This is a genomic window from Streptomyces sp. NBC_00249 (genome assembly GCF_026342355.1).
Taxonomy (GTDB): Bacteria; Actinomycetota; Actinomycetes; order Streptomycetales; family Streptomycetaceae; genus Streptomyces.
This window is the reverse complement of sequence record NZ_JAPEMV010000001.1, coordinates 1,535,794-1,593,464: the sequence shown is the minus strand read 5'-3', so window position 1 is coordinate 1,593,464 and position 57,671 is coordinate 1,535,794. Positions and strand designations below refer to the sequence as shown.

Genomic DNA, 57,671 nt, shown 5'->3' with positions numbered 1-57,671 from the left:
GGGCCACCGTCAAGGTGCCCCTCGCCCTCGACCCGGCCGCGAAGCTGGAGCGCTCCCAGTACGGGGACGTCACCGGCCGCGTCGTCGCCACGGCCGCCGGGGTGCGCGTCTCCACCCCCTTCTCCCTGTACGTGGAGCCCGAGACCGTCACCCTGCGCGTCAAGCTCCTCGACCGTGCGGGCGAGCCGGCCGCCGGACCCTCCTCGCTCGACGTCATCGGCACCGACGACGCCACCGGCGAGAGGCGCTTCAACGACGGCTCCGTCGACCAGGTCTACCGGGTCCGCCCCGGCGCGTACTTCCTCTCCGCCTTCGTCGGGACCCACGACGCCGGTGAGGGCGCGACCATGACCGACTCCCTCACCTACCTCGGCCGTCCCCAGACCGAGATCAGGAAGGACACGACCGTCGTGCTGGACGCCCGCAAGGCCGGGCGCCTGAGCGTGGAGGCCGACAGGCCGGTCGAGGCCCGCAGCACCACCCTCGCCTTCGCCCGCAGCTGGGGCGGAGTGTGGCTGCACGCCGGCACCGCCATGGGCGGCCGCACCGTCCGCGGCTACTACGCCTTGGTCGAAGGCCGCGCCGGGGACGGGGAGTTCGAGTTCGGCAGCTACTGGCGGGCCGGCGCGCCCGTACTCTCCGAACTGAAGGCGTCCGGCGGCCCGGTGCTGCACCCGCTCACCGCGTCCACCGGCAGCGACAACCTCGACGGCCACGGCAGCGCGCCCCTGGTCGACGCCGGTACCGGCACGCCCGAGGAACTGGCCGCGGCCGGGGCCAAGGGGGCGATCGCCCTGGTCAGGACCGAGGACGGCGCCCTGCACACCGTCGCCGAGGACGCGAAGAAGGCCGGGGCCGTCGCCGTGCTCGGCTACCGCGAGGCCCCCGGCCGCTGGGTCCCCTCCACCGGCTTCGCGGGCGGCGCCCTGCCCGCGCTCGCCGTCGAGGCCGCCGAGGGCAAGGCCCTGCTGGCGAAGCTGGCCGCGGGCAAGGTCACCCTGGAGTGGAAGGGCACCGCGCGCAGCCCCTACGTCTACTCCCTGGCCTTCCCCGAGACCGGACCGGTCGGCGGCGGCTCCCACACGTACAAGGTGCGCGACCGCGACCTCGGCCAGGTGGACAGCACCTACAACTCCATGGGTGTGGCAGCCGACTTCATCGACCTGGCCGGCGCCTACCGGCCGATCGGCACCGCCGTGTACTTCGGCTCCATCGAGACCGTCGCCGTACCCGGACGCCGCGCCGAGTTCTACACCGCCGGTGACACGGCCTGGGACCAGCTCCTGTCCAGCAGCTTCCCCTGGGGGGAGTTCATGACGGGCGAGCAGCGCACCTACACCAAGGGCGGCCGGAGCACGGCGAGTTGGTACGACGGCGTGACCGGCCCGGTGGCGCCGCGCGAACGCACCGGCAAGGAGGCGCTGGCCGCCGAACGGCAGGGCAACCTGATCGGCTTCGCCCCCGCCATGTGGGGCGACGGCTCGCACTTCGCCCAGCCGGGCTCCTTCGGGGACATCGGCGGCCTCCAGCTCAAGCGCGACGGCGAGGTCATCGGCGACAGCTGGTACCCGTTCGGGGTGTTCGAGGTCCCGGCCGAGGAGGGCCGCTACGAACTGACCCAGTCCATCGAGAAGATCGGCCCGCCCACCCGCACCTGGCAGCGGTCCACCTCCGTCACGACCAGCTGGGGCTTCACCTCGAAGCTCGACGCGTCGGCCTATTCGCAGGGCCTGCCGATCCTCTTCCCGAGGTACGCGGCCCCGCTGGACGGCATGAAGACGGTCCCGGCGGCGGACGGGCAGCGCATCGGGCTGAGCGTCACCGGCCACGCGGGCTACGCGCCCGGGGCCCTGAAGTCGGCGAAGCTGTCGTACTCCTACGACGGTGAGCACTGGACCGAGGCCCGGACGGCCGAGGGCGGCGGCCGCTGGACCGCAGTCGTCGACCACGCCGGGGCCTCCGGGAAGCCGGTCTCGCTGAAGGTCGAACTGACCGACGCGAACGGCGCCACGGTCACCCAGACGGTCGCGCGGGCGTACGAAGTCCGCTAGTCCGTACGGGTCATGCGGAAGGGGTCCACCGGGCGGCGGCCCGGTGGACCCTTTTCGCGCGTTCGGGGTTTTCCGCCGCCCGGTCGGGCCGAGAATGGGGACATGAGTCAGCAGGGCGCGGAGGACTGGTGGCAGAAGCTCTACGAGGATCCGGACGCGGTCCCCGAACCTGATCCGGGGGACACCCTGGACCACCGGTTCCGTTCGGCGTCGGTCCTGATGACCGACCCGGCACCCGACCACGCCCCGGAGCCCCCGGCCCCGGACGCCGCCGCACGCCCGGAGCCCCCGGCAGTGCCGGCCCCGCGCAGCGCGGAGCCGGGCCCGCCGCCTCCGGCACACCCCCCGTCCCCAACCCCGGCCCCGGCCGCCCCGTCGCGCGGGGGCGAGCCCGTCCCGCCCCCGCCGCCCGGGTTCGATCCGGCCCCGGCCCCGCCCTTGCCTCCGGCTGCGGGGGCCGCGCACCCCGCCGCGCGGCGGCCCGACCCGGTCCCGCCACCGCCGCCCGGGGCTTCGCCGTACCCCCGGGGTCATGGGCCGGTGGATCCCGCCGCGCCGCCACCCGCGCCCCCGGCGCCGCCACGCGGGTCCGCAGCGCCGTCATTGCCTCCGCCTCCGGCTCCGGGGGCGGTGGATCCCGTCGCGCCGCAGCCCCCGCCGTTGCCGCCCGTCGTGCCGGGGTTCCCGCCGGCTCCGGCCGCGCCGCACGGGGGCGGGCTCCCCGGCCAGCGCGGGGGGCCGCCCGGGTGGCGGGATCCGCGGCTGGCCGGGGAGACCGGCTACGCGCAGGGGGACGTGACCGTGCCCCCGGCACAGGACGCCGGGCGGTGGGGGACACCGCCCGCCCCGCCCCCGGCCCCCGGGCCCGCCCCCGCCCCCGCCCCGCCCCCGGTACGGGACGCGGCCGAGCGGCCCGAGAGCCGCCACCTCGGCGACCGCGCCCCCACCTACGCCGCCGAGCCGGGCGCCCTGCCCGCCGCCGACCCGGCCGCGCTCGACTTCCTGACCCCGGACACCGTCCTGGAGGGGGCCCGCTACGGCACGTACACCCTGCGCGCCGCCTCCCTGCGCGGGGACTCCGCCCGCTACCGGGGTGAGGCCCGCCGGGACTTCCTGCTCACCGCCCGCTTCGGCAGCGGCGACGACGCCCTGGTCCTGGTGGTCCTGGCGGGCGGGGACCGGGCCGCCCCCGGCGCCCGCGAGGCCGCCGCCGAGCTCGGCCACTCCGTCGCGGCGGCCGTCGGACGCAGCCGGGAGCGCCTGGCCGACGACATCCGGGCCGGCCGCCGCGAGGCCCTGCTCTCGGGGCTGCAGCGCCTCACCGACCGGGGCTACGGCCGGCTGCGGGCCCGCGCCGCCGAGCTCGGGCTCGCCGAGGAGTCGTACACGGCCGGGCTGCGCGGGCTGCTCCTGCCCCTCGACGCCACCTGCCCCAACCGGATCTGCTTCGGCGCCGGCGCGGGCGGGGTCTTCCGGCTCCGTGACGGCCGCTGGCAGGACCTGGAGCCCGGCCTGCCCGAGGGCCCACCGGAGGAGGCGGGCGGCTTCCGTTTCCGTGCGGCGGTCGCCCGCCCCGGCGACACCCTGCTGCTGTGCTCCGGCGGCCTCGCGGACCCGATGCGCGAGGAGGGCCTGCTCCCGGCCGAGCTGGCCGCCCGCTGGTCCCAGGGGGAGCCGCCCGGCCTCGCGGCCTTCCTCGCGGACACCCAGCTCCGCCTGAAGGGGTACGCCGACGACCGGACGGCGGCCGCGGTCTGGGAGGCGTGACCGCGCACCGCATGCCGCCCCAGTGCGAGCCACCCAAGGCCCCCGTACTGGGGCGGAGTCATGTGCGGCCTCACGGAGGCCACCAGTGGTCAGCTCGGGGCACCGGGGGACAGGACAAGGGGGCGGGGTCCATCCGCAACCGACAGGACGGAGGGTCCGTGCTCACGGGTTGGCTGACGACCCGCAAAACGGCGTCCCGCCCTCAAAGAAACGACACCATTCGCCACCCCTTCGAATGAACTCCCGGCTTGGGCAGCGTGCTGGACTAGTGGGCATGAAGCGAAGCACAGAGCAGCGCCCTCAGATCGAACTCCGCTGTGGTGGACTCCACTTGACGGTTCAGCGCGTACCGGGATGGGTTGTCGCGCTGATCACCACGGCAGCCGGGTCCGCCGCGACTTGGTGGACCACCCGCTAGTGCGTGATCCCACCCGCGCTCGCCTTGAGGCGGCGCCGGCGCAGGGTGTTCCTTACTCGTGTCGGTCCTCCATGCAGCGTCCGCCGGCCGACAGTCCGCATACGCAGGTAGCCCCAGTACGACAATTCCTAGGGATGTACGTATCCCGGTGTAACTGCGCTGTTGCAGTGCATTCCTACGCGGGAGCGCCCCGCGGCGCGTGGCCGCGGGGCGCCTTGTGGCGTTAGTCGACTTGCTGTCCGTCGTAGGTACCGCCCTTGCAGTAGTTGCCCGCGTCATTGATCGCGGGCGTTCCGCCGCCCTGCTTGCACTCAGAAGGGGTGACGACGGATGGGGCACCCTGTGCGGTGGCGGTGGTGGCGCCTGTGAGACCGAGTCCGGCGAGGGCTGCCGTGGCGATGACGGCGGCGAGGATTCGTCGAATGCGCATGTGGTTCCTCTCTCACGGATTGCCTCGGTTGGGGCACTACCAGCTTGATCTTCACCCGTATGGGTGGCGCGTTGGATTGCTCCATTCGGGTGACAGGCGTGTCGGGAGCGGGGCCGCTGACCCGACCCGCCCCAGGTCAGGAGGCGCATGCGCGGGTAACCCCAGTACGGCAATCCGTACGATGTGGGCATGAGCGGGCTGCTGGGCTACGGCGCCGCCTACGGGGCCACCCACGAGTGCGACCTTCTGATCCTGCTCGGCACCGGCTTCCCCTACAAGGCCTTCCTCCGTGTGGGCCGCGCGCTATCTTTCCCCGAACGGCAAGCGCCGCATCATCGGCTCCTTCAGCCACGGGTCCATGGCCGACGCACTTCCGCAAGCCATCGGCGCACAGTTCACGGACCGGGGCCGTCAAGTGGTGTCGATGTCGGGCGACGGCGGTTTCTCGATGCTGATGGGAGATTTCCTCACCCTGGTGCAGTACGACCTGCCCGTCAAAGTGGTCCTCTTCGACAACTCATCGCTCGGCACGGTGGAGTTGGAGATGCCGGTTTCCGGCCTGCCCTCGTACGGAACGACGAACCGGAACCCGGACTTCGCCGCCATCGCCCGCGCGGCCGGTGCCTACGGGGTCCGCGTGGAGAAGCCCGAGCAGCTCACAGGGGTTCTGAGGGATGCTTTCGCGCACAAGGGGCCCGCTCCGGTGGACGTGGTGACCGGCCCCGACGCCCTGTCGATTCCTCCGAGGATCAGCGCCGGGACGGTGACCGGATTTGCACTGTCCGCCAGCAAGATCGTGCTCGACGGAGGGATGGGGCGGATGATCCAGATGGCTCGATCCAGCCTCCGTAACATTCCGCGCCCGTAAGCCCGCAGGAGTGCGGAATGCCCCGGGGGGCATGCATTCCGTAGGCCTGTTCGAGAACGAGGGACGTGGGAGGGGCACCGCCGTGCGGGTGGGGGCGAATACCGGGAAGCTGTGGAAGAGAGGAAGGCCGGTGCCGCGGGAGCCGTCCGCCGAGGGCGGGGAGGCGGCGGTGGGGGCGCCGGAGGTCAGGCACAGCGTGCGCCGGGCCGACCTGAAGGCGGTGGGCGAGGTCCGCCGGGCGCTGCGGGAGCTGCTGCGGCACCGGTGCCGGGCCGAGACGGCGGAGGTCGCCGAGCTGCTCATCACCGAACTCGTCACCAACGCCCTCGTCCACACTGAGCAGGGCGCGGAGGTGTCCGCGAGCATCAGGGCCGCCCGGCTGCGGGTGGAGGTCCGCGACTTCAACGCCCACAAGCCCCGGCCGTACGTACCGTCCGCCGACGACGGTACGCACGGCCGCGGGCTGCTGCTGGTGGAGGCCCTCGCCGACGCCTGGGGCGTGGATCCGCTGGCCCTGGGGCGGGGCAAGGTGGTCTGGTTCGAGCTCGAAGCCCGAGGGCCGCTCTGACCGCGGGCCGCGGTGTGCCGTATGCCGTCGCAGTCTCACATTTCAACAAAATGTGCACGGTGATCGTCTCTGTGGCACGATGACGCGGCCCTGCTTCCGGCCCGCACCCCGGAACCCTGGGTCTACCTGCCCCTAGAAGGTCTCTGCGCATGTCTGCGTACCCGCCTGTCCCCGGTCCCGCCCCGAAGCAGGGCATGTCCACCGGCAAGAAGATCGCTCTCGGCTGCGGCATCCCCGCCGTCTTCGGCCTGGTCGTCGTCGGCGGCTGCACCGCCCTCGTGGGCAAGGCAGCCAGCGATGCCAGCAAGGACCTGGACAAGAACTTCAATTCCGAGTCCGTGGACCAGAACGGTGCCAAGAAGACCGAGGGCGACGGGGCGTCCGCGCTCTCCGACGTGAAGGTCGCGAGCTGCGGCGTCGAGGAGAACCAGTTCGGGGACCTCGTCAAGGCCTCGATCGAGATCACCAACCACACCAAGACCCGTTACAGCTACATCGTCGAGGGCGAACTGCTCCTCAACGACAAGAAGATCTCGGATCTCAACGGCTTCACCCAGAACCTCGCGACCGGCCAGGTGGTCACCGAGGAGTTCACCGGCCACGCCTCCGACCTGCACGTGAAGTCGAGCGACAGGCTGACCTGCAAGGTCATCAAGGTGACGCGCAGCGGCTACTGAGCCACACCCGTCCGCGCATGACGGCGGGGCGCCCGAGGGGGCGCCCCGCCGTCATGCGTGCGGTCCGGCGGTCAGCCGAACTGCTGCTCCAGATCCTTCAGTTTGCGCTCCAGGGAGTCGAGCCGGGGGATGGTCTGGGTGTCGTCCTCGGCGGTGAGGTCGACCGTCCGGGGTCCGGACAACGGTTCGGCCGCGTCAGATCCGCTCACGGCCTGCAGGGAGGGCCTTCGGCGCAGGGGCAGCTGTCCCGCTTCCGATATGGCCGGCTCCGCGCCGACCGGCGCGGAGCCCGACCCGGGGGCCAGCCCCGGCATGTCGACCTGACGCGCCCGGGCCCGCCCGAACGCCCTGTTCTGCCGGCCCAGCGCCTTGATGTGGGCGCGGTCCAGGCGGTGTTGCTCCCGCCTGCGGTGCCGGTCCTGCTCCCGTTCCTTCTTGTCCTCGCGCACCTCGTCCACGGCCTCGTCGAGGGTGCGCACCCCCTCCAGCAGCATGAGCGACCAGGCGCCGAAGGTCTCCCGGGGGGCCCGCAGCCAGCGGACCATCCGGATCTGCGGCAACGGCCGCGGGATCAGGCCCTGTTCGCGCAGAGCCGCCCGGCGGGTCTGCTTGAGGGCTCGGTCGAAGAGGACGGCCGCCGAGAGAGACATCCCGGCGAAGAACTGCGGGGCGCCGTCGTGGCCCAGGCCCCGGGGTGCGTGCACCCAGTTGAACCAGGCGGCCGCGCCCGCGAACAGCCAGACCAGCATGCGGGAGCCGAGGGCCGCGTCGCCGTGGCTGGCCTCGCGTACGGCGAGCACCGAGCAGAACATGGCGGCGCCGTCGAGACCGAAGGGGACCAGGTACTCCCAGCCCCCCGAGAGGTTCAGGTTCTGCCGGCCGAAGCCGACCAGCCCGTGGAAGGAGAGCGCGGCGGCCACCGCCGCGCAGCAGAAGAGCAGGACGTACGAGGCGGTCCCGTAGACGGCTTCCTTGCGCCGCCGCCGTTCCTCGCTGCGTTCCCAGCTGTCGTCGGCCGCGGCCTTCTCGCCCTCCCGCTTGCCCCGGGCCAGCACCGCCACTGCCGCAAGTACGCCCAGGATCAACAGGCTGCCGGGCAGCAGCCAGTCCAGCGATATGTCGGTCAGTCTCATGCGGTTGTCCCTTGCCTCGCGAATGCGGCTTTCCGGGCGCCATAGTGGCGCAGCAGGTCCGTGGTGCACGCGGGTTTCGGGGCAAGTGGACGCCATCGGGGGGCGGGGCCCGTCGGATAGGGTGTTGTGGCTCGAACTACCGCTCGGGAAAAGTGAGTTGTGTTCGAATCAGCTTCATTCCTCCGGGTGGGTTCAGCCGGAGGCCTCCGCGGTGAGCCGGGCGACGCGTTCCTCGTCGCAGGTGCGTGGGCAGGTCGTGCAGGTGTCCTGCGGGCGGACCGTGTAGAAGAAGCAGCAGCCGGCCCGGTCGCGGGTCGCGAGCGGGGCGCCCCCGGGGCCGGTGAGCGTACGGAAGCCCGCGCCGCCCGTGTAGGGGGCGGTTCCGCCGGGCAGCAGCAGCTCCAGTTCGCGCATCGCGCGCTCCTCCTCGCCCAGCAGGGTGGCGAGGTACCAGAGCCCGTCGACGACCTCGTCGGTCGCCATCGACCACAGCCCCCGGCGGCCGCGCCGCAGCCGCGGGGCGAAACCTTCCAGCAGCGGTCCGAGGTGCTGGGACACCGCTGCCCGCACCTCCTCCCGCAAGGCTTCCTCGCCGCCGGCCAGCACCCGCGCCCCGGGGAGGGCGGCCGCCGGGTCGCCCGGCAGGCACGCGAACTCCTCGACGCGTACGGACATCCGCCCCTCGGTGCGGTGGAAGGCCACCCGGTCCACCGGCAGCCGGGGCACCCGGCGCTCCAGGAACCACGGGACCGTGATCAGCAGACAGGCGAGCCAGGCGTACCGGTGCAGGCCGAAGCCGGCCACCACGTCGGGCCGTGCCCGGCGCCCGTAGTCCCGCAGCACCTGGGCCTCGTCCCAGGCGAGGTGGGCGTCGAGCGCCTCCCCGCCCGCCGCGAGCTCGTCCGCGCCGACCCATCCCACACCGCGAGGGAGGGGTTCGTGCGCGCCGCGCTCACCGATCCGCAGGCCGGGGTAGGCGGCCGTCAGGCGCTCGTACGAGACCGCCACCGGAGAGCCGGCCGGGGCGGACGCGGGCGGGGGCGGGGCGGCGACAGCCGGGCCGGTCATGAGGACCACCGAATCACGCGAGCGTTGGAAGGTTAGCCTTACCTTACCTGATTCTGGTTGGTCCGGAACCCCACCCCCCGGCGGCCTTCACCTATTCTCGGAACCGGTCGAGACCTGGAGGAGGACCGAGTGCACGGAGCGGCCCAGACCCGGGTGCCCGACGAGGCGGGGGAGGAACCGGCGGGAACGCCGACGGGGACAGCGGTGGGGTTCCCGGTGGACGGACCCCCGGTCCCGCCGCAGAAGGTGCTGCGCCACTCGGTGCGCGGGCAGGTCCTCGACGCCCTGCGTGCCGCCCTCGTCGAAGGGGAACTGGCCCCGGGGGAGATCTACTCCGGCCCGGCGCTCGGCGAGCGCTTCGGGGTCTCCGCCACCCCCGTCCGCGAGGCGATGCAGCAGCTCGCCCTGGAAGGGGCGGTGGAATGCCTGCCCAACCGGGGCTTCAGGGTCCTGACCCGCACCCCCCGGGCGCTGGCGGAACTGGCCGAGGTACGCGCCATGCTGGAGGTGCCGGTGATGCTCCGGCTGGCCCGCGGCGTCCCGGCCGCCACCTGGGAGTCGCTGCTCCCCGCGGCCCGTGCCACCGCCGAGGCGGCCGCCGCGGGCGACCTGCCGGCGTACGCGGACGCCGACCGGGCCTTCCACCGCGCGGTGCTCTCCCTGGCGGACAACGGCCAGCTCGTGCGGATCGCGGAGGACCTCCACCGCCGGGCCCAGTGGCCCCTGCCCGGAGCCCCGCGCGTACGCCGCGCCGACCTGGTGGCCGACGCGGCGGAGCACTCGGCCCTGCTGGAGGCCCTGATCGCCCAGGACCTCCCGGTGGTGGAGTCGCTCGTACGGGAACACTTCGCGGGTTCCTCGCTCTGAACCCCGCCCGCCCGGCGCCCCCGGTGCTCCGGCCGGATCAGGCCGGCGCGGGCCGCAGCTGGTCCGCCAGCCAGGTCGGGATGCCGCCCAGCAGGTGGAAGAGCCTGCGGGCCTCCGCCCGCAGCCGGGCCGCCTCGGGCTCCGGCTCGGCCTCGGCCAGCGCCGCCAGCGCGGGCGCCGTACCGACCAGGAAGCCCAGTTCCTCGCGGATCCGCAGGGACTCCGCGAAGCCCTTGCGGGCCTCGGCCACCTCGCCGTCCCGCAGGGCCAGCGCGGCCAGGTGCCGCCAGGTGAACGACAGCAGCAGGGTGTCGCCGTGGGCCTCCGCCCCGGCATGGGCCCGGTGGTACGCCGGACGGGCCGCCTGCGGGGCGTCCGCCAGGTGTTCGGCGACCAGGCCCCGGCGGAAGTCCAGCAGCGGGCGGGTCCGCGACCCCGGTGAGAGCAGCGCCGCCGCCCGGCCCAGGGCCGAGCGGGCCTCGTCCGCCCGGTCCCGTACGCCGAGCACGGTGGCCGCGTAGGCCAGCTGGCCCCGCTCGCAGGCCGCCGCGCCGCGTTCGTCGTCGTCCCGGGCCACGGCCTCGGCGACCCGGAGGGCGTCCTCCGCCTCGCTCCAGCCCTGGCCGGTGAAAAGGCACCGTTCCACGAGGAGCGCGGTGCGCTGCACCGCCGCCCCGGCGTCGTTCACGTGCGGCGTCAGCAGGGCCGCCGCGTCGGTCCAACAGCCGCGCGAACGCAGCCGCCATATCGCCCGCTGGAGGGGGTCGTCGCCCCCAGTCGATCCCGCACCGGACATGGCGGTATCCGCCACATTGCCCTCCCCGAAGCAACCAAGCAGCACGTCTTTGAGCCCTGGGGCGAAATGAGAGCACGGATCTGCTGCCGCGGCCAAGGGGTCGGGTGAACTCTTTCACAAAGTCCGGACGGCTCGTCAGCCGCCCCCGCCGACCCCTCCGACGGACTGCCCTGATGGGAGGGGTGGGATCAGCTCATGCGCAGGGCGAGGAAGAAGTCGAGCTTGTCCTCGAGGCGGGAAAGGTCCCGCGCCGTCAGCTGCTCGATTCGCCCGACCCGGTAGCGCAGCGTGTTGACGTGCAGGTGCAGGCGCGTCGCGCAGCGGGTCCAGGAACCGTCGCAGTCCAGGAACGCCTCCAGCGTCGGGATGAGCTCCGCGCGGTGGCGGCGGTCGTAGTCCCGCAGCGGGTCCAGCAGCCGGGCCGTGAAGGCGCGGCGCACGTCGTCCGGCACGAACGGCAGCAGCAGCACGTGCGAGGCGAGCTCGTGGTGGCCCGCGGCGCAGACCCGGCCCGGGCGTGCCGCCGCCACGCGGCGGGCGTGCCGGGCCTCCTCCAGCGCCCCGCGCAGCCCCTCGGCGGAGTGCACGGCCGCGCTGACGCCCAGGGTGAGCCGGCCGTCGTCGGCCAGGCCGGCCGCCAGGGGCTCGCGTACGGCCGCCAGCAGCGCGTCGGCGTGCAGTGCGGAATCCGGGCCCTTGTCCTCCCCGGCGTCCCCGGAGAGGGCGGGCAGCGGCACCAGGGCGATGGCCTCGTCACCCGCATGGGCCACCGCGATCCGGTCGGAGGGCTCGGGGCCGGACATCGACGGGTCGACCAGGATCTCCTCCAGCAGCGACTGGGCCACCGGGCCGCCGGGGATGTCCCCGCCGTCCCAGTCCACCCGCGCCACGACCACCTGCCAGTGCGGGGCCGCGCCCAGGCCGGGCAGCAGGACCGGGGCCGCCACCCGCAGACGGGCCGCGATCTCGGCGGGCGCGGCGCCCGCCTGGACCAGCTCCAGGACCTCCTGGGCCAGCCTGCGGCGCACCGTACGGGCCGCGTCACGGCGGTCCCGCTCGACGGCGATCAGCTGGGTCACGCCCTGGAGCAGGTCGAGCCGCTCGGCGGGCCAGTCGCCCGCGTCCGCCTCGACGGCCAGCAGCCAGTCGGAGAGCACGCTCTCGCGCACGTCGCGGGAGGCGGGACCCGGGCCGCGGCCGTGTCCCCTGATCGGGAACAGGGAGTAGGTAATACCCTGGATGGACATCCGGTGCGGGCCCCTGCGGCCGGTCCGGACCGCCGCGAGGTGTTCGCTCGCCAGCGCCGCGCAGATGCCCGGGGCCAGCGGCTCGCCCGCGCCGGCGATCTGCCGGCCCGTGGGGGAGAGCACCCAGGCCCGGAGATCGAGGTCCGTGGTGAGCAGATCCAGCACCACGTCGGGTCCGCCGCCCGCCGGCCCCGACGTCATCAGCCGCCGATGGCGGTCCACGACGGCCGCGAGGTCTCCCGCGCGCTCCCCGGAGACCTGCCTCACCACGTACTCGGTGATGGTGGCGAATGCAACGTCTTCGTTCACAGCGAACAGCGGGAGCCGGTTGCGCCGACAGGCTGAAACCAGGTCGTCCGGGATGTCTCCCAGCTCCGCCTCGCCGGCCGCGAGGCCGGCGACGCCCGCGCTCGCGAGGATTCGTACGAACGGCTCGGAGTCGGCTGAATTTCTTCGCCATGCCAGGCCGGTCAGGACGAGTTCACCTCCGGAGAGGTATCGGCTGGGATCACGTAGGTCGGTCGTCATGACCCCGCGGACCGTCCGGTCGAGTTCGTCCTCGTCGCCCAGCAGCCGCAGCCCCAGCGCCTCGGTTTCCAGCAGTGCGCGCAGCCGCATGATGTCGCCGCCGATCTGTCTCGAATGTTGCCGTTGGAAATCGGGCAGGTCGTCGCATCCTGCCTTTCATACGAATCTACAAGACGAGGGAGGCCCCCGGCCAACTCCTTCATGGTTTCGGTGACTGCACCCGGGGGACGCGCGGCTTGTGTACTGGCTCCACACCGCGTTAACAGCACGTGAACGACCAGTCGAGGGCCCTTCGGCCTCCTGGCTTGAAGTGAACGACACGATGAAGAAGAAGAGAGCCGCACATGGACTTCCTTCGCCCCGCCAGCTGGGAGGAGGCGCTCGCCGCTAAGGCCGAGTACCCCACAGCTGTGCCGATTGCGGGTGGCACCGACATCATGGTCGAGATCAATTTCGACCACCGCCGTCCGGAGTACCTCCTCGACCTCAACCGCATCGGTCTGCTGCGGGAGTGGGAGGTAGGCGAGGAGGTCACCAAGCTGGGCGCCTCCGTCCCGTACACCCAGATCATGGAGAACCTGCGCGGCACGCTGCCGGGTCTCGCGCTCGCCTCGCACACGGTCGCGTCCCCGCAGATCCGCAACCGCGGCGGTGTCGGCGGCAACCTCGGTTGCGCCTCGCCCGCCGGTGACTCCCACCCCGCCCTCCTCGCCGCCGGCGCCGAGGTCGAGGTCGAGTCGGTCCGCGGCTCGCGCCTGATCCCGATCGACGAGTTCTACACCGGCGTCAAGCGCAACGCGCTCGCCCCGGACGAGCTCATCAAGACGGTCCACATCAAGAACGCCAGCGGTCCGCAGCAGTACTCCAAGGTGGGCTCCCGCAACGCGATGGTCATCGCGGTGTGCGCCTTCGGCCTGGCACTGCACCCGGACAGCCGTACGGTCCGCACCGGAATCGGTTCGGCCGCGCCGACCCCGATCCGTGCGAAGGCCGCCGAGGAGTTCCTGAACGCCGCGCTCGAAGAGGGCGGCTTCTGGGAGTCCGGCAAGGTCATCACCCCGTCGATCGCCAAGCAGTTCGGTGAGCTCGCCTCCGGCGCGGCCAACCCGATCGACGACGTCCGCGGCACGGCGAAGTACCGCCGTCACGCGGTAGGCATCATGGCTCGCCGCCAGCTCGTCTGGACCTGGGAGCAGTACCGCGGCACCAACGGCCGCTCGCTTGAAGGGGCTGCGTAATCATGCGCGTCAATTTCACTGTCAACGGTCGTCAGCAGGAAGCCGACGACGTCTGGGAGGGCGAGTCCCTCCTCTACGTCCTGCGCGAGCGTCTGGGCCTGCCGGGCTCGAAGAACGCCTGTGAGCAGGGCGAGTGCGGTTCCTGCACCGTCCGTCTCGACGGCGTGCCGGTCTGTTCCTGCCTGGTCGCGGCCGGTCAGGTCGAGGGTCGCGACGTCGTGACCGTCGAGGGCCTGGCGGACTTCGCCAAGCAGCGCGAGGAGCACGGCCACGGCGGTGCCTGCGGCACCGGCGGCGGCTGCGGCACCAAGGGCGTCACCACCGACGAGGCCAAGCGCTGGGCCGCCAAGCCCGGCGACTCCCAGACCGGTGAGGGCATCGAGCTCTCCAACATCCAGCAGGCGTTCATCGACGCCGGCGCCGTCCAGTGCGGTTTCTGCACCCCGGGTCTGCTCGTGCAGGCGGACGCGCTGCTGGAGGAGAACTCCGACCCGTCCGACCAGGACATCCGTGAGGCCCTGTCCGGCAACCTCTGCCGTTGCACGGGCTACGAGAAGATCCTCGACGCGGTCCGCCTCGCGGCCGCCCGTCAGTCTGAGGCGGTCTGACCATGGCCCAGAACACGCGCACGGTCCCGGCGGGCACGCCGACCAACGTCACGCAGAACCACACCAAGGGCGGGATCGGCGAGTCCATCCTGCGCCCGGACGGCACCCTCAAGGTGACCGGTGAGTTCGCGTACTCCTCGGACATGTGGCACGAGGACATGCTGTGGGGCCAGACGCTCCGCAGCACCGTCGCCCACGCCGAGATCGTCTCGATCGACATCTCCGAGGCCCTGGCGATGCCGGGTGTCTACTCGGTCCTGACGTACGACGACCTGCCGGCCGAGATGAAGAACTACGGCCTGGAGATCCAGGACACCCCGGTTCTCGCCAACGGCCGGGTACGTCACCACGGTGAGCCGGTCGCCCTCGTGGCCGCCGACCACCCGGAGACCGCCCGCCGCGCGGCCGCCAAGATCAAGATCGACTACAAGGAACTGCCGCTCGTCACGGACGAGGCCTCCGCCCTCGCCGAGGGCGCGCCGCTGATCCACGAGGGCCGCGACGACCACCACATCGGTCACGTCCCGCACCCGAACATCGTGCACCGCCAGCCGATCATCCGCGGCAACGTGGAAGAGGCCCGCAAGCGCGCCGACGTCATCGTCGAGGGCGAGTACACCTTCGGCATGCAGGACCAGGCCTTCCTCGGCCCCGAGTCCGGTCTGGCCGTGCCCTCCGAGGACGGCGGCGTCGAGCTGTACGTCGCCACCCAGTGGCTGCACTCGGACCTCCAGCAGATCGCCCCGGTCCTGGGCCTGCCGCCGGAGAAGGTCCGCATGACGCTCTCGGGCGTCGGCGGTGCCTTCGGCGGCCGCGAGGACATCTCGATGCAGATCCACGCCTGCCTCCTGGCCCTGGCCACGAACAAGCCGGTCAAGATCGTCTACAACCGCTTCGAGTCCTTCTTCGGTCACGTGCACCGTCACCCGGCGAAGCTCTACTACGAGCACGGCGCCACCAAGGACGGCAAGCTCACGCACATGAAGTGCAAGATCGTCCTGGACGGCGGCGCCTACGCGTCCGCCTCCCCGGCGGTCGTGGGCAACGCGTCCTCGCTCTCGGTCGGTCCGTACGTCCTGGAGGACGTGGACATCGAGGCGATCGCGCTCTACACGAACAACCCGCCCTGTGGCGCGATGCGCGGCTTCGGCGCCGTCCAGGCCTGCTTCGCGTACGAGGCCCAGATGGACAAGCTCGCGGCGAAGCTGGGCATGGACCCGGTCGAGTTCCGTCAGCTGAACGCCATGGAGCAGGGCACGATCATGCCCACCGGCCAGGTCGTGGACGCCCCGGCGCCCGTCGCCGAGCTGCTGCGCCGGGTCAAGGCCCGCCCGCTGCCGCCGGAGCGCCAGTGGGAGTCGGCCGGCGAGGGCGCGGACGTCCGCGCGCTGCCCGGCGGCCTCTCCAACACCACCCACGGTGAGGGCGTCGTCCGCGGCGTCGGCTACGCGGTCGGCATCAAGAACGTCGGCTTCTCCGAGGGCTTCGACGACTACTCGACCGCCCGCGTGCGGCTCGAGGTCATCAACGGCGAGCCCGTCGCGATGGTCCACACGGCCATGGCGGAGGTCGGCCAGGGCGGCATCACCGTCCACACGCAGATCGCCCGTACCGAGCTGGGTGTCACGCAGGTGACCATCCACCCGGCCGACACGCAGGTCGGCTCCGCCGGTTCCACGTCCGCCTCGCGGCAGACGTACATGACCGGTGGCGCCGTGAAGAACACCTGTGAGGCCGTCCGCGAGGCGGTCCTGGAGATCGGCCGGCGCAAGAACGGCTCCTACCACCCCGCGTGGGCGACCGCCGAGCTGCTCCTGGAGGGCGGCAAGGTCGTCACCGACGGCGGCGAGGTGCTCGCCGAGCTGGCGGACATCCTCGAGGGCGAGGAGGCGATCGACATCGAGCTCGAGTTCCGCCACGCCCCGACCGAGCCCTTCGACCTGGTCACCGGCCAGGGCAACGGCCACGTCCAGTACACCTTCGCCGCGCACCGCGCGGTCGTCGAGGTGGACACCGAGCTCGGCCTCGTCAAGGTCGTCGAGCTCGCGACCGCCCAGGACGTCGGCAAGGCCCTGAACATGCTCTCCGTGGTCGGCCAGATCCAGGGTGGTACCACCCAGGGCCTGGGCGTCGCGATCATGGAAGAGATCATCGTGGACCCGAAGACCGCGAAGGTGCGCAACCCCTCCTTCACGGACTACCTGATCCCCACCATCCTCGACACCCCGACCATCCCGGTCGACGTCCTGGAGCTCGCCGACCCGAAGGCCCCGTACGGCCTGCGCGGTATGGGCGAGGCCCCGACCCTCTCGTCCACCCCGGCCGTCATCGCGGCGATCCGGCAGGCGACCGGTCTGGAGATCAACAAGACGCCGATCCGTCCGGAAGCCCTCACCGGCACCCTCTAGGACGGCGTGGTCCGGGGGCCGCGAGGCCCCCGGACCCCCCGGATTTCCGGGCGGTGTGACACGGGAACGTCACACTTCCAGTCGCACCGCCCGGAGCACGAAGGCAGTACCGCACCGCTCGCGGTCCTCGTCACCTGGCAGTACCCCTGCAGAAACCCCCACGTAGTACCAGCGGTCACCCCCGCACTACCCGCAGTACACGCAGTGCACATTTCGCGTCGCCTCGGGCCGTCACCCCGGGTCGTGCAGCCAAACGGAGTTTCCCAAATCCCGCGTCTCCAATCTTTATGCGGGTGCCCCTTTGAACCTTGGGAGTTAGGCACCATGACCCAGTCATCAGTGGAGTCCAAGACCAGTGAGGAAGAGACCGGCGACGGCTCTCCGACCCCCGCCGGAAGCTCTTGGCTCGACCGGTACTTTCACATAACGCACAGAGGATCCAACGTCGGCAACGAGGTTCGTGGCGGTATCACGACCTTCATGGCGATGGCCTACATCCTCCTGCTCAACCCGCTCATCCTCTCCGGCAAGGACGTCGCCGGAGACACGATGAGCCAGAAGGCCCTGATCACGGCCACGGCTTTCGCCGCCGCCCTGACCACCCTTCTGATGGGCTTCGTCGGCAAGGTGCCCCTGGCCCTCGCCGCGGGCCTTTCCGTATCGGGCGTCCTGTCCTCGCAGGTGGCCCCGCAGATGACCTGGCCGCAGGCCATGGGCATGTGCGTGATGTACGGCGTCGTGATCTGTCTCCTGGTCGTCACCGGCCTCCGAGAGATGATCATGAACGCGATCCCCCTCGCGCTCAAGCACGCGATCACCATGGGCATCGGCCTCTTCGTCGCCCTGATCGGCCTCGTCAAGGCCGGCTTCGTGGGCCACGGCTCCGAGTTCGGGCCCCCGGTCCAGCTCGGTTCGGTCGGCGAGCTCGCAGGCTGGCCCGTGTTCCTCTTCTGCGTCACCCTGCTCACCATCTTCATGCTGCAGGCCCGCAAGATCCGCGGCGCGATCCTCATCGGCATCGTCGGCGGCACCGTCCTCGCGGCCATCCTGAACGCCGTCGTGGACATCGACCCGAAGGCCTGGAAGAACGGCCCGCCGGAGCTCTCCGGCTCCGCCGTCTCGATGCCCGACTTCTCGCTGTTCGGCAAGGTCGAGTTCGGTGGCTGGGGCGACGTCGGTGTCATGACGATCGGCATGATCGTCTTCACCCTCGTGCTCGCCGGCTTCTTCGACGCGATGGCCACCATCATCGGTGTCGGCACCGAGGCCAAGCTGGCCGACGACCAGGGCCGCATGCCGGGCCTGTCGAAGGCGCTCTTCATCGACGGCGCCGGTGGCGCCATCGGTGGCGTCGCGGGCGGCTCCGGCCAGACCGTGTTCGTCGAGTCCGCCACCGGCGTGGGCGAGGGCGCCCGCACGGGCCTCGCCTCCGTCGTCACCGGCCTCTTCTTCGCCGCGTGCCTCTTCTTCACCCCGATCACGCAGATCGTCCCGGGTGAGGTCGCCTCGGCCGCCCTGGTGGTCATCGGCGCGATGATGATGCAGAACGCCCGCCACGTGGACTGGGCCGACAGCGCGACCGCGATCCCGGTCTTCCTGACCGTCGTGATCATGCCGTTCACCTACCAGATCACCGCCGGTGTCGCCGCCGGTGTCATCTCCTACGTGGCCATCAAGGTCGCGCAGGGCAAGGCCCGCGAGGTCGGCGCCTTCATGTGGGTCCTGACCGGCATCTTCCTGATCTACTTCGCCCTCCACCCCATCGAGGGGCTGCTCGGCGTCAAGTAGGTCCGGCCGTGATCCGTACCTGACCCTTCACACATCCGATACTGGAAACCGAAACCTCTCCGAGGAGGCCGCACATGCTGGACATCGCCGAGGAACTGAACCGGTGGGTCGAGCAGGGACGTGACTTCGCCGTCGCCACGGTCGTGGCGGTCGGCGGGAGCGCACCCCGGCAGCCCGGAGCCGCACTCGCCGTCGACGGCGAGGGCACGGCCATCGGCTCGGTTTCCGGCGGATGTGTGGAGGGCGCGGTGTACGAGCTGTGCCGGCAGGCGCTGGAGGACGGCGAGACCGTCCAGGAGCGCTTCGGCTACAGCGACGACGATGCCTTCGCCGTAGGTCTGACCTGCGGCGGAATCATCGACATCCTGGTCACCCCGGTGCCCGTGGACTCCCCCCAGCGGGAGGTCTTCGCGCAGGCGCTGGCCGCCGCCGCCCGGGCCGAGGCGGCCGCCGTGGCCCGGATAGCCGAAGGCCCGGCCGAGCTGATGGGCCGCGCCGTGGTCGTCAGCGGCGACGGCTCCTTCGAGGGCGGCTTCGGGGGACACCCCGAGCTGGACCGCACCATCGCCGAGGAGGCCCGCGCCATGCTGGACGCCGGCCGGACCGGCGTACTGGAGATGGGCGCCGACGGCAGGCTCTGCGGAGAGCCGCTGAAGGTGCTGGTCGAGTCCAGCGTCCCGCCCCCGCGGATGATCGTCTTCGGTGCCATCGACTTCGCCTCCGCCCTGGTGCGGATCGGCAAGTTCCTCGGCTACCACGTCACCCTGTGCGACGCCCGGCCCGTCTTCGCCACGAAGAACCGTTTCCCCGAGGCGGACGAGATCGTGGTCGACTGGCCGCACCGCTACCTGGAGACCGCCCAGGTGGACGGCCGGACCGTGCTGTGCGTGCTGACCCACGACGCCAAGTTCGACGTCCCGCTCCTCGAACTGGCCCTCAGACTCCCCGTCGCCTACGTCGGCGCCATGGGCTCCCGCCGCACCCACGAGGACCGCAACAAGCGGCTCCGCGAGGTGGGCGTGACCGAGCTCGAACTGGCCCGGCTGCGGTCCCCGATCGGCCTGGACCTCGGCGCCCGCTCCCCGGAGGAGACCGCGCTGTCCATCGCCGCCGAGATCGTCGCGAACCGCCGCGGCGGCACCGGGGCCGCCCTCACCGGCGCGCACATCCCGATCCACCACGACAGCTCGCACACGGTGATCGGCAGGATCGGCTCCGTCGCCTGAAGCGGAGACCGGGCGCCGACCCGCGACGAATGAGAAGGGCACGACCCCACGGGGGTTGTGCCCTTTCGCCGTTCCGTCTATTTTACCCGCCGGTAACCGCACGCCGCCCGCTCCGCCCTTCCCCCACCGGAGTTGACCGCATGGCACGAAGCCCGCGCACCCTGTACCTCCTGGCCGCCGCCGCCCTCGTGGCCGCCCTCACCGCCGCGGCCCCCGGCGCCGCCGCCCCGTCGGAGGGGCTGCGCGAGGTGCTCTTCGTAGGGAACAACTGGGAGGGCACCGCCGACGTCCTCGCCTCCACCGGCGACCTCGCCCGGATCGGCCGGATCGACGTGGTCCCCGACAAGGCGGAACGGCTCCGGGAGATCTACCTCGATCCCGTCAAACTCGCCTTCTTCCTGGGCGTGCGGGCCACCGCGGGCGAGGGCCACGACCAGTTCGTGGACGACATGTACACCACACCCGACGGCTCCGCGGTCGTGGTCTCCCGCCCCAGCTTCGCCGACGTCGTCTCCATCGACCTCCGCTCGGGCCGGGTCAACTGGCGCTTCCCCGTCGCCGGACACCGCTCCGACCACATGGCCGTCTCGCCCGACGGCACCCGGGTCGCCGTCTCCGCGTCCACCGCGAACACCGTGCACGTCCTCGACATCGCCACCGGCCGCCAGGCAGGCTCCTTCACCACCGGCGACAAACCGCACGAGAACGTCTTCAGCCGCGACGGCCGCTACCTGTGGAACAGCGCCATCGGGGACGTGACCTCCGCCCTCGACGCCCCCTGGCTGGACTGGACGAAGGGCGACCGGAAGATCACCGTCGTCGACGCGCGGACCTTCGCCCCCGTCCGCGTGATCGACATGCGGGCGCGGCTCGACGCCTTCGGCCGCAAGGACCTCTCCGACGCCGTGCGCCCCGTCGCCTTCAGCCCCGACGAGTCCAAGCTCTACTTCCAGGTGTCCTTCTTCAACGGGTTCCTGGAGTACGACCTGGCCGCCGACCGGATCACCCGCGTCAAGACCCTCCCCGAGAACCCGGCCACCGCCAAGGAACGCACCACCTGGGTCAACGACTCCCGCCACCACGGCCTCTCGATGAGCCCCGACGGCTCCAAACTGTGCGTCGCGGGCACCATGGACGACTACGCGACCGTCGTGGACCGGGCCACCCTCGCCGAGGGCCCCCTGATCCCGGCCGCCAAGCCCTACTGGGCCACGGTCGACGGGGACGGCACGGGCTGCGTGATCTCCGAGAGCGGCGCCGACCAGGTCACCGCCATCGACTTCGCCACCGGAGCCAAGCGGGTGTCCGTCCCCGTGGGCGACCACCCGCAGCGGGTCCGGCTCGGCCACGTCCCGGCGCTCTGGACCGGCCCCGCCCCCTCCTGACCGGCCTCCGTCCCGCCGCGCCCCGCCCGGCTGCTGCACGGGCGCGGCGGGCGCGGCGGGACGGCTCAGGCGGGCAGGCCGATGCGCGCCGCCGCCATGCCGAAGCCGGAGCTCAAGACCCCCGTCGACAGGGCGTCGCCCAGCCGGTGCAGGTCCTCCTCACGGTAACGGCGGCACTTCCGGTGCCAGTTGAGGATCCCCGCCAGCCAGTCCTGGAGCTCCCCGACGTACGCGTCGAGCCCGGCCCGGGCCTCGGCGCCCAGCTTCCAGTCGTCGTAGAGCGCCGGCAGCTGGTTCGCGACGATGTGCTGGAACTCCTCGGTGCGCTGCGTCATCAGGGAGTGGCAGATGTGCAGCGCCTGCGCGTAGCCGATGTCGAAGAAGTTGCGGGTCACCAGGACGTAGTTGTGCACCTCGCCCTCGACCTCCACCTCCTTCTGGTAGGAGAAGATGTCGTTCATCATGCAGGCGGTGTCGGCGGCCGCGTTCTCCAGGGAACGGATCGTCCCCGACCGGTAGATCTCCTCCGGGATGCCCCGGCCCGCCTGCCCGAGCCGGCACAGGTACATCGTGAGGTGCGAGCCGAAGGTGTGGCGGCGCATCTCGGCGTAGTCCACCGGGTCCGGGATCCGGTTCTGGATCTGGTTCTCCATCTCCCACACCCAGCTCTGCAGCATGCTCACGAGCGTCGCCCGGAACTCGCCCCGGACCTCGGGGGTCATGCCCGCGCTGGTGCGCACCCACAGGTCGGCCAGGGACCGCTCCATCGCGGTGGCCGGCACGCCCTGTTCGGCGTGGTCGACGGGGATCATCGACACCAGCCGGGCCGTCGTCGCCTTCGCCGCGCCGAGGTTCTTGGCCTGCGCGAAGACCACCGGGTAGTAGTCGTCCCCGTACGTCCCCCAGGTCAGCCAGCACGCGTTCAGCAGCAGCGCCTCGGGCGTGGCGTCGGGGTCGATGCCGGCCGAGCAGAGGGCGAAGTCGTAGCCGCGCAGCTTGTGTTCGTTCCAGATCGCCGAACCGGGGTCGCCGGGCTGCGGATCGAGCAGGCCCATCCGGCGGGCCCAGTCGACGGACCCCTCGCGCGCCCGGTCCAGGTACGGGCTCAGGGTGAGCGGGAACGGCATGTGGATGTCCGGGATCACGGACGGGCCGGTGCGCTCGAACGGGACGTGCGTGAAGGAGCGGGTGCGCAGTTCCATCGAGCGGCGGGTGAACAGGGACCGCAGGTCGAGGGCGGTGGTGCCGAGCCCGGACGGCAGGAAGGGCAGGGTGACCGGGGTGGTGGCCCTGGCCTCCTCGTTCATGTAGCGGCTGGAGACCATGTGCCATTCGTGGCCGCCGGACTGCCAGTCCTGGAGTCCCTTGGCGTAGGCGAGGACGGCCGCGATCTCGGCCGGGTCCATCGCGTGGTCGGCGAACAGCTGGGGGAGTTCGGTGAGCGCCGTCTGCTCGAACTGCTGGAGGCGGGAGGTGAGCAGGTCGTTGGAGGCCTCGGCGGCCTCCTGGGTGGTGCAGCCGAGGAAGGTCTCCAACACCAGGACGGCGTTGGAGAGTTCGCCCTCGTCGGCCACCTCGCGCTCGTAGGAGAAGAGGTCGTTCCTGATGTGCACGGCGTCGGAGAAGGCGTCGCGCAGGACGGCCAGCGGGCGGGTGTGCGCGACGCGTGCGGGGACCTCCGCCGAGACGTACTCGATCAGGCCGGCCGACCAGGGCGCGCCGCCCACCTTGCGGCGCATCTCGATGTATTCGAGGGGGTTCGCCACCCGCCCGATGTTGATGTTGGCGAGCTCCCACATCGACTCGTCGAGCAGGTTCTTCGTCGACAGGGAGAATCGTTCCCGCCAGTCCATCGACATCGCCGGGACGGTCCGCGCCCACAGGTCGGCGAGCCCCGCCTCGACGGGGTTGGTGGGCTCGGGGAAACCTTCCGCCAGGTCCATCGGCATGAAGGCGGCGAGCTTGTCCAGGTAGTCCTTGGCGCCGTCGCGGTCCTGGGAGCGCTTGTACATCTCCAGGAAGTGGTCGTCGAAGAAGAACACCCACACGTACCAGTCGGTGACCAGGGACAGCGTCTCGCCGTCGCAGTCGGGGTGCGTGTACGAGCAGAGCAGCGCGTAGTCGTGGGAGTCGAGGTCCTTCTCCTCCCAGACGCCGGAACCCTCCAGCATCCCGAAGTCGCGCGCCCACCGCTTCGTGTGGACCCTCGCGGCCTCCAGGTGGGGGTTCAGTCGCGCCGGATAGGGCACGTAGAAATCCGGCAGTCGGAACGGCTGCGTCACGGCGGGGCGGCCTTTCGTCAAGGTGCGGGGGCCGGTGGAGTCCGGCCCCCGCACGAGATCAGCAGTGCCCTACCCCCGGCGCCCTCGGGACAAGGGGAAGTTCACCGCTTCAGGTGACGGACGGGTCGTTCCGCGGCGCGGCGGCCTGCCGGGGGATAGAAGGGGCGGGTCCCTCGTACTGCCGGGCCTGCATCCGGAACATCGCCGCGTACCGCCCGTCCTTCGCCAACAGCTCGTCGTGGCCGCCCTGTTCGACGAGCCGCCCCTCGTGCAGCACGTGGATGACGTCGGCGTGGCGCACCCCGGACATCCGGTGCGTGACCAGCACCACCGCCCGGTCCGGGCCGGCCAGCCCGCGGATGCTGTCGAAGGCGGCGATCTCCGCCTCCGGGTCCAGCGCCGAGGTGGGCTCGTCCACGACCAGGACGCGGGCGTCGCGGTAGCGGGCGCGGGCCAGGCCGAACTTCTGCCACTGTCCCCCGGAGAGCTCCGACGCGCCCCGGAACACCCGGGCGAGCAGGGTCTCGTAGCCGTGCGGGAGCCGGTCCACGACCCGGTCGGCCCCCGCGTAGCGGGCCGCGGCGACCACCCGCGCGGCCTCCTCGACGGCCCGGTCCGGTGCACCGTCGCCGGGCCGGCCGATCGCGATGTTGGTACGGGCGGTCACCGGCCAGCGCTCGAAGTCCTGGGTGAGCAGCGCGACCCGGTCGAAGACCTGCTCCCGGTCCGCCTCCCGCACCTCCACCCCGTCCCAGGTCAGCGTTCCGCTGTCGGGCAGGTGCAGTCCGGCCAGCAGTTTGACCAGGGTGCTCTTGCCGGAGCCGTTCTCCCCGACCAGGGCGACGACGGTGCCCGCCTCGATGGTCAGGGAGACCCCGGTCAGGGCGGGCTCGTCCCGGTCCGGGTAGCTGAAGCCGACGTCGGTCAGCCGGATCGACGCGGGAGCCTGCGGCAGGGGCAGCCCGCCCGACGGGATCGCGCGGCGGCCCGCCTCGGCGACGAACCGCTCCAGGTCCCGTACGTAGAGGGACTCCTCGTGCAGGGTGTTGGTGGTGGCCACCAGCGCGCCCAGGCTCGCCGAGCCCGTGCGCACCGCGAACACGGCGGTCCCCGCGACGGCGAGCTCCATCCGGCCCGACACGATGAGCGCGCCCATCGCCGCGTACGTGACCAGCGCGGCGGTCCCGGACAGGGCGGCGGCCAGCAGCTCGGTGGCGGCCTTGTCCTTGGCGAGGCGGGTGGCCTCGCCCTCGGCGTGCTCGCCCATGTTGCGGTAGTGGCCCAGCAGGTAGCGGCCGACGCCGTGCACCCGTACCTCGGGGGCCGAAGTGCGGGAGATCAGCAGCTGGCCGATGAGCCGGGCGGCCCGGACGTGCTCGACCCAGGTGATGACGGACAGGTAGCGGCGCTGCGCCACCCGCATCGCGCCCCAGCCGCGCGGGGCGGCGATCAGCAGCAGCATGGGCAGCAGCAGCGGGTGCAGCACGGTCAGCACCCCGGCGGTGGCGACCAGGGAGATGATCCCGCCGAGGGTGGCCACGCATGCGCCCACCGTCCGGCGGGCCGACGGCGGCCCCCACTGGGCGCTGTCGAGCAGCCGCCGGAACTCCCCGTCCTCGATGGCCTCCAGCTCCACCTCCACGGCGGCCTTCAGGTACTGCTCGTGCGCGGCCCGCTCCACCTTGGGCTCCAGCCGCCCGGCGGCCGCCGTCGACCGGGACGCCAGGACGGCGCCCAGTGCGGCCACCAGCGCGCCGGCCGCCAGGGCGGGCAGTGCGGCGTGCAGCCGCTCGGCGGGGCTGCCCGAGCCGAGCAGCGTACGGAGCACCGCGCTGAGCACGAGCAGCCCGACGGCGGAGGTGACCCCCTGCCCGGCCTCGGCGCAGGCGACGGTGACCAGCGCCCGCCGGTCGGCGCGCCAGGCCAGCCGCAGGGTCCCGCCGACCATGCGGGGCATGGAGCGCAGGGTGCTGATCAGCCGGCTCTCGAGGCGGGCGTAGTCGTGGTGGGACCAGCCGGCGTCGTAGCGCAGGGGCCCTCCGAAGAGGTGCCGCTCGCTGTCGGAGACGGCGGCGCCGGGGGCGGCGGGACGTTTGAGGAGCCTCATCCGCGGGCACCTCCGACCGCTGCCTGGTCGAACACCACATGAACGTGCACGGATCGCAAGATTCCTCCCGAGGTGCAGTGGCTGCGAACTGACGCCGGAAGAACGTTGCTGTTCAGAGCGGCGTCACGGCACGGAAGGAGCGAACGTCCGCACGTACTTACGACCGGCCCCCGGAGCTCAACCCCCGCACGGACCCACCCCCGTGATCCGGCGTTCGAACCACCCGGAGGTGGCCGGACCCCCCTTCGAGGGATTGCGCCGCCCGCCCGCCTCCTTCGTCAGGCGCCCGACCGTGCCTCGCGCGGGGTCGTCCGCAGGAGGAAGGACGCGGCCAGGGCGGCGAGGGCGAGGACGAGGACCCCCGTCAGGAGGCCGTGCAGGCCCGTGGTGGCGGATTCGGCGAGGGCCGCGCGGGTGCCGGCGGGCAGGGTGTGCAGGGCGGCCGGGGTGAGTTCCCCGCCGGGTCCGGAGAGCCGGGCGGCGTTCTCGGCCCCGAGCTGCTCGGCGAGCCCGGTGTGCAGCCGGCCGGTGTAGAGGGCGCCGAGCAGGGCGATGCCGAGGGAGCCGCCGATGGTGCGCAGCAGGGTGACGGTGCCGCTGGCCGCGCCCATGTCGCGGGCGGGGGCGCTGTCGGTGGTGATGAGGAGGCTGCTCTGCATCAGCAGGCCGGTGCCGGCGCCGACGACCGCGGTGAGGGCGGAGGCCGCGGCGGTGGGGGTGCCGGGGCCGAGCAGGAACAGCAGGGCGGTGCCGAGGACGCCCAGGGCGCCGCCGAGGAGCGCGAAGCGGCGGCGGTGGTGGCGGGCGCGGGCGTACAGGTGGCCGATGAGCAGCTGCGCGCCGAGCATGCCGAACAGGAGCGGCAGGATGAGCAGTCCGCTGGCAGTCGGGGAGGAGCCCTGGACGAACTGGAGGTACTGCGGGAGGTAGCTGGACAGCGTCACCATGACCGCGCCGACGAGGAAGCTGAGGATCTGCGCGGTGGTGAAGTCGCGGTCGGCGAACAGCCGGGGCGGGATGACCGGTTCCGCGGCCCGGCGCTCGGCGCGGACGAAGCCGGCGAGCGCCGCGAGCGCGGTCGCCGTCAGCAGCAGGACGGGCGCCGAGGTCCAGGCGTACCGGGAGCCGCCCCAGGTCGCGACGAGCGTCAGCGCGACGACCGCGACCGTGAGCAGGGTGATGCCGGCGTGGTCGATGCGGGCCTTGACGCGCTGCGTGCGGATCCGGACGGTGAGGGCGATGATCAGCAGGGCGATCAGCCCGAGCGGGATGTTGACGTAGAACGTCCAGCGCCAGCTGAGGTGTTCGGTCAGGAGCCCGCCGGCCAGCGGGCCGCCGACGAAGGCGAGCGGCGCCATGATCCCGGACACCGACTGGACCCGGCCGCGCTGTTCGGGCGGGACCAGGACGCCGATGATGGAGAGGGCGCCGACCATCAGGCCGCCCGCCCCCAGGCCCTGGAGGGCGCGGAAGGCGATGAGCTGGCCCATGCTCTGGGCGAGGCCGGTCAGGGCGGAGCCGACGAGGAACAGCCCGATCGCGCAGAGGTAGGAGCCCTTGCGGCCGAAGAGGTCACCCGCCTTGCCCCACAGGGGGGTGGTGGCGGCCGCGGCGAGCAGGTAGGCCGTCACCACCCAGGACAGGTCCCCCACGCCGCCGAGTTCGCCGACGATCGTCGGCAGGGCCGGGCCCACGATCAGGCCGTCGACCATGGCGAGGAACATGCCGAGCATCAGGCCGGAGACGGCCAGGCCGAGCGGTCCGCGCACGGCGGGCGGTGACGCGGGGCCGTCCGGAGCGGGGCGGGCGGTGGTCGTGGTGGTGGTCTTGGTCATGACGGATTCCCCCCTGGGTGTGCGTCAGGCGGAGTACGGGCGGACGGACTTGGCGTCGCGCAGGGCGTGGCCCCACCAGGCGAGCTGGTCGAGCATCTTCTTCGCGGCGACCTCGGCGGCCGGGTCCTGCGGGGCGCCCTCGGCGTCGAACTGGGCCCAGATGCCCTGGAATCCGACGGAGTCGCGGATCGTCACGGCGTGCAGCTCGGCCAGGACCAGGCGCAGCTGCTCGACGGCGCGCAGTCCGGCCGAGAAGCCCCCGTAGGAGACGAAGGAGACGGGCTTGGCGTGCCATTCCTGGTTGTGCCAGTCGATGGCGTTCTTCAGGACGGCGGGGAAGCTGTGGTTGTACTCGGGCGTGACGAGGACGAAGGCGTCCGCCGCCGCCATCCTGGGCTTCACGGCGGCCAGCAGTTCGCGGGCCTCCGGGGAGGAGGGGGCCTGGCCGAGGACCGGGAAGACGGTGGGCAGCGGGGTCTCCTCCAGGTCGATCAGGTCGGCGGTGAACTCCGCGTGCTCGGCGAGCCGGCGGGTGATCCAGTCGGCGACCACCCCGCCGAAGCGGCCTTCGCGGGTGCTGCCGAGGAGGACGGCGACGTGGAGCGGGCGGGTGGCGGGCGTGCTGGAGGTGGGCGTGCCGGAGGTGGTGGACATGGCGGACTCCCCTGAGTGTGTACGTTGTATCTGGATGTGGACAACGTACACGCCAGTGTGTACAGCGTCTACTCTTGATACGTTGTACGCAGGAAATTCGGCGGAGGTACGAGAGGGGCACACCGTGGCCGTGCGCAAGAAGCAGGACGACAGCGGCGAGCCGCCGGCCCCCCTGTGGCAACGCCTGGAGGGCGCCGCCGCCGTACCCCGGCAGATCCTCACCCCCCAGCTGATCGCCACCACCGCGGTCGCCATCGCCGACGCCGACGGACTCGACGCGATCACCATGCGCCGGCTGGCCACCGACCTCGGGGTGGCCCCGATGGCGGCCTACCGCTACGTGTCCGGCAAGGAGGACGTCCTCGAGCTGATGGTCGACCTCGCCTATGCCGAGCTGTCGGCCGAGCCGGTCCCCGGCGGCTGGCGCGCGGGCCTGCGCGCCCAGGCCCTGGACACCCGCGAGCTGATGCTCCGCCACCCCTGGCTCGTGCAGCTCTCGCCGCAGACCGCCTTCGCCCTCACCCCGCACCGGATGGCGGCCGCCGAGCGCGCGCTCGCCGTACTGGAGGAGGCGGTGGCGGACCCCGACGCGCGGATGGCCGCGGTGCGCACCGTCGAGGCGTACGTCCACGGCGCGGTCGGCGTCGAGGTCAGCATGCGGCAGCTGATGGCGGGTGAGGGCCTGGGCAGCGGCCACGAACTGCGCGAGGCCCTCGCCCCCCAGATGGTGTGGCTGCTGCGCACCGGCCGCTACCCCGCCGTCCAGCGCTACGTGCACGGGGCCGTCCGCAAGGACGACGCGGCCTGGCAGTTCGAGGCCGGGCTGGACGCCGTGATCGACGGCCTCGGCGGGCGGTTCGTGGGCGGGGGCGCGGCGCGCTGAGGGGGGGCGAGGGGCTCGGCGGTGTCGTAGCCCGGTCGAAGTGCCCTATTCGTATAGATTTACGGCCGTATGTAGATCCCCGTACGGGAGGGCACCCGCATGTCTACGATCGATCTGAGCAAGGTGCTGGACAAGGCCTGGGAGGACAAGCCGCTCGCGGAGATCCTCTCCGCGCCCGTGGCGGCGCTCAAGGGCGTCACCGACAAGGACGCCGAACTCCTCCAGCAGGCCTTCGGCGTCAGGACCGTCGCCGACTTCGGCCAGCTCAAGTACGCCCGCTGGGCCTCGGCCCTGGTCGCGCTGAACCAGACCGTCAAGGTCTGACCGCACCGGCCCGGAACGGCGGATGCCCCCGCCCCCCTGCGAGAGGGGGCGGGGGCATCCGTGCGCGGGCCGTGCGGCGGCGGCTACTCCGCCTCGCCCTCGAGGTTGCCCTCGGTGTCCAGGTAGACCTGGCGCAGCGCTTCCAGGACCTGCGGGTCCGGCTTCTCCCACATGCCGCGCGACTCCGCCTCCAGCAGCCGCTCCGCGATGCCGTGCAGGGCCCAGGGGTTGGCCTCCTCCAGGAAGGCGCGGTTCTCCGGGTCCAGGACGTACGTCTCCGTCAGCTTGTCGTACATCCAGTCCGCGACCACGCCCGTGGTGGCGTCGTAGCCGAAGAGGTAGTCGACCGTCGCCGCCAGCTCGAAGGCGCCCTTGTAGCCGTGGCGGCGCATCGCCTCGATCCACTTCGGGTTCACCACACGGGCCCGGAACACCCGCGAGGTCTCCTCCACCAGGGTGCGGGTCTTGACCGTCTCCGGGCGGGTGGAGTCGCCGATGTACGCCTCCGGGGCCGTGCCGCGCAGCGCGCGGACCGTCGCCACCATGCCGCCGTGGTACTGGAAGTAGTCGTCCGAGTCCGCGATGTCGTGCTCACGCGTGTCGGTGTTCTTCGCGGCGACCGTGATCCGCTTGTAGGCGGTCTCCATCTCCTCGCGCGCCGGGCGGCCCTCCAGACCGCGCCCGTACGCGTACCCGCCCCACACCGTGTAGACCTCCGCGAGGTCGGCGTCCGTACGCCAGTCACGGGAGTCGATCAGCTGGAGGATGCCCGCCCCGTACGTCCCCGGGCGCGAACCGAAGATACGGGTGGTCGCGCGGCGCTCGTCGCCGTGCGCGGCCAGGTCCGCCTGGGCGTGCGCCCGGACGAAGTTGTCGTCGGCGGGCTCGTCGAGGGAGGCCGCGAGCCGCACCGCGTCGTCCAGCAGCCCGATGACGTGCGGGAACGCGTCGCGGAAGAAGCCCGAGATGCGCAGCGTGACATCGATGCGCGGACGGCCCAGCTCGGCGAGCGGGATCGGCTCGATACCGGTGACCCGGCGGGAGGCCTCGTCCCAGACCGGGCGGACGCCCAGCAGCGACAGGGCCTCGGCGATGTCGTCGCCCGCCGTGCGCATCGCGCTCGTGCCCCACAGGGACAGGCCGACCGACGCCGGCCACTCGCCGTGGTCGGTGCGGTAGCGGGTCAGGAGGGACTCCGCGAGGGCCTGACCGGTCTCCCACGCCAGACGGGAGGGGACGGCCTTCGGGTCCACCGAGTAGAAGTTGCGGCCGGTCGGCAGGACGTTGACCAGGCCGCGCAGCGGGGAGCCCGACGGGCCCGCCGGGACGAAGGCGCCGTCCAGGGCGCTCACCACGTGCGCGATCTCGTCGACCGTGCCCGCCAGGCGCGGGACCACCTCGTGCGCGGCGAAGGTGAGGACCGCCGCCACGTCCGGGCCGTGGCCGTCCGCGACCGCGGCCACCGCGGCCGGGTCCCAGCCCGCGTCCTCCATCGCCAGCACCAGTGCGCGGGCCGTCTCCTCCACGGCGTCCGCCGAGGTACGGGTCGCCGCCGACTCGTCGAGGCCGAGGGCCTCGCGCAGGCCGGGCAGGGCCGTCGTCCCGCCCCAGATCTGACGGGCCCGCAGGATCGCGAGGACCAGGTTGACCCTGGCCTCGCCGGTCGGAGCGCCACCCAGGACGTGCAGGCCGTCGCGGATCTGGGCGTCCTTGACCTCGCACAGCCAGCCGTCGACGTGGAGGAGGAAGTCGTCGAAGCCGTCGTCGTCGGGGCGTTCGGCGAGGCCCAGGTCGTGGTCCAGCTTCGCCGCCTGGATCAGCGTCCAGATCTGCGCGCGGATCGCCGGCAGCTTCGCCGGGTCCATGGCGCTGATCTGCGCGTACTCGTCCAGGTGCTGTTCGAGGCGGGCGATGTCCCCGTACGACTCGGCGCGCGCCATCGGCGGCACCAGGTGGTCGACCAGGGTGGCGTGCACGCGGCGCTTGGCCTGCGTGCCCTCTCCCGGGTCGTTCACCAGGAACGGGTAGATGAGGGGCAGGTCGCCGAGCGCGGCGTCGGGCGCGCAGGAGGCGGACAGGCCGGCGTTCTTGCCCGGCAGCCACTCCAGGTTGCCGTGCTTGCCCAGGTGGATCATCGCGTCGGCGCCGAAACCGCCGTCCTCGGCCGACGCCTGGATCCAGCGGTACGCGGCCAGGTAGTGGTGCGAGGGCGGCAGGTCCGGGTCGTGGTAGATCGCGATCGGGTTCTCACCGAAGCCGCGCGGCGGCTGGATCAGGATGAGGAGGTTCCCGCGGCGCAGCGCCGCGAGGACGATGTCGCCCTCCGGGTTGGCCGAGCGGTCCACGAACATGTTGCCGGGCGCCTCGCCCCAGTGCTGCTCGACGCTCTCGCGCAGCTCCGCCGGCAGCTCGGCGAACCAGCGGCGGTAGTCGGCGGCCGGGATGCGGACCGGGTTCCGGGCGAGCTGCTCCTCCGTCAGCCAGTCCTGGTCGTGGCCACCGGCCTCGATCAGGGCGCGGATCAGCTCGTCGCCGTCACCGGAGATCAGGCCCGGGATCTGGTCGGCGGGGCCGAAGTCGTAGCCGCCGGCGATCAGGGTGCGCAGCAGTTCCACGGCGCTGGCCGGGGTGTCCAGGCCGACCGCGTTGCCGATGCGGGAGTGCTTCGTCGGGTACGCGGACAGGACCAGCGCGATCCGCTTGTCGCGGCGGTCGATGTGGCGCAGCCGGGCGTGGCGCACGGCGATGCCCGCGACCCGGGCGGCCCGCTCGGGATCGGCCACGTAGGAGGGCAGGCCGTCCTCGTCGATCTCCTTGAAGGAGAACGGGACGGTGATCAGACGGCCGTCGAACTCCGGGACGGCGACCTGCGTCGCGGCGTCCAGGGGCGAGAGGCCCTCGTCGTTCTCCTCCCAGTTGCCGCGCGAACCCGTCAGGCACAGGGCCTGCAGGATCGGCACGCCGAGCCCGGCGAGGGCGCCCGCGTCCCAGGACTCGTCGTCCCCGCCCGCCGAAGCGGTCGCGGGGCGGGTGCCGCCGGCCGCGAGGACCGTGGTGATGATCGCGTCGGCGGACCCCAGGGCCTCGAGCAGCTCCGGCTCCGGGGTGCGCAGGGAGGACACGTAGAGCGGGACGGGCCGGGCGCCCTTGGCCTCGATCGCGTCGCAGAGGGCGTGCACGAAGGCGGTGTTGCCGCTCATCTGGTGCGCGCGGTAGTAGAGGACCGCGACCTCGGGACCTTCGGTGGCCCGCGCGGTGCGGTCCAGGGGGCCCCAGGTGGGGGAGGCGGCCGGGGGCTCGAAACCGTGGCCGGTCAGCAGCACCGTGTCCGAGAGGAACCGGGCCAGCTGGCCGAGGTTGGCCGGGCCGCCGTGCGCGAGGTAGCCGTGCGCCTCGGCGGCGATGCCGATCGGGACGGTCGAGGCCTCCATCAGCTGGGCGTCCGGGGCCTGTTCGCCGGTCAGGACGACCACCGGGCGCGGCTGGTCCGCGGCCAGCAGCAGGTCGAGGCCCTCCTGCCAGGCGCGGAGCCCGCCGAGGAGGCGTACGACGACCAGGTCCACCCCGTCCAGGAGGCCGGGGAGGTCGTCGAGGGGAAGACGGGAGGGGTTCGCGAACCGGTACGGGACGGGGCCGTCCGCGGCGCGGGCGCTGAGCAGATCGGTGTCGGACGTCGACAGCAGCAGGATCATGCGGCGGCAGGCCTTCCTCGGGGATTCCGCGCCCCGGGCAGTGAGGACAGCGGGAGTTCCTGACTCACCCGACGGATCGCTCCGCGGGGTTCACAGTGGCGGGACCGCGCCGGAATCTCACCGGGCTTCCTCCCATGTCGCCGTCCTCGGCGATGGCGGGCCGAGTGGCCCACCGGAAGGTCATCTTAGGTGGCCGGGTCCCTGGCCGGGAGCGGGGGTCGGGGGTGGTCGCACGCGGCGCCGTGGCTCTGCCCCAGGCCCCGGCGCCTCAAACGCCGGCGGGGCTGGATTTTGGCGCCGTCCGGCAGCCGACCGGTCACATCAGCCGAATCCAGCCCCGCCGGCGATTGAGGCGCGGGCGCGGAGCGCCGTGCAGTGGGCCGCACCCGGCCGCCGGCGGGGAGTGGCTGGTCGGAGGGGGTGGGGTGGTGACGGACACAGGTCGGGGGTGGGGAATCGTGGGTATGCTCGCGGCCATGCCCCAGCCCCCTTCCGCCGCGTCCCGGGACGAGCCCGTCATACGGGACCGCGGCGACGCCTGCCCGGGCGCGCTGCGTCTGCACGCGGCGGACGACGGCTACCTCGCGCGCGTCCGGATCCCCGGCGGACTGCTCACCGCCGCGCAGGCCTTCGCGCTCGCCGGCGCCGCCGACCGGTTCGGCGACGGCCACCTGGAGCTGACCTCCCGCGGCAACGTCCAGCTGCGCGGGCTCGCCGACGGCTGCGGCGGCGCGCTGGCCGAGCTGCTCGACGCGGCCGGGCTGCTGCCCGCGCCCGGCCACGAGCGGGTGCGGAACATCGTGGCCACGCCGATGGCGGGGATCGGGAGCACCGGACGGCCCGATGTCACGCCGTGGGTCGGTGAGCTGGACCGGCTGCTGTGCGCGAGCACCCGGGCGACGGCCCTGTCCGGCCGTTTCCTGTTCGCCCTCGACGACGGCCGCGGCGACGTCGCCGCCCTCGACCCCGACGTGACCGTGCTGGGCATACCGCACGGCCGCGCGCTGCTGCGCCTCGGCGCGGCCGCCGGCGCCGTGGAGCTGGCCGCCGCCGACGCGCCCCGGGCGGCATGGCTGGCCGCCGCGTACTTCCTGGACGCCGCCGAGGCCGCCGGCACCCGCGCCTGGCGCGTGGCCGAGCTCCCCCTCGAACGCGCTCTGGATGTCGGTGAGTTCGCCGCGCGGTTGGGTGTCGCCGGGATCGCGGGCGAGGTTCGGCCCGAGGTGGCGTGGCCGTACTGCCCGCCGCCCCGGCCGTCGGGATCCGACGCCGGGGAGCAGGATGCCCTGTGCGTACTGCCCCCGCTGGGCCGGCTGGCCTCCGCGCAGTGGCGGGTGCTCGCCGGCGCCGCCGCGGACGGTGACGGCGGCGGGCTGCGGGTCACCCCCTGGCGGAGCATCGTCCTGCCCCGGGCCGGCGCCCACCGGCACGCGGTCGCCGGCGCCGGGCTGGTCCTGGCGCCCGACGACCCCTGGGAGTCCGTCACCGCCTGCACGGGCCGCCCCGGTTGCGCCAAGTCCCTCGCGGACGTACGCGCCGACGCGCGGGCCCTCGTACAACTGTCGCGCGGGCCGCTGCCCGTCCACTGGTCGGGCTGCGCCCGCCGCTGCGGGCACCCCCGCGGCGCCGCCTGGGTGGACGCGACCGCCACCGCGGGCGGCGGCTACGAACTCGCCGTGCACGGGCGGCCCCTGCCGCCCGGCACCGACCTGGCCGCGGCCCTCACGGCCGCGCGCAACACCCCCTCACCGTCCGAAGCCGCAGTGAAGAAATGAGCGAGTACACCGTGTTCGAGTACGAGAAGGACGGCGCCGCGATCTACCGCCAGTCCTTTGCCACGATCCGCGCCGAGGCGGACCTCTCAGGGCTGCCCGCATCGGTCGCCCAGGTCGCGGTGCGCATGATTCACGCCTGCGGTATGACCGACCTCCCCCAGGACCTCGGCTGGACCCCCGAGGTCGTGCTGCGCGCCCGCGCCGCGCTGCACGCAGGCGCCCCGATCCTGTGCGACGTACAGATGGTCGCCAGCGGCGTCACCCGCAAGCGGCTCCCCGCCGACAACGAGGTCATCTGCACCCTCTCCGACCCGGCCGTGCCCGCGCTGGCCGCGAAGATGGGCACCACGCGCAGCGCCGCCGCCCTCGAAGTCTGGCGCGACCGGGGCCTGTTGGAGGGCTCCGTGATCGCCGTCGGCAACGCGCCGACCGCGCTGTTCCGGCTGCTGGAGATGATCGAGGAGGGCGCCCCGCGCCCCGCCGCCGTCATCGGCGTCCCCGTGGGCTTCATCGGCGCCGCCGAGTCCAAGGACGCCCTCGCCGCGCACGCCTCGGGCCTGGACCACCTGATCGTGCGGGGCCGGCGCGGCGGCAGCGCCATCGCGGCCGCCGCCGTCAACGCGATCGCGAGCGAGGAAGAATGAGCACCGCGGACATCTCGGGCAAGCTGTACGGGGTCGGCCTCGGGCCCGGCGACCCCTCCCTGATGACGCTGAGGGCCGTCGAGGTCATCGCCGAGGCGGACGTCGTCGCCTACCACAGCGCCCGCCACGGCCGTTCCATCGCCCGCTCGATCGCCGCGAAGCATCTGCGCGCCGACCACGTCGAGGAGCCGCTGGTCTACCCGGTCACCACCGAGACCACCGACCACCCCGGCGGCTACCAGGGCGCGATGGAGGAGTTCTACGAGGCCTCCGCCGCCCGGCTGGCCGCGCACCTGGACGCCGGCCGCACCGTCGCCGTCCTCGCGGAGGGCGACCCGCTCTTCTACGGCTCGTACATGCACATGCACAAGCGGCTCGCGGACCGGTACGAGGCCGAGGTGATCCCCGGCGTCACCTCGGTGAGCGCCGCCGCCGCCCGGCTCGGGACCCCGCTCGTCGAGGGCGAGGAGGTGCTGACGATCCTGCCCGGCACCCTGCCCGAGGAGGAGCTCACCGCCCGCCTCGCCGCCACCGACTCGGCGGTCGTGATGAAGCTCGGCCGCACCTTCCCCGCCGTCCGGCGGGCCATGGAGGGCAGCGGCCGTCTCGCCGAGGCCCGTTACGTGGAACGCGCCACCATGGCCGGGGAGCGCACCGGGGTCCTCGCGGACACCGACCCGGACAGCGTGCCGTACTTCGCCGTCGCCGTCGTGCCCAGCCGGATCGGGAACCCGGGCAGCGTGCCGTCCGGCCCCGGCGAGGTCGCGGTCGTCGGCACCGGACCGGCCGGGCCGCTCTGGCTCACCCCCGAGACCCGGCGGGCCCTGGCCGACGCGGAGGTCCTCGTCGGGTACACGACGTACCTGGACCGGGTGCCGGTCCGGCCGGGCCAGGTGCGGCACGGCTCCGACAACAAGGTGGAGTCCGAGCGCGCCGAGTTCGCCCTCGACCTCGCCCGGCGCGGCAAGCGGGTCGTGGTGGTCTCCGGCGGCGACCCCGGGGTCTTCGCCATGGCCACCGCCGTCCTGGAGGTCGCCGGGCAGCCGGAGTACGAGGACGTGCCGGTACGGGTCCTGCCCGGGGTGACCGCCGCCAACGCGGCCGCCGCCGCGGCCGGCGCGCCGCTCGGCCACGACTACGCCACCGTCTCCCTCTCCGACCGGCTCAAGCCGTGGGAGGTCATCGCCGGGCGGCTGCGCGCGGCGGCCGCCGCCGATCTGGTGCTCGCCCTGTACAACCCGGGCTCGCGCAGCCGGACCTGGCAGGTGGCGCAGGCCAAGGAACTGCTGCTGGAGCTGCGTTCCCCCGAGACCCCGGTGGTCGTCGCCCGCGACGTGGGCGGCCCCGAGCAGTCGGTACGCGTCCTCACGCTGGCCGAACTGGAGCCGTCCGAGGTCGACATGCGCACGATCCTGCTGATCGGCTCCTCGCAGACCCAGGTCACCGAGCGGCCCGACGGCTCGCGCGTGACGTGGACCCCGCGCCGCTACCCGTGAGGTGAGCCGAGCCGGCGGCGTCGGCCCCGGGGCGGTCCTGCCCCGGGGCCGACGCCGTCACGGCTCGTGGCGTACGGCCTCGTGGCGTACGGCTCAGGGGCAGCCGGCGAGCATGTCCGCGCAGCCCTGGACGTCCTTGGGGTCGACGGTGAGCAGCTGCCAGGACAGCACCCCGGCCGGCGGAGACTCGTCCTTCGGCGCGGCCTCGACGTGCGCCGTCACCGCCGAGCCGGCCGGGAAGTTGACCCGGGTCACCTCCCCGGCGGAGCACGCCACGTCGAAGGAGCGGTCCCCGGCGCCGCCCTCGCGCGTCAGCACGAACCTCACCCGGGCGACCTCCTCGCTGTCGCAGGCGATGTCGAAGCGGTACGGGCGCTCCCCGTCGGTCTCCAGGGCCTTCTCCAGCCCGGCGGCGAGGAATCCGGTGCCCCGCATCGTCACGCGGCCCTCACCGGCGTGCTTCGCCAGGGTCTCGTCGGCACGCTGGAGCGCTTCGTCGGGCTCCCACCCCCGGGGCGCCGCTTTCTCGCCGCAACCGGTGACGAGCGTCGCGGCGGCGAGGATCAGGACGAGGGAGTGACGTATCCGCATTCCCCCAGCCTAGAGGGTGCGGCGCGGGGCCGGGGCCGGGTGGGGGGCCGCCGCCGGAGCCGGTATGGAACCCGGCAAGAGCCGCTGGAGGAGCCACCGGCCGCGAACGCGGACGCGGCGGGCCGGAGTTCCCCGGATGTTCGCCTCCGGGACCGCGCTCCCGGGCCGAAAGCCCCACCGAAACCGGCTGAAAGTCCTGCAGAGGCGGATGTTCTAGGCCTCTGCGTCCGCGTCCGTCTCGGGGCCCGTTTCAGGGGCCGGCTCCGAGCCCGCCTCGAGCCAGGCGAGGGCCGACTCCACCGACGGGGCCAGCGGGACGTGCGCCGGGACCGCGGGGCGGCCGACGAGCAGGACCGGGATGCCCGCCTCCCGGGCGGCGGTGAGTTTCGGGGCCGTCGCGCCGCCACCGCTGTCCTTCGTGACCAGTACGTCGATCCGGTGGCGGGCCAGCAGCTCCCGCTCCTCCTCCAGGCCGAACGGGCCGCGCGCCAGCAGCACTTCCAGGCGCGGCGGCACGGGCCCCGCCGGAGGGTCCACCGAACGCACCAGGAACCAGCGGTCGGTGACCCCCGCGAAGGTGTGCAGGCCCGTCCGGCCCGTCGTCAGGAACACCCGCTCGCCGAAGCCGGGCAGCAGCGCGGCCGCCCCGGCGAGGGAGTCGGTGAAGGTCCAGTCGTCCCCCGGGCCCGGGGTCCAGCCGGGCCGCCGCAACGCCAGCAGCGGGACGCCCGTCAGCTCGCCCGCCCGCGCCGCGTGGAAGCTCATCCGCTCCGCGAAGGGGTGCGTGGCGTCGACCACCCGCGTGACGCCGTGCCCGGCGATCCACCCGGCCAGGCCCTCCGCGCCCCCGAAGCCGCCGATGCGGACCTCGCCCGGCGGCAGCACCGGCGACGCCACCCGGCCGGCCAGCGAGGTCGTCACCCGGTACGAGGTGTCCCGCGCGAGCGCCTCCGCGAGCCGGCGGGCCTCCGTCGTACCGCCCAGGATCAGGACGTGCGGGCGGGGTCCCGGTTCAGCAGACATGCCGGTCGCGCTCGGGGGAGTACAGGTGGCTGTCCCGGAACTGCTCCGCGGTCAGCGTCCGCCCGACCACGATCACCGCCGTGCGCACCAGCCCCGCCTCCTTCACCTGCGCCGCGATGTCGGTCAGCGTGCCGCGCAGGATCAGCTCGTCGGGGCGGCTGGCCATCGCCACCACCGCCACCGGGCAGTCGGCGCCGTAGTGCGGCAGCAGCTCCTCCACGACCCGGTCCACGTACCGGGTGGCCAGGTGCAGCACCAGCAGCGCACCGCTGCGCCCCAGCGTCGCGAGGTCCTCGCCGGGCGGCATCGGCGTCGCCTGCTGGGCGATCCGGGTGAGGATCACGGTCTGCCCGACCGTCGGGACGGTCAGCTCCCGCTTGAGGGCTGCGGCCGCCGCCGCGAAGGCGGGCACGCCCGGGACGACCTCGTACGGGATCCCGGCGGCGTCGAGGCGCCGCATCTGCTCGGCGACCGCGCTGAAGATCGACGGGTCGCCGGAGTGCAGCCGCGCCACGTCCTGGCCCGCCTCGTGGGCCCGTACGCACTCGGCGACGATCTGGTCCAGGTTCAGCTGCGAGGTGTCCACCAGCCGGGCGTCCGCCGGGCATTCGGCGAGCAGCTCGCGCGGGACCAGGCTGCCCGCGTACAGGCAGACCGGCGCGGCGGCCAGGGTCCGGGCGCCGCGCACGGTGATCAGGTCGGCGGCGCCGGGGCCCGCTCCGATGAAGTACACGGTCATGGCAGATCCTTCGCGCTCGCGGTGTCGTGGACGGGTTCGGACGGGGAACCGGGCCCGGGCCCGGACTCCGGCAGGGGCTTGGTGACCGACCACTGGGTGACCGGCATGGCCTGGCGCCAGCCCGTGAAACCGCCGACCGGCACGGCGTGCGCGACGGCCAGCTTCACCAGGTCGCCGCCGTGCCGCCGGTAGCGGTCGGTGAGGACCGCCTCCGACTCCAGGGTGACGGTGTTGACGACCAGCCGGCCGCCCGGCACCAGCGCCGCCCAGGCCGCGTCGAGCAGGCCCTGCGCGGTCAGCCCGCCGCCGATGAACACGGCGTCGGGGGCCGGCAGCCCCTCCAGGGCCGCCGGGGCCGCGCCGACCACCACGCGCAGGCCCGGTACGCCGAGCGCCGCCGCGTTGCGGGTGATGCGGGCCGCGCGCGCGGGAACCCGTTCCACCGCGACCGCGCGGCAGGAGGGGTGCGTACGCATCCACTCGATGCCGATGGAACCGGAGCCGCCGCCGATGTCCCACAGCAGCTCGCCGGGGGCGGGGGCCAGCGCGCACAGCGTCGCGGCGCGCACGTGCCGCTTCGTGAGCTGCCCGTCGTGCTCGTACGCGGCGTCGGGCAGGCCGGGCGTGGAGCCGAGCCGGGGCGCCGGGTGGGCGGGGTCGCGCCGGCAGTCGACGGCGACCACGTTGAGGGGGTCGCCCGGCGGGTGCTCCCAGTGCGCGGCCGTGCCCTCGTACGCGTCCTCGCGCTCGGAGCCCAGCTGTTCCAGCACCCGCATCCGGCTCGGGCCGAAGCCCCGCTCCCGCAGCAGGGCGGCGATCTCGCCCGGGGTCGCCGCTCCGGCGCTCAGCACCAGCACCCGCCGGCCCTCGGACAGGGCGGCCGCGAGCCGGGCCACCGGGCGGCCGACGACGGTGACCACCTCGGTGTCCTCCACCGGCCAGCCCAGGCGGGCGCACGCGTAGGACACGGAGGAGGGGTGCGGGTGGACGCGCAGGGCGCCGGGGCCCAGCTCCTCGGAGAGGGCGCGGCCGATCCCGTAGAACATGGGGTCCCCGCTGGCCAGTACCGCGATCCGGCGTCCCGCGTGCTCGGCCATCAGCTTCGGCACGGCCGGGCGCAGCGGGCTCGGCCAGGCCACGCGCAGGCCGCCGCACTCCGCGGCCGGCAGCAGGTCCAGCTGGCGCGGCCCGCCGATCAGCACCTCGGCGGAGGCGAGCGCGGCCCGGGCGCTCGCGGCGAGCCCGGCCCAGCCGTCGGCGCCGAGCCCGACGACCGTCACCGGGATGGGGGGTGCTGCGGAGCTCACTGCGCGCTACCTCGGGGGACGGGAGTAGGGGACTGCGGGGGACGGATCCGCAGCTTACTGGCCCGCAGGCCCGGCTCCAGTGCCAGGGTGACCAGGACGGACGCCCCCGCCAGTGCCGTCATCGCGACCACCGGCGAGGTGTACTGGGCGAGCGCCCCCGCGAGCGCCGCGCACACGCCCTGGAGGGTCAGCATCCCCGCCGAGTGCAGGCCGAGGGCCTGACCCTGGGTGCCCTCCGGCAGCAGCGGCAGGAGGCGTTCCTGCATCAGCAGTCCCGCCGAGTAGCCGACGGAGGCCAGCGCCACGGCGGCGGTGGCGAGGACCGGCCCCGGTTCGAGGACGAACACCAGGTACGGCACTGCGAGCAGCAGCCGCAGCGGGGCCGCGAGCCGCACCCGCAGCCGGGCCGGCAGCCAGCGCCCGGCGACGGTGTCCCCGACGAGCATCCCGGCGGCGGCGCAGCCGAAGAGCAGGCCCGCGTGGGCGGCGTCGTAGGGGACGAACAGGGACTCGCAGCCGACGATCAGGCCGTTGGGCACCCACAGGGCGAGGTACAGGCTCCGGCGGCCCGGGTGCGAGAACAGCAGGACGTTGACCCGCCAGGTCTCGCCCGGCGAGGGCCGGCCGCCCGACCGGGCCGCGCGGGGGCGCAGCCCGAGCACCACGGTCAGCGCGGCGGCCGCCCCGAGGGCGGCGGCCGTCAGCAGGGTCCCGCGCGGGGACAGCGCGGCGAGCAGCAGCCCGCCGAGGGCGAAACCGGCGACCTGGGTGACGCCCGCGCAGATCGCGAGCAGGGAGCGGCCCAGCAGGTAGTCGCCGGGCGGCAGGATCTCGGTGAGCAGCCCGTAACGGACCCCGCCCGCGAGGGAGTCCGCGAGGCCCTGGCCGAGGAGGACCGCGAACACCGCCCACAGCGGCAGCCCCGGAACGGCCAGCAGGGCGGTACCGGCCGCGGCGAGGCCCGCGAGCCAGCCGAGCGCGGCCCGCGGGGGCAGCCGGTCGGCGGCGGACATCAGCAGGGTCGCACCGAGGACCTGGGCGAGGGAGGGGCCGAACATGGCGAGGGAGGAGAGCAGGGGGCTGCGGGTGCGGTCGTAGACGAGGACACCGAGGGCGAGGGAGCCGACGGTGGAGGCGCCGATGCGCAGGGCGGCGGCGCCGAAGAAGGGGGCGAACTCGGGGACACGCGCGAGCGAGCGGTAGGTCCGGGGCATGCGGGGAGTCTCCGGGGCGGGGCGGGGGGTGGCCTAATGTTTCGCGGGGACGCGAAACGTGGAAGCGGGCCGCGGGGTTCGCCGGGGCCGGGACGGTCCTCCGGCTCTGGCGGCAGTGGCAGTGGCATCGGCAGTGGCAGCGGCAGGTACGAGCGGCCCGGTCGGGCGGAGGGGGGAGGCAGGACGTGGGGTGGTGGCGGATCGACACCGACGCGCTCGCGCAGAGCCGCTTCGTCGTGTCCGCGCTGGCCGAGACCACCGCCGCCCTGATGGCCCTGGAGCGGCGGACCGCACCGCACCCCGGCGACCGGGCCTGGCTGGCGGACCGGCTCCCGCACTACCGGGCGTACCTGGCGGCCGAACCCGTCACCGCCGCCCTCGTACGGGCGGCCCTCGGCCGGCTGTGGATCGCAGGGTTCCTCACCCCGCCGCCGGACGGGCGTTCCTTCGAGGAAGAGCTCGCCCCGGTCCGCGCGACCCCGGACGCGGTGGTGCGTACGGACCTGCGCGCCGCCTCCGGGCGACTGCCCGAGTCCCTCGCCCGCGCCCGGGGGCTGGGGCCGAGGACGGCGGAACTGCTCGAGTGGGTCTGGGCCGAGGCGGTACGCCCGGACTGGGAACGCCGGCGCCGGGTCGCCGAGGCCGACATCCTGGTCCGCACCCGGGACCTGAGCCGGGGCGGCTGGGCCTCCGCGTTGTCCGGGATGCGGCCCGGCATGGCCTGGCTCGGGGAGGGCCGGCTGCGGATCAACCTCCAGGACCGGCCGCCGCGCGAGCTGTCGGGTGACGCCGGGCTGGTCTTCGTCCCGGTGACTCCCGGGCACGGCTGGGTGGCCTGGACCGGGTCGTACCGGCACGCGCTGGTCTACCCCTGCGAGGGGCAGCTCACGCAGTCGGGGACCGCCCCGCAGGCGCTGGTACGGCTGCTGGGGCCGGTACGGGCCCGGGTGCTGATCCTGCTGGAGAGCCCGAAGTCCACGACGCAACTGGTGGCCCTGACGGGCCTCGGCCTGGGCACGGTGTCCGGCCAGCTCAAGGTGCTCCTGGCGGCAGGCCTGATCCTCCGCCGCCGCACGGGCCGCACGGTCCTCTACAGCCGGGTGGCGGCGGGCGACGTCCTGGTCGCGGCATCCACGGGCACGCCCTGAGGGCCTGACGGTCCTGCCGCCGGTCCCGCCTGATCCGGGCGGCGGCGTACGGTCCGGGCCGGGCGGGGTCGTACGGGCGGCGTTCCCGGCGCGGGCGCGCCCCCGGCCGCCTCCGTCCGCCCCGTCGCGCCTCCGTCCGCCCCGGACGGGGCCTGACCCGGGCAGCCCGGCGGGGCGGACACTCGACGGTATGGACGACACTCCGGACAACCACCCAGAAGGCGGGGACGACCACGCCGTGGTCCTCGGGGCCGGCCTGGCGGGGCTGCTCTCGGCGCGGGTGCTCGCGCGGCGGTTCGCCCGCGTCACGATCGTCGAGCGGGACGAGTTACCCGAGGACGGGCCGGAGTTCCGGCCCGGAGTACCGCAGTCCCGCCACGTGCACGTGCTGTGGTCGCGCGGCCTGGAGCTCATCGAGCGGCTGCTGCCCGGGATCACGGACGAGCTGACGGCGGGCGGCTCCACCCTGCTGGAGACCCCGCGCGACTTCCTGTGGCTGAGCACCGCCGACTGGTTCCGGCAGGTGCCGGGCGCCCGGCAGCTCGTCGGCAGCCGCGACCTCATCGACTGGACCGTCCGCCGCGCGGTCCTGCGCGAGGGGGAGGGCCGGATCCGGGTCGTGGCCGGCCGGCTCGCCACCGGGCTCCTCGCGGGGGCGGACGGCCGCACGGTGGCCGGGGTCGTCCTGCGCGGGGGCGACGGCCCCGCGGCGCCCGCCGAGCGGCTGGCCGCCCGCCTCGTCGTCGACGCCACCGGACGCGCCTCGAAGACCCCCGCCTGGCTGGCCGCCCTCGGTCACCCCGCCCCGGCGGTCACCCGCTACGACGCCCACCTCGGCTACTCCAGCCGTACGTACGCCATCCCGAAGGGCCCGGAACGCCGCTGGCAGGGCATGTACGTACAGGGCCGCCCGGACAGCCCGCGCGGGGGCGTACTGGTCCCGCTGGACGGCGACCGCTGGATGGTGACCCTCATCGGCAACGGCGAGCACGCCCCGCCCACCAAGGACCCCGAGTTCCTCGACTTCGCCCGCCGGCTGCGCAGCCCCGCCCTCCACGACGCCCTCCGCGCGGCCGAACCGCTCTCCGAGCCCACCGGCTTCCGCGGCACCGCCAACGAATGGCGCCACTACGAGCGCCTCGACCGCTGGCCCGACGGCCTCCTCGTCGTCGGGGACGCCTTGTGCCGCTTCAACCCCGTCTACGGGCACGGGATGACCGTCGCCGCCCTCGGCGCTGAGGCCCTGGACGAGGCCCTGTCCGGGCTCACCCTGCGGGAGATCCCGGCCGCCGCCCGGCGCGTGCAGCGGCGTACGGCCGCCGTCGCGTCCGTCGCCTGGCAGATCGCCACCAGCGAGGACCTGCGCTACCCCGGCACGGAAGGGCCCCCGCCCGACCGGGCCACCCGCGTCCTCCAGCGCTACATGTCCCGGGTCGTCGTGGGGGCCAACGCCGACCCGGCCGTCTCCGCGTCCTTCTTCGGCGTCCTCTCCCTGTCCGCCCCGCCGAACACCCTCCTCAGCCCGTGGACGATGCTCCGCGTCCTGTCCAAGTGGCGCCTGCCGAGCGCCCCTTCGACCTCCCGGTACCCTCCCCACCACCTCCCGAGGGAGACGGCATAGCCCTCCCTCAGTCCCTGACGGCCCGCTCGTACAGGGCGCGGGTGTCCTCGCCGAAATAACTGCTGTACGAGGTCACCTCGTCCCCGCCTCCGTCCCGGCCGCCGATCACCCCGATCAGGGTCCCGGCCGCGCTCAGGACGGGGCCGCCGCTGGTCCCGTTGGGCACGTCCGCGCAGTCCAGCCGCAGCTGCGTGGGCCCGGCGGCTTCGGCCGTGTTGGCGCATCCCAGCGGCTGCTCGGCGTCGTTCGGGTAGCCCACCAGCCGGGCGGGCGCGGGCAGTTCGGGCCGGAAGCCGACCGGGTGCGACCCGGTGGCGTCCTCCAGCCGCAGGCCCGGCTGCCCGGCCCGGCGCACCCGGACGAAGGCCACGTCGTGGTCGGGGTCGGCGGACTCCACCCAGCGGGGGTCCACCTCGATGCGGGTGGGCACCCAGACGCCGTAGGGGGCCGCGCCGTCCCGGTAGCCGGGGACGAAGGCGAGGTTGGTGCGGAAGCCGCTCTGGTACACGCAGTGCGCGGCGGTGACGACGAGGTCGCCGCCGGGGGAGTGGACGACGCTGCCCGAGCAGTGGTGCTCGCCGTCCCAGTCCAGGCCGGGGGAGAACAGGGCCCCGATCGCCGGTTCGGTGGGTGCGGTCCGGGCCTCCAGCGGCTCGGAGGCCCGCCATCCGCCGCCGGCCCCGGAGCCGCCGGCCGCGCCCTCGGCGGGTACGGTCCCGCCGAGCGGCCGGGTCCCCGCGTCCGGCGCCCCCTCGGCGCCCGGCCCGTCGGTCAGCTCCTCCACGGCGGCGGCCGCCCGGTCGGCGAGACCGGCGTCCTGTACGTACGTCCCGCGCGCCGGATCGCCGTCGGCGACGTGCCCGAAGAAGCCCAGCCGGCCCACGCCGACTGCCACCAGGGCGCAGCAGATCCCGGCCAGCACGCAGACGCCGACGACCCTGCCCCTCACCGTGCCGAACATATGGCGCACCCGCTCCCGAGGATCATCCCTGTCTCCCATCGACCTTCGACCTTCGCCCTCCGACGGGTACAAAGGTGACACACGTCCCGGAAACGGAGCGTGTCCGTCCTCACACTCCCCGGCCCGCCATCCGCCGTCCTTCCACGCGCCACCCAACTCCCCTAACCTCACGGCGACTTGAACGCCACCAGCACACGGGAGTCGGACGCATGAACCTACGGAACCGGACGGCGGCAGCGCTGCTGTCCACCCTGGCGGCCCTCGGCCTGGCCTTCGGCCTGGCCCTCACCCTGGGCGCCGCCCCCGCCGGCGCGGCCACCCCCGCCGCGGACCTCCCGTACGCCGGCTCCACCGGGGTGGGCGTGCACAACGCCTACGAGAAGACGAAGTACCCGTACTTCGCGGACGCCCTCGACTCCGGCGCGGCGATGCTCGAACTCGACGTGTGGACCAACTTCTTCGGCAGCTCCTGGCGGGTCTCGCACGACAACCCCTTCGGCAACGACAGCAACTGCGAGAACGCCACCACCCCCGCCCAGCTGCGCACCAAGTCCCGCAACCAGAACCTCGCGGGCTGCCTCTCCGACATCCGCAGCTGGCACGACGCCCACCCCGGACACCGCCCGGTCGTCCTCAAGCTGGAACTCAAGGACGGTTTCGCCGCCAACCTCGGCCGCGGCCCCGCCGACCTCGACGCCCTGCTGGACTCCAAGCTCGGCGACGCCCTCTACCGCCCCGGACAGCTCGCCGCCGGCCACCCCGACCTCGACGCGGCCGCCCGCGCCGGAGCCTGGCCGGCCCGCTCCGCGATGGCGGGCAAGTTCCTCGTCGAGCTCATCCCCGGCACCGTCGAGGAGGGCAACAGTGCGGACAAGCTCTGGACGGACCGCGAGTACGCGGAGCACCTGCGCGCCCTCGCGGCCTCCGGCCGCCTCGACCGGGCCGCCGCCTTCCCGGCGGTCCACCGCGCCGAGCCGGGCGACCCGCGCACCCGCTACGCCGACGCCTCGCTGCGCCCCTGGTTCGTCGTCTTCGACGGGGATGCGAGTGCCTACGCCTCCGGCTCGATCGACACCGCCTGGTACGACCGCAACCACTACCTCCTGATCGCCACGGACGCCCACGGCGTCGCCCCGGCCATCGACCCGGTGCACCCCACCGAGGCCCAGGCCCGGGCCCGCGTGGCCCTGATGGCCACCCACCACGCCTCGATCACCTCCTCGGACTGGTACCCCCTCCCCACGGTCCTCACCACGATCCTCCCGCGCGGCTGAGGCCGGCCGACGACGAGTGCCGGCGGCGGGGCGGCGTTCGCCCCGCCGCCGGCCGCGTGCACGGGGCCTCAGGGGGACAGGGTCAGTTGGAGGGTGGTGAGGGTGCCCGTCGGGGACTCCTTCTGGACCGTGCCGCCAGGGCGGGCAGCCCCGTGTGGCGCCGACCGCCCTCTGCCTCGCTCGTGATCACCCAGGCAGGGTCTGTTCAGCCTTGCGAAGGCGTACGAGCCATGCGCCGGCAGGGTCGTCGACGCCGTCGAGTACCCAGAGCTCGCCCTGGACCGGGAAACTGTCGCCGATCTGAAGGGTGTATTTCGCCTCTTCCTCGTCGACCGCCACCAGGAGGCGGACCGTGACGGGATGGCCGGGACGGGCGTCCACCCGGATCACGCCGAATTCACCGATTCCTGTCCGGCGGAGAATTCCCTTCCGGAGGGCGATTTTATCGGTCATGCGACTTACTCCAAGGTTGTGTATCGAGGTCGGATGTTCTTTCTGAACTGCCGGATGGTCAAGGGGTCGGGTTGGTTTCGGTGCCAGGGATTGTGGAGATGGAACTGACCCTTTTCGTCCACATGGGTCACTTCGTACGCATGTTCCGGGTGCAGGTCGTTCTCCAGTGGGCCCTTAGCCTCCTTCTCTGAACACGATCCGACCAATACGGGTTTGCCGTCGGCGAGCTGCTGGCGAATGTCGGTGACGAGCTGTTTGTCAGGGCTGACCCAATCGTAATTGGGCTTATCGGGGAAATCCCATACGTGGGCGGGTCGACCGGTGAGCTGTGTGAGGAGTTCGGCGCGATCCTGGGCGCTGCTGCCTTTGTTGAGCCGGACGTATCCCTCGGAATCCGGCGGGCCTGGCCGTAGCACACTGTCCGAAGCCCACTGGTCGCGGCGGTCATCGGTCCAGGTCTGATCAATTCCGGCGACCGCCTTCTCCATGATGGGTGCCCATGCCGCTCCGGTTCCTACGGAATCCGCGAAGGCGGGTGCTTCGGGAGTGGCGTCGAACACCGGGAGGTCGGGTGTCACGGTCAGATTGATCTTGCGGCCGGTCGGTTCAAATCTGCCGAGCGAGTAGTTGTACTTGGCCTCGTGCAGCTTCACCTGATAGTTGCCGTCCTCGGACTCCTGTACGCACGCGCGGATGGCTTCGGGCCGATGCTCGGCCACGGCGCCGAGTGTGGCGACGATGCCGCAGTCGTTGATTGCTCCCTGCTTGGCTTGCTTGCGTGAAGGCTCCCCGTCGAAGAGCGGTGTCCTCGTCCCATCCGACCGGTCGAGAGGAGCGCCGTAGCGGTTGGGCAAGTCCTCTGGATACTCGGACGGATCCTGGAATTCCGGGCGGTCCACGGTGTTGGTCAGGCGTTCCCGCTGCTCCCTCACGTGCTTTCCGACGCCCGCCATCTGCTTCATCTGGTCCATGAAGCCGCCCTCGACCACGTCGTCACGCGCGGCGTGCGACGGACGCGGCTCGCTCGCATCAGGTGCGGGTCCGGAATCCGGGTCGGCGGGTTCGGACGGCTCCGCACGGACCTCCGGCGTGTCGCCGGGTGAGGCCGGTGGGTCGGGTGCCTCGTCTGCGTCGTGGGTGGGTGCTACCGCCGATTCGCCGGCCGGTTGTTGCTCCAGAGTTTCAGGGGGTTCCGGGGCTTCGTCCGGGTCCGGAAGCTCTTCCTCGTGGTGCGGAGGTTCGGCGGGCTCGGGGGTGGCGGGGTGTTCTTGGGGCTCGGGGGCGGCGTCGTGCGGTGCGGGGGCTTCGTCCGGGTCCGGCGCGGCGTCGGAAGACGGCTCGGCGACGTGCGGAGCCTCGTCGGGCCGGGTGGGGTCCGGCGCCTCGTCGTGGTCGTCGGTTCCCGGCACGGTGCGGGTGTCGGCTGCGGGTTCGGGGGCTTCCGGGGCGTCGTCCGACGCCGGCCAGGGGTCGGGTGCCTCGTCCGTGTCGGGGGTTGGTGCTGGCGCCGCGTCGCTGCCGTCGTCTGACTCCAGAGCCGCAGGGGGTTCCGGCGCTTCGGCGGGGTCTGGCGGTTCTTCCTGTTCCGTGGGGTCGGAGTGCTCCTGAGGCTCTTCTGGGGTGGAGGGGGGCTCGGGGGCTGCGTCGTACGGCGTGGGAGCTACGTCCGGGTCGGGAGCGATTTCGGCTTCCGGTTCGGGTGCTTCCGGGGTGTCGCCCGCTTCGAGGGAGGGCAATGCCCCCGAATCGTTCTCCGAGCCCTGCGGCGGGGTGGGATCGGGGGCGTCCGTGGCCTCCGGAGCCGGCGGTGTTTCAGGTGCGGGGGGCTGTTCTGTCGGCCGGTCGCTCACAGGGCTGCCCCCGCGCGGCGGATGGTTCTGGCGTCACAGATGTGTGGATCCGGGAGGGTGTTGTCCCCATGCGTGGTGGTCGACCCCACCGTGCGTAGCGTCTGGGTTGCGCGCCATCCGTCCATGATTTCCGTCCCCCGGGTAAGTAGATCCCTTGATCACACTAGCTGAGGCCTGTGCGTCGGCGGGCTTCTCGTTGCACGTGAGGTTCACCTGCCGAGCCGTGCCCGTCGACCGGTTCCGCTCCGGCCGGTCGCCTGCAGGGGGGCGGATGGGGAGCGCAACCCTGGGGTCGTCGGACCCGCCTCTCTCCGAAGTGCACCGTGGTCGAACTGTGCGTTCCCTACGCCCTGTTCGTCGCGCGGCGCTATCGTGCCGGGCGGGGCAGAGCGCTCGAGGGGGCGGTGCGGCCATGCGGTTTCTGTTCGTGCACGGCACGGGGGTACGGCAGGACCGGCACGACCTGCTCTTCGCGCTTGTCCCGGAGGGGCTCGCGGGCCGGTTCCCGGACGCGGCCCTCGAATCCTGCTTCTGGGGCGAACGGTTCGGGGCGAGCCTGAGCGCGGGCGGCCGGTCCGTACCGGGGTTGAGGCGGCCCGGCGCCGAGGAAGCGGGCGACGCCGGGACCGCCGAGTGGGGCTGCTGCTGGTCGACCCGCTGTGCGAGCTGCCCGTCCTCGCGGTGGCGGGCTGGGACACCCCGCGCCCCGACGCCCTCCACGGCCCGGCCCACCCCGCCCACCCCGATAACGACCCCTTCGCCATGCCCGGCGTACGCCCCGCCGGTGCGCGGGTCCTGGAACTGCTGGACCACCTAACCGGAACGGGAACCGCCCACCCGGACGAGCCGGGGGGCAACGGACGCGGGTGCCGGACCCGGGACTGGGAGGTGGCCGCGACCCGGATCCCGAGGCGCGCCCGAACGGACGCCGGACCCCAGGCCACGCCCGGACCGGAGAGGGAGCCGGAGCTCACGCAGGGCCCCAGGCTGCCCCGGGAGCGGGAGCGGGAGCGGGAGCGGGAGCGGGAGCGGGAGCGGGAGCCGGGGTGGAGGAGACCCCGCCGGGCGGCGAGGACGGCCTGCTGGCCCGGATGTGGCTCCGCGGCGAACGGACCAGGCTGGTCTGGGAGTCGGAGGGGGCCACCCGTGACGCTGGAGACGGTACGCGCCGCACTGGTGTGCCAACTCCGCTCGCAGGCCGCGCTGTCGGAGGAAGCGCACGGCCCGGAGGACGGACTGCCGTACGAGCCGCAGTCAGTGGAGCGGATCGAGTTCCAAGTCCCGTACGAACTACTGGAGTCGGGCTTCAACCAGTGGCCGGTCCCGCGCGGCCCCGGCGCCCGCTCTCGGCCCCTGGGCGCGCTCTACCAGGTGACGGTGCGCTGCCCGCAGGAACGGGAGGACAGCCGCCCCGCATGGCACGTCAAGTGGCGCCGGCTGTGCGCCCAGGGCGGACGGCACCCCGAGGCCGTCCGGGTCGTGGAGGACCTCGATGTCACCGACGCCCTCCGGCTGCGCTTCAGCGTGCGACCCGCCCCCGCCTGCGTGCTCGGGCACGCCTCGGCGGCCCGGACGATGGAGGCAGAGGCAGTGGCGAAGGGCTGGTGGCTGTACCAGGGCGAGGGCCCGGGCAAGGACCGCCGCGCCCGCATGGAGGACGGATCACCCCTGCCCTGGCGGGACTTCACCGGCACCCCCGACGACACCTACGCCCCGCCCGGATGCGCCCGGGAGGCCTGGGAGCGCACCCGGCGGCGCGGCGAGGGGTACGTACCGGACGAGCCCAGTCCGTTGTAGATACAAGGGTTACCCCTTCGGCGCAGAGCGACGCTACCGGCCGCCTGCGAACCTCGCCGGACGAACATTGATCTTCCGGTGCGTGATGTCCGGATCCAGTGGCACGCTGGCGGGGCGAGGCGGTAAGGGCGATGCTGGAGCCGGGTGAGCCGAGGGTGCTGGTGTACGGAAGCCGCCACTGCTGTGGCCGCAATCGGTCGGAGCCGTCCTTGACCGGCTCACCGCCCGCTTCGGACAGGCCCCGGTCGTCATCGAAGGGGCCGCGACCGGCGCAGACCGGGCCGCCGCCCACAACTGGTGCAAACGCCACAGTCTCGGCGAGGAGCGGCCCTGCTGTCATTCGGTGGGCTGGACAGCCGAGAAGCGGGCCCGCCCCGACCGCTGGCGGAGGGCCGGCCCGGAACGCAACATGCGCATGCTGCTGAGCGAGCGGCCCCAAACACCACACCACACAGAACCGCGTCTGGCTGGAGATCGTGCAGATCGCTCTGGACCTGCCGGCCTGGATGCCCATGCTCGCCCTGAGGGGCAAGGCCCGCCTGGGAACCCCGCCGCCTGCGACTACACCTGGCCTCCACGGCCGGCCGACTCCGCATCCTCCGCCTCGCCGACCACGTGTCCTGGACCCGCGAGATCACCAGCGCCCTGGAACAACTCGCACTCCTACCGAACCCCGGCTGAACAGCAGGTTCACCTGCCCCTACGACAAGACGACCCAGCCCGGAGCAGCGGAACCCGGCACCCACCCGACGCGATAGCCGGGCCCTCGACCCGCACACACCAAGAACCCCACCCGAGTGAACCGAAAGGTCCGCCGAAGAACTGACGGACCCTCACAAAGGGTCGAGGCTAAAGCTCACCTTCCGTGTTCTCAGGTCAAAGCCGTCCCCAGCAGCTCGACGCGATGCGAAGTCGTTCGGGCGCTCACACCGAGTATGCCGAAGATGAGATCACGGCCCATCGTCGCGCCCACCAGCGTATTGACCGGGCCGAACGAGGCCGCCATCGGTGTGACCGCGGCTCCGGCCGTGGCCTTTGCCTCTTGGCGTGACGCGATGAAGGCCGGGACATCGGCGGGCCGGAGCAGCGGCCCACTCGACCCCACTCGGAGGCCGCATCCTCCCGTGATCATCGACGCTCCGCGCTCAAGACAGGCTTGAGCGCACAGTTCCGGCAGCGATGCAGGACGGTCGGCCGCGACGACGAGGAACCCACCTTCGCGCAGGTACGGCACCAACGCCTCGCTGGTCGTGATGGTTTCCATGACAGCGGTCGGCTCCGCTTCGGGGAGGCGCTCACGCACCCACTCGCGGGCCACATCGACCTTTGCCCGTCCGACGTCACAACGCCGGTAGAGGTATTGGCGGTTCAAGTTCTCCAGCGCGACCCGGTCGCCGTCCACGAGCGTGAGTCCGCCCACGCCCGCACCCACGATCTCGGCCAGCACCGCGCCGCCGATGCCGCCGACGCCGAGAACGGTCACGTGCGCCGCGCGCAGCCGATCCTGTGCCGCGCCGGCATCCAGACCCAGGGCCGCGAAGTACTCGACCTGGTTCCGCCAAGCGGACGAGTGCCACGAGCGGTCGAACGGTGCGACTACGAGGCGAAGCCGAAGAAGCGTACGCACGATGGCGTCCACTTGCCTTCCGCTCGGCGCTGGGAGGCCGGCCGGGTCGTCGGAGACCGCTTTGAGCCATTCGAACATCGCTTCGGGGCAGCGTCGGACCAGCAGTACCTCGTCGGAGAAAACGCGCAGCTCGTCGCCGTCGCGGGACCAGGTCGCCGCAGGCGAGAGAACGTAGCGGCCGCTTCCGTCAGCCATCCCTGGCCTTCCTTCGTAGCGAGATCACCGTTTGACGAAGATCATGGAGAATCGGCGCTCCAGCTGAACCGGGGGAAGCGCACAGCGTCCATCGATGGCCAGGGCCGGCCTGCCAGTGCCTCGCGCTGCAGCCAGTGGCCTCGGAGTCGCAAGAGCGGCAGGACCGGACACTGCTCGCGGACCGCTCGGCGCAGCTCGTCGCACGCAGCATCGTCATCCGGGTCTTCTGACAGCCGACGCAGCAGCGGCGCGAGGACCGGGTCACGGCGTGCCGGGTCGAGCAGGTCCGGAGCGCAGATCGGATCTTCGAACAGCGGGCCCCGCAACGCGAGGAGCAAGTCGAAGGACTGTGCCGAGCCCGAGACGAAGTCGGCGGGTGCCAGCTCGACCTCGACACCGAGGTTCTCGGTCAGCTGAGCCGCGACCTCTTCGGCCACGACCAGGTTGGGGTAGTAGTCCCAGTACCCCAAGCGCAACCGTTCACCTGAGCCGATGGCGCTGGGCGGTGCCTCGACGTGGTGGTCGGGCGCTGCCGTCTCCACGCCGTTCCAGCACCGTGCGACAAGGCGGTCATAGCGGATCGCGCCGAGGAGCCGGCGACGGAACTCCGCGTCGCCCACCACCGACGGACTGTCGGGGATGATCTCCAGACGCATCTCGATCGCGGTCGGTGCCGTGTGGAACACCCGGCTGTCCGCGAAGTCCGGGACACGGTCGAGCGGAAACGCCGTCGCGCACGTCACATCGACCTCGCCCCGCCGGAACCTCCCCGGGGCGTCGTGCGGATCGCGGCGGACGAGCACCCGCACAGGTGGCGTGCCGGCCTTGACGGGTTCGAGCCAGTACTCGTCATCGGCGGTGCGCACGGCACGCTCGTACGCACCGGAGGACAGTTGCCCGCACGACGAGATCGGAGCGAGATCGACGCTCTGGAGCAGGCTGGGGAGGTGCGGCGCCCGGCGGCGGAGCTCGATGACGAGCTCGTCCTTCGAGGTGCGGACCGCGCGGATGTCGAGCAGGAACCGCTGGAGCGACGGAACCGCGAGCGCGGTCCGGATCGCCCGGGCGTGATCGCGCGTACGCACCGGGCTCCCATCGGAGAAGAACGCGCCCTGCCGGACGCGGTAGTGCTGGCTGAGCCCGTCGTCCGCGACCCAGACGAGATCGAGCCGGCTGCGTTGGCTCGCCGCGGCGAACCAACGGCTCAGGTAGTCGCCTCCCGTGGGCCCGTGCCATCGGATCGGGTCGTCGTCCACCTCGACAATGACGGGGCGCATGACGTTCACGTGGTCAGGAGGGGGCTGTCGGCCACCGGAGGGGTCCGTTCGGGGGCGTCCGGCGAGGCGTCGATCCGGGCGCACAACCCTGCCACCGCCGTCGCGACCTCGCGCAGCCGACCGGGGGTGACACGCGCGAGGAGGGCTTCGCGTTCTTCCCGCCCGCGCGGCATGAGGGCCTTGAACACCTTGGCCTGCGCCGGCGTCAGGCGGAGAGTCGACACCTCTGCCTCACTTGCGCGATACACGACCACGACGGTCGGACGGTTCAGCTCCGGCTTCCAGGTGATCTCGCGCGGGTCGGAAACCATCGTGACGACGTCTACATCGAGGTCCGCGATCAGGAAATGCGGCTTCTCCCCCACGGTGGCGGGCCGCCGGTACACGTTGACGAGTTCTTCCTCGACCTCGTCGCCGCGGAACTCCGCGAGCATCGAGTCGTATGCGAACAGCGCCCTGGCGGCTTGCGCATGCACGCCCTCCATGTGCGCCAGAATCTCAGAGAGCGCTTCCTCGATGGGCATTGCAGGCCGTTCGAGCAGTGCGTCGATGAATTCAACGTACGTGTGTCCCGCACCCTGCTTGAGGAATCGCAGCAGGTGGTAATAGCGGCGCGTGAAATACCGTGAAAGGCGCAACACGTCCTGGTAGTACTCGTAGTCCCGATTCCCACTGCGAATGAAGGTGAATCCGGTGAAGGTCGCCAGATCGTCCTTGATGAGCGCGCGGACGTCCGACGGGAGGAAGGTGCCCATGACGTCGAGTCCGCTTTCGAGCGGTTCGAGTTCAGCCCGGTACTCATCCGTGATCTCGGCGCCGGGAAGCGGCTGAAGCACACTGAGGTCACTGTTGACGGCACCGTAGGCGATCGCGTCGAAGACGACCTCCAGTGCCTTCTCGAGGTCTTCGGCGCTCTCGTCCGGGTATCCCACGATCGTGTTCGTCTCGAATTGGATGCCGACTTCCTGGGCGGACCGGAAGAACTCGTAGGTCCGCTTCGTCGAGGGCATCTTCAGCATGGCCTTGAGGATCTTCTCCGACCCCGCGTCCGTGCCGCAGAAGATGTTGAAGCATCCCGCGTCGGCCATGCGCCGCAGAAGGGACGGGTTGACATTGTCCGGTCGGACCGCGCAGCCCCACTCGAACATGTCGTTGTGCTCGGAGAAATAGGACACGAACTCGTCAAGATACGTGCGCTTGTTGGCGAAGTTGTCGTGCAGGAAGTTGAACTGGGTCACCCCGTACGTGCGGTGCAGGAAGCGAAGCTCATCGAGGATGACCGCGGGATCCTTGATCCGGAAGTCGCGGTCCCAGAACGTCGACGTCATGCAGAACTTGCACGAGTAGGTACACCCGGAGCCGATGTGCACGTCGAAGATGTGCGGGGTCGACAGCCGGATGTAGTCGCCCATCGGGACGGCGCCGTACGCGGGCATCGGCACGAGGTTGAGGTTCGTGGTCGGCTGAGGCCCGCTGGACACGGCCTGGCCGTTCTTGCACGACCAGAAGCCGCGTACCCCGGCGGGATCGGCCCCGTCGGCAATGGCATCCGCGAGGGCGGTCATCGCGAGCTCTCCCTCGCCGCGGCACACGAAGTCGACGCAGTCGGCGTAGCGCGGGAGGGCATCGGGGAAGACACCGAACGTCCCGGGTCCCCCGAGAACCACCGTGACATCGGGCCGGAGCCGCTTGACCTCACGCCCGATGAGAAGGCATGCCGGGAGGGTGTCCGCGAGGCAGGTGAGGCCGAGAACGTCGGGATCGGCGGCGAGGAAGCGAGCGCAGGTCTGGTCGAGCCAGTCAGCATCGCTGGGGTCGAAGGCACCGATCCGGTGCTCGTACTCCAGGTCGACGACGACGGTGGGATGATCATGCGCCATCAGTGGTGAGGCAATGCAGAGCAGTCCGAGAGGAACGAAGAACGGAGAATTGACATCGGAATTGATCAAGGGCCGGCCGAGCGTCACGCGTGCATGCCGCGTGGACGATCGAACCGACACCTGGCCCTCCCCGGCAAACGAGAGGGCCAGTCGTTTCTGAGTCGGCATCAGATGCGATCAGCAGCGCCGCGCAACGATGGCACCCAAAGTAGCCGATGACAGGGTGATCAACTCGACGTCATCGGCAAGGTCAAGACCTTCCTCGTCGGAGAAGAGCACCATGTCCGGCTCGGCCTCGTCCGTCACGGTCACCGAACATTCCTGCACTGCCTGCGCCATTTTTTGACCCCTCTTTGCCTTGGCTGGCTCCAACATTCTTATCTCATACAGTCTTTGGCGTCTCGTCAATGGGGCGTGCACACGTTTCCCGGTGCCACACCTGATCCCGGATCCGTCGGCCGATGTGCGGCAGTGATGTTGCCTGGAATGAGGAAGTGCCCTGTGGCCTGCGACGACGGGAGTTCTTCAGTCTTCCGGCATGCAAGATCACGAGGGCACTTCCGAGATGCAATCTCCCCACGCCCGCGGGGTGGGTCTCGGCGCGGTTCGATGATCCGAAGATGATCCGAATCTGATCGCGTACGGGGGCCGGCCCTGCTGGTGGGGGCCCCTCCCTGAGTGGCGGACACGACGGCAGGGGCTCGCGTGCACAAACTCCCGCATCGCGCACTCGCCCCGATGTCCGCTGACCGGCGGATGCCAGGCCTTTCCCGCCCCTTGTAGGGCTTGATCGAGTCTGGGTAGGCTGCTGCCGGTCCGGAACAGTGCCAAGCGGAGAGGTCGCCGTTTGATGCTGCTCACCTTCAGCGGACAAGGGCTGAACATGGATGGTTTCCCGCCATGTGGCGCAAAAGGTCAAGGCGCCGGAATCCGCAGGTCGCAGAAGCCGATTCGGCGATCACTCCATTCAGCGAGCCCAGTCATTCAGGGCATTCGGCAGGGTCTTCCTGCCGGCGGTCATGAGGTTTCGACATTCGGGACGGAGCTAGGATTGTGACGTCTTCGCAGGCCAACGTTCCTGATCTGGAATCCACGGCAGTCCCGTTCTTCCCGATTCCCAGGGCGCCTGGTTGTCCTCTGGATCCGGCACCTGAGCTCGCCGAGCTACAGGAACGGGCGGCGCTGGTCCGAGTTCGGCTTTGGGACGGAAGCACTCCGTGGCTGGTGACGAGGCATGCGGAGCAGTGCGCGCTGCTGTCGGACCGCCGGGTCAGCGCGGACTGGATGCAGCCGGGCTACCCGTTCCACAGTCAGTTCCTGCAGGACCACCATGAAGAAGGCCAGTTCCTGACCGCCATGGAAGGTCCCGAGCACCTCCGGCTGCGCCGGATGATCGCCCGGCCGTTCACCCCCCGCAAGGTCGAGCAACTGCGGCCCACGGTCCAGCAAGTCGTCGACGACCACATCGATGCTCTGCTGGCCGGCCCGAAGCCGGCGGATTTCGTGGCGGATTTCGCCCTGCCGATTCCGTCCATCACCATCTGCCACGTGCTCGGCGTCCCTTACGAGGACCACGACTTCTTCCAGCACGCCATCAGGACGATGACCGGCAGCGACGTCCCGGACGACGTCGTGAACAAGTCCGAGCGCGAGCTGTATCACTACCTGGCCAAGCTGATCGGCCGCAAGCTCACTGCCCCCGAGGACGACCTGCTGTCCCAGCTGGCCACCGAACGGCTGGCCACCGGCCAGCTGAACCGGCACCAGCTGGTGATGCTGGTCCTGTTCCTGCTGATCTCGGGGCACGAGACCACGGCCAGCATGATTGCACTGGGCACGCTGGCCCTGCTGCAACATCCCGACCAAATCACTGTGCTGAACGACTCCGACGGCCCCGAGGTCGCCGCGGCCGTCGACGAGCTGCTGCGGTACCTGACCACCGTCCAGCCCG

44 protein-coding genes, 2 pseudogenes and 1 riboswitch (2 of these 47 only partly in view) are annotated in these 57,671 nt (G+C 72.4%); of the genes and pseudogenes, 24 read left to right on the top strand and 22 right to left on the bottom strand.

The annotated features are described in order from the left end of the window. Both OOK31_RS07100 and OOK31_RS07095 read left to right on the top strand, forming a co-directional pair. Positions 1–2,051 carry the 3' portion of a S8 family serine peptidase gene (locus tag OOK31_RS07100; protein ID WP_267011470.1) on the top strand. The gene continues 1,711 nt to the left of window position 1, outside the view, so only the last 2,051 of its 3,762 coding nucleotides appear in the window; the start codon falls outside the window, past its left edge; the stop codon is at positions 2,049–2,051. Between the two features lie 801 nt (positions 2,052–2,852). Next, positions 2,853–3,818: a protein phosphatase 2C domain-containing protein gene (locus tag OOK31_RS07095; RefSeq protein WP_267011469.1), complete on the top strand. Its 966-nt coding sequence runs from the start codon at positions 2,853–2,855 to the stop codon at positions 3,816–3,818. Positions 3,819–4,459: 641 nt separating this feature from the next. On the opposite strand, the gene OOK31_RS07090 is transcribed toward OOK31_RS07095, so the two are convergent. Next, entirely contained in the window at positions 4,460–4,666 is a 207-nt protein-coding gene (locus OOK31_RS07090) for a hypothetical protein (protein ID WP_267011468.1), read from the bottom strand. A 162-nt stretch (positions 4,667–4,828) separates the two neighbouring features. On the opposite strand from OOK31_RS07090, the pseudogene OOK31_RS07085 reads away from it, so the two are divergent. From OOK31_RS07085 to OOK31_RS07075, 3 genes and pseudogenes are all read left to right on the top strand, one after another. Further along, positions 4,829–5,534 (top strand): annotated as a pseudogene (locus OOK31_RS07085) (thiamine pyrophosphate-dependent enzyme); the annotation flags it as partial. A gap of 196 nt (positions 5,535–5,730) precedes the next feature. Beyond that, complete coding sequence (locus OOK31_RS07080; protein WP_323188197.1) at positions 5,731–6,102, top strand: ATP-binding protein; 372 nt, start codon at positions 5,731–5,733, stop codon at positions 6,100–6,102. Between the two features lie 149 nt (positions 6,103–6,251). Next, entirely contained in the window at positions 6,252–6,779 is a 528-nt protein-coding gene (locus OOK31_RS07075) for a hypothetical protein (protein WP_267011467.1), read from the top strand. A 71-nt stretch (positions 6,780–6,850) separates the two neighbouring features. On the opposite strand, the gene OOK31_RS07070 is transcribed toward OOK31_RS07075, so the two are convergent. Beyond that, positions 6,851–7,912, bottom strand: a complete 1,062-nt coding sequence (locus OOK31_RS07070; protein WP_267011466.1) for a DUF2637 domain-containing protein — start codon at positions 7,910–7,912, stop codon at positions 6,851–6,853. A 192-nt stretch (positions 7,913–8,104) separates the two neighbouring features. Then, positions 8,105–8,980 carry a (2Fe-2S)-binding protein gene (locus OOK31_RS07065; protein ID WP_267011465.1) on the bottom strand — a complete coding sequence of 292 codons (876 nt, stop codon included), beginning with the start codon at positions 8,978–8,980 and terminating at the stop codon, positions 8,105–8,107. A 204-nt stretch (positions 8,981–9,184) separates the two neighbouring features. Here OOK31_RS07065 and OOK31_RS07060 point away from each other — a divergent pair, with 204 nt between their 5' ends. After that, positions 9,185–9,847, top strand: a complete 663-nt coding sequence (locus OOK31_RS07060; protein WP_267011856.1) for a GntR family transcriptional regulator — start codon at positions 9,185–9,187, stop codon at positions 9,845–9,847. 37 nt (positions 9,848–9,884) lie between these two features. Here OOK31_RS07060 and OOK31_RS07055 read toward each other — a convergent pair whose 3' ends face one another. Together OOK31_RS07055 and OOK31_RS07050 are read right to left on the bottom strand one after the other, a co-directional pair. Next, positions 9,885–10,643, bottom strand: coding sequence for a hypothetical protein (locus tag OOK31_RS07055; RefSeq protein WP_267011855.1), 759 nt, complete (start codon positions 10,641–10,643; stop codon positions 9,885–9,887). A 188-nt stretch (positions 10,644–10,831) separates the two neighbouring features. Continuing rightward, positions 10,832–12,508, bottom strand: a complete 1,677-nt coding sequence (locus OOK31_RS07050; RefSeq protein WP_267011464.1) for a PucR family transcriptional regulator — start codon at positions 12,506–12,508, stop codon at positions 10,832–10,834. Between the two features lie 254 nt (positions 12,509–12,762). Between OOK31_RS07050 and OOK31_RS07045 the strand changes: the two genes are divergently transcribed. From OOK31_RS07045 to OOK31_RS07020, 6 genes are all read left to right on the top strand, one after another. Further along, positions 12,763–13,656, top strand: a complete 894-nt coding sequence (locus OOK31_RS07045; RefSeq protein ID WP_267011463.1) for a xanthine dehydrogenase family protein subunit M — start codon at positions 12,763–12,765, stop codon at positions 13,654–13,656. A gap of 2 nt (positions 13,657–13,658) precedes the next feature. Beyond that, positions 13,659–14,264: a (2Fe-2S)-binding protein gene (locus OOK31_RS07040; protein ID WP_267011462.1), complete on the top strand. Its 606-nt coding sequence runs from the start codon at positions 13,659–13,661 to the stop codon at positions 14,262–14,264. 2 nt (positions 14,265–14,266) lie between these two features. Beyond that, positions 14,267–16,672 carry a xanthine dehydrogenase family protein molybdopterin-binding subunit gene (locus OOK31_RS07035; RefSeq protein WP_267011461.1) on the top strand — a complete coding sequence of 802 codons (2,406 nt, stop codon included), beginning with the start codon at positions 14,267–14,269 and terminating at the stop codon, positions 16,670–16,672. Between the two features lie 324 nt (positions 16,673–16,996). Continuing rightward, complete coding sequence (locus tag OOK31_RS07030) at positions 16,997–18,460, top strand: NCS2 family permease (RefSeq protein WP_267011460.1); 1,464 nt, start codon at positions 16,997–16,999, stop codon at positions 18,458–18,460. 74 nt (positions 18,461–18,534) lie between these two features. Beyond that, positions 18,535–19,686, top strand: coding sequence for an XdhC family protein (locus OOK31_RS07025; RefSeq protein WP_267011459.1), 1,152 nt, complete (start codon positions 18,535–18,537; stop codon positions 19,684–19,686). A gap of 140 nt (positions 19,687–19,826) precedes the next feature. Beyond that, positions 19,827–21,071, top strand: coding sequence for a YncE family protein (locus OOK31_RS07020; protein WP_267011458.1), 1,245 nt, complete (start codon positions 19,827–19,829; stop codon positions 21,069–21,071). Between the two features lie 65 nt (positions 21,072–21,136). On the opposite strand, the gene OOK31_RS07015 is transcribed toward OOK31_RS07020, so the two are convergent. From OOK31_RS07015 to OOK31_RS07000, 4 genes are all read right to left on the bottom strand, one after another. Continuing rightward, positions 21,137–23,353 carry a germacradienol/geosmin synthase gene (locus OOK31_RS07015; RefSeq protein WP_267011457.1) on the bottom strand — a complete coding sequence of 739 codons (2,217 nt, stop codon included), beginning with the start codon at positions 23,351–23,353 and terminating at the stop codon, positions 21,137–21,139. Positions 23,354–23,462: 109 nt separating this feature from the next. Continuing rightward, a complete protein-coding gene (locus OOK31_RS07010) occupies positions 23,463–25,460 on the bottom strand; it encodes an ABC transporter ATP-binding protein (RefSeq protein WP_267011456.1) in 1,998 nt (665 codons plus the stop codon). Between the two features lie 278 nt (positions 25,461–25,738). Next, a complete protein-coding gene (locus tag OOK31_RS07005) occupies positions 25,739–27,295 on the bottom strand; it encodes a DHA2 family efflux MFS transporter permease subunit (protein WP_267011455.1) in 1,557 nt (518 codons plus the stop codon). Between the two features lie 24 nt (positions 27,296–27,319). Next, positions 27,320–27,949 (bottom strand): NADPH-dependent FMN reductase, encoded by a 630-nt coding sequence (locus OOK31_RS07000; RefSeq protein WP_267011454.1) that lies wholly within the window; start codon positions 27,947–27,949, stop codon positions 27,320–27,322. A 124-nt stretch (positions 27,950–28,073) separates the two neighbouring features. Between OOK31_RS07000 and OOK31_RS06995 the strand changes: the two genes are divergently transcribed. Together OOK31_RS06995 and OOK31_RS06990 are read left to right on the top strand one after the other, a co-directional pair. Further along, the gene (locus OOK31_RS06995; protein WP_267011453.1) at positions 28,074–28,832 is read left to right on the top strand and encodes a TetR/AcrR family transcriptional regulator; all 759 of its coding nucleotides are present in this window, start codon (positions 28,074–28,076) and stop codon (positions 28,830–28,832) included. Positions 28,833–28,931: 99 nt separating this feature from the next. Beyond that, a complete protein-coding gene (locus OOK31_RS06990) occupies positions 28,932–29,156 on the top strand; it encodes a hypothetical protein (protein ID WP_267011452.1) in 225 nt (74 codons plus the stop codon). Between the two features lie 83 nt (positions 29,157–29,239). Here the strand turns inward: OOK31_RS06990 and cobN are convergent, their stop codons facing one another. Beyond that, complete coding sequence (cobN, locus tag OOK31_RS06985) at positions 29,240–32,848, bottom strand: cobaltochelatase subunit CobN (protein ID WP_267011451.1); 3,609 nt, start codon at positions 32,846–32,848, stop codon at positions 29,240–29,242. A 32-nt stretch (positions 32,849–32,880) separates the two neighbouring features. After that, positions 32,881–33,038, bottom strand: a riboswitch (cobalamin riboswitch). A gap of 286 nt (positions 33,039–33,324) precedes the next feature. On the opposite strand from cobN, the gene OOK31_RS06980 reads away from it, so the two are divergent. Genes OOK31_RS06980 through OOK31_RS06970 form a run of 3 tightly spaced genes read left to right on the top strand, consistent with a single transcriptional unit; the run spans position 33,325 to position 36,763 of the window. Further along, positions 33,325–34,623: a cobalamin biosynthesis protein CobG gene (locus OOK31_RS06980; RefSeq protein WP_267011450.1), complete on the top strand. Its 1,299-nt coding sequence runs from the start codon at positions 33,325–33,327 to the stop codon at positions 34,621–34,623. After that, a complete protein-coding gene (locus OOK31_RS06975; RefSeq protein WP_267011449.1) occupies positions 34,620–35,267 on the top strand; it encodes a precorrin-8X methylmutase in 648 nt (215 codons plus the stop codon). Before OOK31_RS06980 ends, OOK31_RS06975 begins: the two co-directional genes overlap by 4 nt. Further along, positions 35,264–36,763, top strand: a complete 1,500-nt coding sequence (locus tag OOK31_RS06970; RefSeq protein WP_267011448.1) for a precorrin-2 C(20)-methyltransferase — start codon at positions 35,264–35,266, stop codon at positions 36,761–36,763. Before OOK31_RS06975 ends, OOK31_RS06970 begins: the two co-directional genes overlap by 4 nt. Before the next feature lie 93 nt (positions 36,764–36,856). Here OOK31_RS06970 and OOK31_RS06965 read toward each other — a convergent pair whose 3' ends face one another. From OOK31_RS06965 to OOK31_RS06945, 5 genes are all read right to left on the bottom strand, one after another. After that, a complete protein-coding gene (locus OOK31_RS06965) occupies positions 36,857–37,354 on the bottom strand; it encodes a hypothetical protein (protein ID WP_267011447.1) in 498 nt (165 codons plus the stop codon). Positions 37,355–37,567: 213 nt separating this feature from the next. Further along, entirely contained in the window at positions 37,568–38,377 is an 810-nt protein-coding gene (locus OOK31_RS06960) for a cobalt-precorrin-6A reductase (protein WP_267011446.1), read from the bottom strand. Continuing rightward, positions 38,367–39,116, bottom strand: a complete 750-nt coding sequence (gene cobM, locus OOK31_RS06955; protein ID WP_267011445.1) for a precorrin-4 C(11)-methyltransferase — start codon at positions 39,114–39,116, stop codon at positions 38,367–38,369. Before cobM ends, OOK31_RS06960 begins: the two co-directional genes overlap by 11 nt. After that, positions 39,113–40,423 carry a precorrin-6y C5,15-methyltransferase (decarboxylating) subunit CbiE gene (gene cbiE, locus OOK31_RS06950; protein ID WP_267011444.1) on the bottom strand — a complete coding sequence of 437 codons (1,311 nt, stop codon included), beginning with the start codon at positions 40,421–40,423 and terminating at the stop codon, positions 39,113–39,115. Before cbiE ends, cobM begins: the two co-directional genes overlap by 4 nt. Continuing rightward, positions 40,420–41,637 carry an MFS transporter gene (locus OOK31_RS06945; RefSeq protein WP_267011443.1) on the bottom strand — a complete coding sequence of 406 codons (1,218 nt, stop codon included), beginning with the start codon at positions 41,635–41,637 and terminating at the stop codon, positions 40,420–40,422. The genes cbiE and OOK31_RS06945 overlap by 4 nt, the downstream gene beginning before the upstream one ends. A gap of 185 nt (positions 41,638–41,822) precedes the next feature. On the opposite strand from OOK31_RS06945, the gene OOK31_RS06940 reads away from it, so the two are divergent. Beyond that, positions 41,823–42,785, top strand: a complete 963-nt coding sequence (locus OOK31_RS06940; RefSeq protein ID WP_267011442.1) for an ArsR family transcriptional regulator — start codon at positions 41,823–41,825, stop codon at positions 42,783–42,785. A gap of 190 nt (positions 42,786–42,975) precedes the next feature. Beyond that, positions 42,976–44,406 (top strand): NAD(P)/FAD-dependent oxidoreductase, encoded by a 1,431-nt coding sequence (locus OOK31_RS06935; RefSeq protein ID WP_267011441.1) that lies wholly within the window; start codon positions 42,976–42,978, stop codon positions 44,404–44,406. Between the two features lie 7 nt (positions 44,407–44,413). On the opposite strand, the gene OOK31_RS06930 is transcribed toward OOK31_RS06935, so the two are convergent. Then, positions 44,414–45,355: a serine protease gene (locus OOK31_RS06930; protein ID WP_267011440.1), complete on the bottom strand. Its 942-nt coding sequence runs from the start codon at positions 45,353–45,355 to the stop codon at positions 44,414–44,416. Positions 45,356–45,576: 221 nt separating this feature from the next. On the opposite strand from OOK31_RS06930, the gene OOK31_RS06925 reads away from it, so the two are divergent. Further along, on the top strand, positions 45,577–46,641 hold the full coding sequence (locus OOK31_RS06925) for a phosphatidylinositol-specific phospholipase C domain-containing protein (protein ID WP_267011439.1): 1,065 nt from the start codon (positions 45,577–45,579) through the stop codon (positions 46,639–46,641). A 186-nt stretch (positions 46,642–46,827) separates the two neighbouring features. On the opposite strand, the gene OOK31_RS06920 is transcribed toward OOK31_RS06925, so the two are convergent. Both OOK31_RS06920 and OOK31_RS06915 read right to left on the bottom strand, forming a co-directional pair. After that, positions 46,828–47,094 (bottom strand): DUF6406 domain-containing protein, encoded by a 267-nt coding sequence (locus OOK31_RS06920; RefSeq protein ID WP_267011438.1) that lies wholly within the window; start codon positions 47,092–47,094, stop codon positions 46,828–46,830. Between the two features lie 5 nt (positions 47,095–47,099). Then, complete coding sequence (locus OOK31_RS06915) at positions 47,100–48,830, bottom strand: hypothetical protein (RefSeq protein ID WP_267011437.1); 1,731 nt, start codon at positions 48,828–48,830, stop codon at positions 47,100–47,102. Positions 48,831–49,356: 526 nt separating this feature from the next. On the opposite strand from OOK31_RS06915, the gene OOK31_RS06910 reads away from it, so the two are divergent. The 3 genes and pseudogenes from OOK31_RS06910 to OOK31_RS06900 all read left to right on the top strand — a co-directional run. Continuing rightward, positions 49,357–49,761: a hypothetical protein gene (locus tag OOK31_RS06910; protein WP_267011436.1), complete on the top strand. Its 405-nt coding sequence runs from the start codon at positions 49,357–49,359 to the stop codon at positions 49,759–49,761. 329 nt (positions 49,762–50,090) lie between these two features. Continuing rightward, a complete protein-coding gene (locus OOK31_RS06905) occupies positions 50,091–50,741 on the top strand; it encodes a hypothetical protein (RefSeq protein ID WP_267011435.1) in 651 nt (216 codons plus the stop codon). A gap of 434 nt (positions 50,742–51,175) precedes the next feature. Beyond that, a pseudogene (locus OOK31_RS06900) lies at positions 51,176–51,422 on the top strand (transposase); the annotation flags it as partial. 190 nt (positions 51,423–51,612) lie between these two features. Here the strand turns inward: OOK31_RS06900 and OOK31_RS06895 are convergent. From OOK31_RS06895 to OOK31_RS06880, 4 genes are all read right to left on the bottom strand, one after another. Next, on the bottom strand, positions 51,613–52,563 hold the full coding sequence (locus tag OOK31_RS06895) for a ThiF family adenylyltransferase (RefSeq protein WP_267011434.1): 951 nt from the start codon (positions 52,561–52,563) through the stop codon (positions 51,613–51,615). 41 nt (positions 52,564–52,604) lie between these two features. Next, positions 52,605–53,849 (bottom strand): hypothetical protein, encoded by a 1,245-nt coding sequence (locus OOK31_RS06890; protein WP_267011433.1) that lies wholly within the window; start codon positions 53,847–53,849, stop codon positions 52,605–52,607. Further along, positions 53,846–55,807 carry a radical SAM protein gene (locus OOK31_RS06885; RefSeq protein ID WP_267011432.1) on the bottom strand — a complete coding sequence of 654 codons (1,962 nt, stop codon included), beginning with the start codon at positions 55,805–55,807 and terminating at the stop codon, positions 53,846–53,848. The genes OOK31_RS06890 and OOK31_RS06885 overlap by 4 nt, the downstream gene beginning before the upstream one ends. A gap of 90 nt (positions 55,808–55,897) precedes the next feature. Beyond that, positions 55,898–56,059 carry a hypothetical protein gene (locus tag OOK31_RS06880; RefSeq protein WP_267011431.1) on the bottom strand — a complete coding sequence of 54 codons (162 nt, stop codon included), beginning with the start codon at positions 56,057–56,059 and terminating at the stop codon, positions 55,898–55,900. A 774-nt stretch (positions 56,060–56,833) separates the two neighbouring features. Between OOK31_RS06880 and OOK31_RS06875 the strand changes: the two genes are divergently transcribed. Then, on the top strand, positions 56,834–57,671 hold the 5' portion of the coding sequence (locus tag OOK31_RS06875; RefSeq protein ID WP_267011854.1) for a cytochrome P450. 341 nt of this gene lie beyond the right edge of the window; only the first 838 of its 1,179 coding nucleotides appear in the window; the start codon lies at positions 56,834–56,836; its stop codon lies off the right edge, out of view.

Excerpts from the sequence above, each read along its gene's own strand:
- OOK31_RS07090 (WP_267011468.1), bottom strand. The coding sequence starts at position 4,666 with ATGCGCATTCGACGAATCCTCGCCGCCGTCATCGCCACGGCAGCCCTC.
- OOK31_RS07075 (WP_267011467.1), top strand. The coding sequence starts at position 6,252 with ATGTCTGCGTACCCGCCTGTCCCCGGTCCCGCCCCGAAGCAGGGCATG.
- OOK31_RS07070 (WP_267011466.1), bottom strand. The coding sequence starts at position 7,912 with ATGAGACTGACCGACATATCGCTGGACTGGCTGCTGCCCGGCAGCCTG.
- OOK31_RS07065 (WP_267011465.1), bottom strand. The coding sequence starts at position 8,980 with ATGACCGGCCCGGCTGTCGCCGCCCCGCCCCCGCCCGCGTCCGCCCCG.
- OOK31_RS07055 (WP_267011855.1), bottom strand. The coding sequence starts at position 10,643 with ATGTCCGGTGCGGGATCGACTGGGGGCGACGACCCCCTCCAGCGGGCG.
- OOK31_RS07050 (WP_267011464.1), bottom strand. The coding sequence starts at position 12,508 with ATGCGGCTGCGCGCACTGCTGGAAACCGAGGCGCTGGGGCTGCGGCTG.
- OOK31_RS07045 (WP_267011463.1), top strand. The coding sequence starts at position 12,763 with ATGGACTTCCTTCGCCCCGCCAGCTGGGAGGAGGCGCTCGCCGCTAAG.
- OOK31_RS07040 (WP_267011462.1), top strand. The coding sequence starts at position 13,659 with ATGCGCGTCAATTTCACTGTCAACGGTCGTCAGCAGGAAGCCGACGAC.
- OOK31_RS07035 (WP_267011461.1), top strand. The coding sequence starts at position 14,267 with ATGGCCCAGAACACGCGCACGGTCCCGGCGGGCACGCCGACCAACGTC.
- OOK31_RS07030 (WP_267011460.1), top strand. The coding sequence starts at position 16,997 with ATGACCCAGTCATCAGTGGAGTCCAAGACCAGTGAGGAAGAGACCGGC.
- OOK31_RS07025 (WP_267011459.1), top strand. The coding sequence starts at position 18,535 with ATGCTGGACATCGCCGAGGAACTGAACCGGTGGGTCGAGCAGGGACGT.
- OOK31_RS07020 (WP_267011458.1), top strand. The coding sequence starts at position 19,827 with ATGGCACGAAGCCCGCGCACCCTGTACCTCCTGGCCGCCGCCGCCCTC.
- OOK31_RS07010 (WP_267011456.1), bottom strand. The coding sequence starts at position 25,460 with ATGAGGCTCCTCAAACGTCCCGCCGCCCCCGGCGCCGCCGTCTCCGAC.
- OOK31_RS07005 (WP_267011455.1), bottom strand. The coding sequence starts at position 27,295 with ATGACCAAGACCACCACCACGACCACCGCCCGCCCCGCTCCGGACGGC.
- OOK31_RS07000 (WP_267011454.1), bottom strand. The coding sequence starts at position 27,949 with ATGTCCACCACCTCCGGCACGCCCACCTCCAGCACGCCCGCCACCCGC.
- OOK31_RS06990 (WP_267011452.1), top strand. The coding sequence starts at position 28,932 with ATGTCTACGATCGATCTGAGCAAGGTGCTGGACAAGGCCTGGGAGGAC.
- cobN (WP_267011451.1), bottom strand. The coding sequence starts at position 32,848 with ATGATCCTGCTGCTGTCGACGTCCGACACCGATCTGCTCAGCGCCCGC.
- OOK31_RS06980 (WP_267011450.1), top strand. The coding sequence starts at position 33,325 with ATGCCCCAGCCCCCTTCCGCCGCGTCCCGGGACGAGCCCGTCATACGG.
- OOK31_RS06975 (WP_267011449.1), top strand. The coding sequence starts at position 34,620 with ATGAGCGAGTACACCGTGTTCGAGTACGAGAAGGACGGCGCCGCGATC.
- OOK31_RS06970 (WP_267011448.1), top strand. The coding sequence starts at position 35,264 with ATGAGCACCGCGGACATCTCGGGCAAGCTGTACGGGGTCGGCCTCGGG.
- OOK31_RS06965 (WP_267011447.1), bottom strand. The coding sequence starts at position 37,354 with ATGCGGATACGTCACTCCCTCGTCCTGATCCTCGCCGCCGCGACGCTC.
- OOK31_RS06960 (WP_267011446.1), bottom strand. The coding sequence starts at position 38,377 with ATGTCTGCTGAACCGGGACCCCGCCCGCACGTCCTGATCCTGGGCGGT.
- cobM (WP_267011445.1), bottom strand. The coding sequence starts at position 39,116 with ATGACCGTGTACTTCATCGGAGCGGGCCCCGGCGCCGCCGACCTGATC.
- OOK31_RS06945 (WP_267011443.1), bottom strand. The coding sequence starts at position 41,637 with ATGCCCCGGACCTACCGCTCGCTCGCGCGTGTCCCCGAGTTCGCCCCC.
- OOK31_RS06935 (WP_267011441.1), top strand. The coding sequence starts at position 42,976 with ATGGACGACACTCCGGACAACCACCCAGAAGGCGGGGACGACCACGCC.
- OOK31_RS06925 (WP_267011439.1), top strand. The coding sequence starts at position 45,577 with ATGAACCTACGGAACCGGACGGCGGCAGCGCTGCTGTCCACCCTGGCG.
- OOK31_RS06920 (WP_267011438.1), bottom strand. The coding sequence starts at position 47,094 with ATGACCGATAAAATCGCCCTCCGGAAGGGAATTCTCCGCCGGACAGGA.
- OOK31_RS06910 (WP_267011436.1), top strand. The coding sequence starts at position 49,357 with ATGCGGTTTCTGTTCGTGCACGGCACGGGGGTACGGCAGGACCGGCAC.
- OOK31_RS06895 (WP_267011434.1), bottom strand. The coding sequence starts at position 52,563 with ATGGCTGACGGAAGCGGCCGCTACGTTCTCTCGCCTGCGGCGACCTGG.
- OOK31_RS06880 (WP_267011431.1), bottom strand. The coding sequence starts at position 56,059 with ATGGCGCAGGCAGTGCAGGAATGTTCGGTGACCGTGACGGACGAGGCC.